This window comes from Robertmurraya sp. FSL W8-0741 (assembly GCF_038004005.1).
In the GTDB taxonomy this organism is placed as follows: Bacteria; Bacillota; Bacilli; order Bacillales; family Cytobacillaceae; genus Robertmurraya; species Robertmurraya siralis.
The window spans coordinates 1,227,744-1,285,414 of sequence record NZ_JBBOQG010000001.1; the positions used below are offsets into that span (position 1 = coordinate 1,227,744).

The following is a 57,671-nucleotide window of genomic DNA, read 5'->3' on the forward strand; positions in this document are numbered from 1 at the left end:
GTATTTTTTTCTTCCGAATAATAATGAAGGGTACATGGATATTTTCTTTCATATTCTTTAGTGATTCCATAAAGAGATTCGACTTGTTTTTTGTATTCACGAGGTGAAAGACCGGTTTTTTTCGCAAAAGTAGTTGAGAATGTGCCTAAGCTAGAAAATCCTGCATCAAAACTCGAATCAGTGACTGAAAAATTTTGTTTTAGTAATTCTTGCTTCGCTCGTTCAATTTTGATCGAAGACAAATAATCAGCAGCTGAAAAACCCGTCAATCTTTTGAACTCACGGCTAAAATGATATTTACTATACCCGAAGTGGCCGGCTACCTCTTCGATAGTCAACTCGTCAGATAGATTGGTTTTTATGTAAGTAAGAATATCAACAATGATTTCTTTCATAGGAATCTTCCTTTTCAGTCAATCTTTAATGCACGGTTTCTTTTATTGTACTTCTCATCTGCTCAATCAACAATTATTTTGTTAATGTTCGGGTGCGTTTTCATCAATATTTGAGGTCATCCGAATTTCAGACGTGACAATCCAATTAAGGACAATTGAAAAGGTGGCTTTAAATTAGAGGAAATTTTATGTTAGGTAGAGCGTTGTAAGTTCTAGCTGTGAGTAGATATTTTGCTGATGTTGCCAGCTTTTCTCCCATCATATCCACTCTCATCTTTACATAGGATGAAAAGGAGGGGAGTGGGACGGATGAGTAGAATTGCGACAGAATATCATTACTTGAATTATCCGAATGATATGCTCCGGCTAATTCAAAATGGATTAAATAAAGGAACAGAGCCGAAAAAAATCCTAATCGCAGGGGCAGGGATGGCCGGGCTTGTGGCAGCCTCTCTTTTAAAACAGGCTGGCCATTATGTAACCATAGTGGAGGGGAATTCTCGTATTGGTGGACGAATTTATACAGTCCGCGAGCCCTTTAGTGCTGGCAATTATTTAGATTTTGGTGCTATGAGAATACCTAACAACCATCTATTAGTCTCTGAATATATTCGTCGCTTCAAGCTGAAAACGAATCGTTTTATTAATACAACTGCAAATGACCTAATTTACGTTAATAATGTGCTAACGACAAGCGCACGTTATGAACAAAAACCTGACATACTGCAATTTCCTCTCAGCGGTTGGGAAAAAGGAAAAACGGCAAACGAACTTTTTCTAGCTGCCGTACAGCCTTTTTTGGATCGCTATCAAAATGGCACCCCAGAAGAGCAGGAAGAGTTAATGAAGCAATTTGATCATTATTCAATGGAAGCTTATCTTCGAGACAACCCTTATGGACCTTCTCTGTCATTGAACGCGATCCGAATGATCAGTGTTTTGCTTGGAATTGAGGGCTTTCGTGAGCTCTCGTTTGTAGGGATTGTAACAGATATTATTTACCCGATTTTTAATGAGGATGCCGTTTTTTATGAAATCGAAGGTGGGAATGATCGCCTGCCTTATGCATTTTTATCTGAACTAGGGAACGAACTTTTTTTAAATGAGAAAATATATAAGATCATTCAAAATGAGCAATGTGTTTGTTTTCAAACAATCAATCAACGAAACGGACAAATTCAAACATTTACAGGCGACTATGCGATTATTACGATTCCTTTTTCAGCCTTACAGTTTATCGATTTTGAACCGTATGAGTCGCTCGCTTTTAATAAACGCCAAGCGATTAGGGAGCTGCTATCAATACCGTCCGTGAAAATTGGTATTGAGTTTAAACATCCATTTTGGGAAAGGTTTAAGGTGGGCAATGCAGTTTCTGATCTGCCGATACGGTTTAGTTATATTCCTAGCCATAATATCGGCAAAATGGGGCCAGCTGTGATGCTCGCAAGCTACAGTTGGGGACATGACGCTGCTTTGTGGAATAGTCTATCTAATCAAGAAGTCGTTCATTATGCTTTAAAGGATTTGGCGAAAATTTATGGATCAGTTGTGTATCAAGAGTTTTTACAGGGGGTTACCTTTAATTGGAGCAGAAATCCTTTTTCAGCCGGCTGTTTTACTCTATTTGCTCCTGGACAAAAAGCAGATTTAGGGGACGTGATTTACCAACAAGAAGGCAGAATGCATTTTGCTGGCGAGCATACTTCCACTTTTCATGGTTGGGTGGAAGGAGCGATTGAATCCGGAATTCGGGCTGCATATGAAGTCAATCGAAGATAGATAATGAAAAAGAGGTTGACATTAAGACGTAGATTATATACAATTATCTTGAATTAAAGATAAATTAATTCGAGATAAAGTCTTATTTTTTTAATTTGATATCTCGAATTCGAGATATTTTTAATAAGTAAAATAAGATTAAAACTAGTAAATAATAAGAAGAAGCACTTTTCCAATTATACCGTTCTGTAATTGAAGAGAAAGAATCGTGAAGACATGATTTTTGGCTAGAGACATTTAAGCGGAAACCTTTGCGATTGAATTGATATGAAAGAGAAGTGATAGGCATGGGCAAACAAACAGCAGGAATCCATCATATTACGGCAATTGTTGGACATCCTCAGGAAAATGTGGATTTTTATGCCGGCGTTTTAGGACTTCGTTTAGTCAAGCAAACGGTCAATTTTGATGATCCAGGCACATACCATTTTTATTTCGGAGATGAAGAGGGAAAGCCGGGAACGATCATTACTTTTTTTCCATGGGCTGGAGCAAGACAAGGGGTTATTGGTGATGGCCAAGTTGGCATAACCACTTATGTAGTACCAATCGATTCCATGACATTTTGGAAAAAGAGATTGGAGAAATTTGCAATTCCCTTTACAATGGTGGAGCGTTTTGGCGAGGAGTATTTAAGCTTTCTTGATCCACATGGACTAAAGTTAGAAATAGTTGCACGAACTGGCGGTGAGAAAAACAATTGGTCTTTTGGTGAAATCACTCCAGAAGTTGCGATAAAAGGGTTTGGAGGAGCGGTACTGTTCTCTGCTCAACCTAAAAAGACGGCTGAATTGTTAGAGAAGGAATTTGGTTTTGAGCTTGTTGGAGAGGAAGGAGAAATGGTTCGCTTTCAATCATCAGCAGATATTGGAAATATCATTGATCTTAAACTGACTTCAAATGGTCGTGGTCAAATGGGAGTAGGAACAGTCCATCATATTGCTATGCGGGCAGTCGATGATGCCGATCAATTAGACTGGCAGGAGCGCCTTTCCATGAATGGGTATGGCGTAACTCCAGTGCAGGATCGCAATTATTTTAATTCAATATACTTCCGCGAGCATGGGGAGATATTATTTGAGATTGCAACGGATCCTCCAGGATTTGCTCTTGACGAAACTCGCGATCGTTTAGGTGAAAAATTAAAATTACCAGAACGGTATGAAAAGTTCAGAGAGCAAATTGAACGTGGTCTTATTCCGTTTGTTGTGAGAGAGTTGGATTAATTTAAGTTCGCTTGATCCAACTTAATAAATTCCTGATTGGAAGTGTTGTTCTGAGACCAATTGCCGTTGTTACGGCCGTATTTTAAATGGGGTACCAAAAAGTTTGGTTCAACGAAAAGCAGCAGGGGAAATAAAGGAAGCAACTAAAAAAATTTTGACGACACGTTGTTCATATAGTGGACGAAACAATGTGGAGAAAGTAAAAATAACATTGATAAAAAATGAAATTGAATGGGCATCCAGCAGAAAGCAAAAATTAGACTGAATATATATTGGACATACTATGGAGTTAGAAAAACGCCGCTTTTTATGATTGGCAAAGTTATTCGTAATCATGTTGCAGAAGAAATTTTTCAGAATGGCAAAATTGCTCCGAATGGCTTTGCACCAGTAAGTTGTAACTACGAAAAATTAGAACGGCCAAAATAGAAAAGGTGGTGAGGGTGTTGTTAAAGTCTGAAGGCATCCATCATATTACAGCTATGGTTAATAGTGCCCAAAGAACGATAAATTTTTACACTGACATTCTTGGGTTGAGGTTGGTGAAAAAAACAATTAATTTTGAGCGCCCTGAAGTATATCACCTTTATTTTGGTGATTATAGAGGATTGCCTGGAACGATTATGACATTTTTTCCATGGGAAAAGCAACTTAAGGGACGAATCGGCACTGGACAAGTAGGGGCGACAAGCTATGCCATCCCTGCAAATTCACTTGATTTTTGGGAAAATCGCCTTCACCATTTTGGAATTGACTATGAAAGAGTTGGTCGTTTCGGAGACTCGCTTCTATCATTAACCGATCGAGACGGTTTGAAGCTAGAGCTTGTCGAGCATCCTGTTGCCTTAAATAGTCCTGAGATCATTGGATTTGCTGGTGCTACATTGTATTCGGCAAAACCGGATAAAAGCGCGGATATTTTAGAAAATTTGTTTCGAATGAAATGTGTTGGAGATGATGAAGGCTATTTACGATTTAAAGCGGGGGGAGCAGTTGGCAATCTGATCGACATTAAGCTGACTCCATCAGTTCGTGGACTGATGGGCGCTGGGACGCTCCATCATATTGCTTTAAGAGCAAAGGATGAGGCGGAGCTTTATCAATGGAGAGAACTCCTTTTGGAAAAAAGCTTGAATCCAACTGAGATCCGTGACCGACACTATTTTAAATCGATTTATTTTCATGATGAAGGGGGAATTCTTTTTGAAATCGCGACCGATTCCCCTGGCTTTACTAGTGATGAACCAGTCGCACATCTTGGACAACAGTTAATGTTGCCACCATGGCTAGAGTCAAAAAGAGCAGAATTAGAAGCTCTATTACCAGACGTGGGAGTTCATATTGTGGAGGGAATTGACTGATGCAGCATATTTTTAACCAAGGCCCAGATCTATCGAAGCCGACCTTGCTTTTACTGCATGGGACAGGCGGAAATGAACTGGATTTGTTACCGCTCGCAGGTAGAATTGATGAGGATGCCTCTGTATTAAGCGTCCGCGGCAATGTACTTGAGAATGGGATGCCAAGATTTTTTAAACGCTTAGCAGAAGGTGTGTTTGATGAAGAAGATCTCATTTTTCGTACAGATGAACTCAATCAGTTTCTTCATAATGCCGCAAAGGAGTATGGATTTGACCGAGATAATCTTGTTGCGCTCGGCTACTCCAATGGAGCCAATATTGCAGCAAGTCTATTATTTCACCATAAAAATGCATTGAGAGCAGCTATTCTTCATCATCCAATGGTGCCAAGAAGAGGCATAGAACTTCCTGATTTAACAGGCAAAGCTGTGTTCATCGCCGCTGGCACTAATGATCCGATTTGTCCGTCAGCAGAATCGAAGGAACTGCAATCATTATTGGAAGATGCTAAGGCGAATGTTGAACTTCATTGGGAAAATTATGGACATCAATTGACGCTTGGGGAAGTAGAGGCAGCGGCAAAATGGTATCGAAATTTATCTTTATAGTTTTTGGAACACGCGTATAGGAACAGTTAAGCAAACAGAAACTAGGTGGTGGTTGTATGGGCATTTTGTCCAAACTATTTGGAAATTCAACAAAAAAGGAGTCAGAGCCAATGTCAAATGTAAAATTAGCAGTTATTTATTACAGCATGGGTGGTACAAACTATCAATTATCGAAATGGGCTGAGGAAGGTGCGAAAGAGGTCGGTGCTGATGTAAAGGTGCTAAAAGTACCAGAGCTTGCGCCTGAATCTGCAATTGAGAGCAATCCAGCATGGAAGGCTCATGTTGAAGCAACAAAGGACGTCCCTGAGGTCACTCTAGACGATTTGGAATGGGCAGATGCGATTATTTTCAGTGTGCCAACACGCTTTGGAAATATGCCGTCGCAGATGAAACAATTTTTAGATACAACTGGTGGATTATGGTTCAATGGCAAGCTTGTTAATAAGGTTGTGAGTGCGATGTCATCTGCACAAAATTCCCATGGCGGTCAAGAAGCAACCATTCTTTCTCTATATACAACGATGTATCATTGGGGAGCAATTGTAGCAACTCCAGGTTATAGCGATCCGGTTATCTTTGCTTCAGGCGGCAACCCATATGGTACAAGCGTGACAGTTGATCAAGATGGCAACATGGTTGAGGATGTACAGGCTGCCGTAAAACATCAAGCAAAACGCACGGTACAAATTGCCGAATGGGTTAAAAAGGGTAACCAATAAGACGAGACAACACAAAGCTGGGTTTTCCTCGATTGCTTCAAGATAAGACGCTTCAAACCTCCAAATTAAAAAGGTGGATTGACGCGTCTTTTTTGTTTTCGATTTTCTTTCACAAAGTGGAGTGGTTCCGAGGAAAGCAATTAGTCCGTGTGAAGGGCTTATGAGGACAAAGAACGCCTAAAATAAGCCCCTCGTGTCCGCATAAGGGGTTCAAGAGGACAAAGAAAGCTCAAAAAGAGCAAAGCATGTCCGCATGAAGGGTTCAAGAGGACAGAGAAAGCCAAAACGAGGCCAATCGTGTCCGCATGAAGGTCTCAATAGGACAAAGAAAGCTCAAAAAGAGAAAATCGTGTCCTCATAAAGGGTTCAAGAGGACAAAGAACGCCCAAAAAGAGTAACTCGTGTCCGCATAAAGGTCTCATGAGGACAAAGGCCACCCAAAAAGAGCCCTCTCATGTCCGCATGAAGGGTTCAAGAGGACAAAGAAAGCCCAAAAAGAGCCCCTCGTGTCCACATAGAGGGCTCATGAGGACAGAGAAAGTTCAAAAAGAGAAAATCGTGTCCGCATGAAGGGTTCATGAGGACAAAGGCCACCCAAAAAGAGCCCTCTCATGTCCGCATAAAGGGCCCATAAGGGGAACTGCGAGTGAGATGTAGGTGGAAATGTTCGTATAAACGATACATGAGGACAAACATGAGTATGGAAAAAGTAGAAAAGTGTTCTCATAGAGGGTTCATGAGGACAAACTCAGGTTAGTCTCAACTGCAAACTGTCCTCTTGAATCAGATGCTTTCAGACAAAACGTAGAAAAGCAAGTGAATGTGTGAACTGCCCCGTAAATGTTAGACACAATCTGACGTTTATGGGGCAGTTCAATGTGCTTCACTTGCTTTTTTGGGGGCATTTTCCGACAGTTTTATGCTATGGCTGTGGGACTTTTTTATCACGGATTTTAACAAAGTAAAATGCTGATATCCATGCTGTAATCGGGATGATTAATGTAACCCCTGTGCCAGCACAAAGAATGGTAATCATTTCAGCACTGAAGATTTTTGAATTGACGATTTCTTCAATCGAATAGGAGAGATCTTTAAACCAAATAAGCAAGGCTAAATAACTGCCAAAGAAAGCAAAGAAAAGTGTATTAGCGCTAGTTCCTAAAATATCCCGTCCAATACTGATGCCAAATTTAAATAAATCCTTGCGGCTAATGTTGGGATGATGGCAAAACGCCTCATACATTGGAGAAGAAATGGCAATGGCAGCATCTGTAATAGCGCCAATCGTGCTCATAATAATGACGGCAGTAGCCAGTTTAACAAAATCAATTCCAATGTAGAGTGAAAAGATACCAAGCTCCTCTATTTCCTCTTCGCCGAATCCTTGAATCATTGCTTGTTCAGTAATGACGACTATAAAAACAAGCAAAATCACAATCGTAATGAGTGTAGAAACAAAGGCAGTTTTTGTTTTGATGTTGATCTCGTTTATATAGAATAAATTAATACAACTGATGATTGTACAGGCAATGACCGTTATAACGATTGGATTTAGACTTGGGTCATTCATAAATAAAACGGCCAGAAGAACGACGACAAAGTTGAGAAATAGGGCGAAAAAAGAGCGCGCTCCCTTTTTACCGCCTATGACAATCATCAATAAAAATAATATGATTCCAAGTAAAACCAATACATTCATTGTCTTGCCCTCTTTCGATTAACAAACAGTAGCGTAATATAGAGCCCGATTGGGATTGTGATGACAATACCGATACCACCAGCCAGAGCACGAGCCAATTCTAATGAAAGATTCATTGAAAGGGTAAAACCTAAAGGAGACGCATTTTTAAAATAAAGGATAAGCATCGGAATTGAACCGCTGATATAGGCAAAGAACAAAATATTAGTCATGGTTCCCATAATATCTTTACCGATTTCCATCCCCGACTTTTTCAGAGCCTTATTCGAGATATTTATATCTTTTTCATACAATCCAAAGATTGATGAAGACATCGTGATTGCAACATCCATGACAGCCCCTAAGGAACCGATAAATAAACCTGCTAAAAAGACGAGCTTATAGGGTCTGGTAATAAATTGAATTTCCTCATAGCGCAGTCCTTGCTCGGACGTCATCCACATTACAGCATATGTAATCAGCAATGACAGAAAGGTCCCCAGAAGCGTCGCAATGATTGCCGCATAGGTCTTTTCATTGAAACCATTTACGAGCAATAATGAAATGGCCGTGAATAAAATGATGCTGATACTACAGATCACTAGCAGATGGATACCAGATGTCTGGAGATAAAAATCTAGCGCATAGGAAAGCAATACAGCGTTTACGACTAAACTAATGATGGCGAAGAAGCCTTGTTTTTTTCCAACAAGCAAAAGGGTAAAAATAAATGCCCAAGCAACAATGAGCAAGTATTTATCTCGCTTTACATCTTGGATTGTTCCTGTTAATTCGGATTGACCCTTTGCCGGTTGCTCAATCATGACAAACAATTCATTGCCGACTTTATACTCTTGATCGAAAGCACCTGATGAGGAAAACTCATTCACAAGATGGATTTCCTCATTTTTATGTTCACCATTCATTACCTTTGCGACCAGCTCCTGCGTTGTCAGAAGATCTTTATTATCATACATATCTACATTCTCAATAGAATCTTGTATCCTTACATCGGTTACTTTAGCAATGGGACGCTCATACAGACCATAATTGAACCGGACAAAAAGGAAGGAAGAAGTAAAAAGAATTGCTAAAAGAATATATGAAAGAACGTTTCGGCTTTTTTTAGTCATTTTAGTTGTTAATAGTTGCAAGAGAGGAACCTCCCGTTGGACTTCATGAATGGTCTAAGAATATCAAGAATGCTTAAAGAGCGTCAAGAATCATAGAAAGTTGCGATTTGCAAATTGTTGATTATGATGAACAAATATATTTTTGAACGAAGTGTTCTCCCATATGAATGATTTCGAGAAAGAAACGGTGATTCGCTCAATTAAACTGTTGAATGATGCTGTGTCTAAATCCAGTATTCGTGGCAATATGCAGGGGTAAAATCCCTGATTAATAATACTTGCATTTTGCAAATAAGAATGAGAGGTTTATGCGAGGGCAATTGTGGAAGGACTTTCTTTCTATTAAAAAGATGGAAGCATCGTCTGGTGGGAATCTCTCTTTATAATAATCGTTGTGCTTACGCTGGGGTAGGAGATTTATCAGTATACATTACCCGCGAATAGGGGAAGAGGGAGCGGGAGTCTGCTGTTAAAAGCCATTGAAGAAACAGCAAGAAAGAATGGTTTTCACAAAATTATATGATTGTGCATAATGCATTGTACTATCGAGAATTTTGTCTTTTCTTTTCTGACGATTATCATCCCGAGTCTAATGGTAATATGCGAAGCAATTGGTTACGGATGTTATTTCCGTTTATTTTGACAGTGATTATTCTTATTTCTATCGCTATACCTGGTTATCAAATTGTTCAAGGAGAAAAGGATCAGCAAGACAAATTGCAAGAGTTTGAGAGCTGTTTAGATACTGGAAATTCAGCAACGATGGAGATCGCACAAAATGGGGAAACGAGCGTGACTTGCCAATAGCGAACTTCAGATTCAAAAAAAATTTTTTGTGAAAATGAATAATGTGATGCCCCAAATGTTGAATTTGGGGCATCACATGTGTTTGGCTAAATTTATTTTTTAGCTAAAACGATTACCGCCGCTTTGATTTTGTGCGGATTGCTGATTTTGTTGTCTTACTTCTTCAGCATCTGTTCCAGAAAACTCAGAGCTTAAGACCGATTGATTTCCACTTAATTGCCCGCTTGCATTTCCGGTTGCTGATTGAAAGCTTTGTTGCGTTTGGTTTTGTTGTTGGTATTGCTGGATCAACTGTTGAATTTGTTCTAATTGTTGAGCCGCATTTTGTTCTAAATCACTCATTTGTTGTTGCTGCTGTGTTCCCAGATCTTGATTTTGCAGGACCTGAGCATTTTGCGCTTCTTGTTGTTCTAGTTGTTTTGCAATTGTTGCGATTTGAGCCAAAATAGTGTTTTGAGGCATGTGAGAACCTCTCCTTTCATTGAGCTAACTTTAATTTGTCAATAAAATACCTATATTATGCTCATTATTTTTTTTTTTGAGGCTTGGTAGTTAAAAAAACTAGAGTTAGAGCGATAGATCAAGTAAAAGATGTTAGATAGTCATTTTCCTTCAGACTGAATGAAAACGTTTGTCTTTCAAGGAACGGAGTTACCATAATAGGAAATGGGCACCGGACAAGGCGAAGCAACAAATTAAGCGAGCATTTGCGGGCAGTCTGAGAAGCTGGGACATAACTAGCTTCAAATTCACCTTTCTCTATTTTTATGTAACAAATTCTTCTATTCCCTAGTTGTTGGCCGTGAATTTTCTTAAATTCACGGCCATTAAAGCAAAACCCGTTTCGTTCTCAACCTTTGATTTTCCACGAACAGAAAATCGAGTGGAACGAACTAGAGTATTTTCATACTTAAAGTTTTCGTTCGTTTCCCACATTCTCTTTTTTCATTTTTTCCCGTTTGTGAATGATATGATTAGTTCCCCATTCATGCATTGCGTTTAAAATCGGCTCTAAACTTCTCCCATATTCCGTGATGGAGTATTCAACCTTTGGAGGTACCTGGGGATATACTTTTCGTTCAATAATATCTTCTTCTTCTAAGTCCCGTAATTGGTTTGTCAGCATTTTTTGTGTGATTCCGGGAACACTTCTTTTTAGTTCACTGAATCTTTGAGTACCATTTTTTAATAAGTGCAATAATATGAGGGGCTTCCATTTTCCAACTAAGATCCCTAGAGCATCGTCGACACGGCAAGACTCAGGTTCAATTTTCATCTAAAACCCTCCCTGTAGTATCCTTTTATATACTATACCACTAAAAAGTGCGTACTTCATTAATCGAGTATTATGGGTGATAATAGCATGGCTAGAGTAAAAAGAGTAGGAAGGTTTGATGACATGGAAAAATATCGGATTGATCAAAGCAAAGGCTTAGAATTTGGGATTTATACGTTAGCGGACCATCTCACCAATCCACATACAGGCGAAAGAATATCAGCCCAACAAAGGGTCCAAGAAATTATTGAATTAGCCAAACTCGCAGATGAAGCGGGTATTGACTTTTTTAGTGTGGGAGAAAGTCACCAGGAATATTTTGTCGCTCAAGCCCATTCGGTTATATTATCCGCCATTGCCCAAGCGACCAAAAAAATCAAAATTGGAAGTTCATCTACGATTATTAGTACATCGGACCCGGTTAGAGTGTACGAAGATTTTGCTACGATTGATTTGATTTCAGACGGGCGTGCAGAAATAATAGCAGGACGAGCATCACGTATTGGTTTATATGAATTACTGGGGTATAACGTTCGTGATTATGAGGGGCTTTTTGAAGAGAAATTTGATTTATTATTAAAAATAAATGAAGAAGAAATTGTAAACTGGAGTGGTCAATATCGACCTGCACTGAGAAACGCGAAAGTACTGCCACGCCCGAAAAATGGTTCTTTACCAATTTGGAGAGCAGTCGGAGGAACACCGGCAAGTGCGATGAAAGCCGGGTATGCAGGGGTACCGATGGCATTAGCTGCATTGGGTGGACCAGCTAGTATTTTTAAACGTACGATCGATGCATATCGTGAGGTAGCGGAAAGTAACGGCTTTGATCCAGCAAAATTGCCAGTTGCGACAACGGGATTTTTCTTTGCGGCTGAGACGACACAGGAAGCAATGAGAGAAATGTATCCATATATTAATGAGGGAATGAAATTAACAAACGGAAATGGCTTTCCGAAGCAAGCATTTGCTCAAGCTTCTGATAAGCGCAATGTCATTAATGTAGGGAGTCCACAGGAAATTATCGAAAAAATTCTATATCAGCATGAGCTTTTTGACCATCAACGTTATATGGCTCAGATGGACTTCGGTGGCGTTCCGTTTGATAAATTGGCAAAAAATATTGAGATTATTGCTACAGATATTTTACCAGCGATCCGTAAATATACAGCGAAAAAGTAGGAGGGACAACTAATGAAAATAGTAGGCATTTCTGGTTCTATTGTCGGCTCGAAAACGAGAACGGCAATGAACTACATTTCTGAAGAAATTTCTGCAAAATATCCAGAAGTTGAATTTTCAATTATCGATTTAGCGGAGTATAATTTGCAATTTAGTGATGGTCGAAATTATTTGGAGTATGATGGTGACACAGGGTTTGTCACGAAGGAAGTAATGGAAGCAGATGCGATTGTGATTGGAACACCAGTTTTCCAAGCCTCGATTCCAGGTACGCTAAAGAATGTGTTCGACTTATTACCTGTGCAAGCATTTCGTGATAAAGTTGTAGGGATGATTGTCACGGCAGGCTCAGCAAAGCATTATTTAGTAGCCGAGCAGCAGTTGAAGCCAATCTTGTCTTATATGAAGGCACAGATTGTTCAAACGTACGTATTTATTGAGGAAAAAGATTTTCATCGTAAGGAAATCGTCAATGATGATGTCATTTTCCGCCTAGAACGATTACTTGAGGATACAGTTGTGTTAACGGAAACGTATCAAAGTATTCGTCAAGCAAAAGAGGATGAATACGATTTTTAAAAAAGGTGTCAGCAAATTGGTTGAATGATTTCGCAATTCATGGTTTAATTTTTTATAAGCTCTTTTTATACTTTTAGGTTTAAAAATATTTGGAGCATGCTAGTGATGTACAAAGGAGAAGAAGATGACAGCTGTGGAAGGGATTCTTAGCATTAGGAGAATTAAAGGCTCGGATATCTTGCTTTTGAATGACACTCCTCTTGTTAAATCACTATCCCACTTCAATGAAAAAGAGATTACTGTAACAATTGAGTGTGAAAATGACAGAGCTCAAACATTCTCTGGTGTAGCGGAAATATTTTATTTTGAAGGGCAACAGCAATATCATAGAGGAATAAAATACGTGAGTGATTTTTTTATCGATGATGTGGATATAATGGAATGGTTGGAAAGACTAGAAGGTAAATATATTAAGTTGACTGTAAAATGAGGAGGTGGAGCAGCTATGGGCATTGTAGTAGTAGAGATATGTGACGGTAGCCTTATTAATGTGTTACCAATTGAAGAGATTTTGGAAGAAGAATATCCTGAAGTGGCAGTGCTCGAAAGTAGCTGCTTATCCTTCTGCGGAATGTGTGCGAAAAGGCCATATGCCATCGTCAATGGCAAACGCATCTTTGCAAAAACAGCAGAAGAATGTTTAGAACTTATAAAAAAGCAAATTGAAATCGAGTTAGCCATTTTTGCATAAAAGAGCTATCTGGTTTGAAATCAAACTTGAATCCAGAGGAGCGACCATTTTCGAGTTGTGCCTATTGCAGTAAAGAGTTTTTTTCAAATTGGTTACAGACAGTCCCATACGGTCGGATTGGGGGAGTTTTGTGGTCTGAATTCAGTGCCCGAATCTGCTTGAAGGACTGGAATGGTTGTGGGATAGCCGATTGAAGGAACTTTTGGACCCAAAGAGTTGGTTTCGCCGTGTAGTAGTCCGAATCAAGGTTCTATTCGACACGAAAGGCCAGGAATGATAGCCGCAAGGTCCGAATTGTCGTTCTATTCGACACGAAAGGCCAGGCCTCGTTATAGCAAAGTCCGAATGGAAGCTATATAAGACGTGAAAGCCCAAAAACTACAGACGTAAATTCCGAATCGCAGCCCTATCCTTATCCTAAGAGCTAATCCAGGATTCGCCTGAAAAAAAGTAGGAATAGTTTGCCAAAAGGTTCAGTTTTCTTTGAACGCAGGTCTGAATTGTAATGAACGCTCTTGTCTTTGACCATGACTCTTCCCATTTTCCAGAGAAAATACCGAGAATAAAACCATTTTTTCGAAAAGCATACACAAAACGGCCTAGAAGCACTAGAGGAGGAAAGGAAATGAAAGAGGATCAAAAAGTATATGATGTGACGATCATTGGCGGCGGTCCAGTGGGAATGTTCACTGCATTTTATGGAGGCATGAGGCAGCTATCTGTAAAGGTAATTGAAAGCCTTCCCCAGTTAGGCGGGCAGCTAGCGGCACTTTATCCTGAGAAGTTTATTTATGATGTGGCAGGTTTTCCAAAGGTACGCGCACAAGAGCTTGTCGATCGACTTAAAGAGCAAATGTCAGTTTTTTCACAGACGATTGTTTTAGGACAAACTGTTAATAAAGTGGAAAAACAGGAGGGTGGCATATTTACGTTAACAACGAATGATGAGATTCATTACTCAAAAACAGTCGTTATTACTGCTGGTGTAGGTGCCTTTCAGCCTCGTCGCATTGAATTAGAAAATAGTATTCAATATGAAGGAAAGAATTTATATTATTTTATCGATGATTTAAACAAGTTTGCTAATCAAAAAGTGATTGTATTTGGTGGCGGAGATTCCGCGGTCGATTGGACGCTGATGCTTGAGCCGATTGCTGAGAAGGTTTCCATTGTTCATCGTCGCGATAAATTTCGTGCTCATGAGCATAGTGTTGAAAGTCTTCAAAATTCAAAAGTAGATGTAAAAACTCCTTATGTCCCGGCTGCATTGATAGGCGATGAGGAGAAGATTTATCAGGTCGTTCTAGAGAATGTCACAACGAAGGAAAATGAAACATTAAATGTAGATGCGGTTATTGTCAATTATGGTTTCGTTTCTGCACTGGGCCCCATTAAGGAGTGGGGATTAAACATTGAGAAAAATTCTATCGTCGTCAATTCAAAAATGGAGACGAATATTGCAGGGATTTACGCAGTAGGAGATATCTGTACGTATGACGGAAAGGTGAAATTGATTGCGAGTGGGTTCGGAGAAGCTCCTGTAGCAATAAATGCGGTCAAACACTTTGTAGATCCAACAGCGAAAAAGCATGTCCCACACAGTTCCGATATGTTCAAGTAAATTTCATGGCACACAACTGAAAAGACATCATATTTTAATTTTTTATACTTTTTAGTTGAAAAAGATTAAAAAAGAAAATACAATAAAAGAGTAAATCGGTTTCATTAAATTACATATTGGGAGGAATTATGAATGGCAAAGTACGAATTACCAGCATTACCTTATGCAAACAATGCTCTTGAACCACATATTGACGAACAAACAATGATGATTCACCATGACCGTCATCATGCAACGTATGTCAATAATTTAAATGCAGCACTTGAGGGTCATGATGATCTAGCAAGTAAGACTGTTGAACAGTTAATTGCAAACCTGGATGCAGTTCCTGAAAACATTCGTACAGCGGTGAGAAATAATGGTGGCGGACATGCGAATCACAGTCTTTTCTGGACGCTTCTTTCTCCAAATGGTGGTGGAAATCCGACTGGTGAAGTGGCAGAGGCAATTAACAGTGCTTTCGGAAGCTTTGACGCATTTAAAGCTGAATTTGCTAAAGCAGCAACTACTCGTTTCGGTTCAGGCTGGGCATGGTTGATCGTTGATAATGGTCAACTTGCTATTACTAGCACAGCAAACCAAGATAGCCCATTAATGGAAGGTAAAACTCCAATTCTTGGTCTTGATGTTTGGGAGCATGCTTACTACTTAAACTATCAAAACAGACGTCCTGATTACATCGCAGCATTTTTCAATGTCATCAATTGGGATGAAGTAAACAAGTTATTTGCAGCTGCAAAATAAAAATTAAAAAAGCTGAACTGTCCACAATTAAGAAGACAGTGGTATAGGCGGCTTTAGCTCTATATTTTTTAGGGCTAAAGCTGCTTTTTGATCGTCAAGTTCATCGTATGTCTCATAACACTATTTCTCTATATTGCCCTGCTTCTGTCCTCTTTTTTTAAGCTGCACTTACTACCAATGATCATTGGCTCAAAAATACATGACTGTGAAGCCGATATGAGCCCTTTTAAACATAAAAATGCTCCCTTTGCAGTAAAGGGAGCACTTCAGTAAAACAAACAGCACTTTTTTCTGTTCGAAAGTCAAGTGGTGATGGCGAGCAACAGATGATAAGACAAAGGCGGTCGTTACTGTTTTCAAGATAATGGGTCCAATTATTAATTAGATGTCAATATTTACGGCGTAATTAGTTTTCTATTTATATTTGATTTTTTCCCCTATGATTGCAAGGTGATTAAAAATCTACAGTGATCGTTGCCATCCGTTTTGCAGCTTGCTCTTCGAACATCATCTGCGTCAAGAACAGCTTTTAGAATGTTTGTTTCACATTGACAAGCTGTTTTGTATTGATTGGCAACTGCGATGATTGGACAATTATATTCAACTAGTTCAAAGGTATTGTTGTTAATTTGTGAGACATCGGCCATGTATCCTTTTTCATTTTGGATAGCGACAATTTCTGTCATTTTTTCAAGAGCGTTTTTTTGTGTTAATCGCTGTGTATACTCAGTGGTTAAGCGTTCTTCCCTTTTATGAAATAAATCGGCAATTGATTCTTCTCCATACATTTCTTCTATGTCCTGTAAAAATTCAAGCGTAATCCCTTCATAATTTTTGGGGAAAAGTGCTTCTCCTTTTTCTGCCAAAAAATAGATTTGCAGAGGTCGGCCAATTGGTTGTTTCACTTCTCTTGATGAAATGAGCTTCTCTTTTTGAAGGCCATCAAGATGTTTTCTGACGGCCATATGAGAAATATTTAATTCTTCGGTCAAATCATTGACTGTTAAAGAAACCTTCTTTTTTAGTAGTTGAAGAATTCGCTCTTTTGTTGAAATTTTGGTCGTCAAGTTAAAACACCTCAATTCTTTTCAGCATCTGATTACGACTAATTATACTAGAAAGTATAAAAAATGAAAAGAAGCTGTCTGCTGAGCAAATGTATTTCGTCAGTCTGCTAATCTAAGCAAATATTTAAGAACTAAAAACCATCCTTCTGGTAGGATGGTTCAAGGCTTATTTATTCTTGAAATAATCGATAAAAGCTTGAGAAATTTCAATCCCTTGATAAACAAATAAGGTAAGGGACGTAAATGACATAAAGCCAATGATTAAATATCGAATCCACATGGATTTTTCCCCCTTTGTTCATTTTTTAGTAAATGAGAAGGGAGTGAACCACATAATTTGACTGAAAATGAATCGGTGTTAACATCGCCATGACTCTTTTAAAGCGAATGAAAAGAAAAAGCAGTGTTGTACTCATCAAGATAAATATGACAATAATTGGTGCAAAAGACGATGATGCTGGGATGAATTTCAAGCTATCATCAACAGGATGACCCGAATGGGGGTCGGAAGATTCAAATGTACTATTATCTATGGCAATATTAAACTTGTCATGAGTAAGATGATGCTCAGTGTGACTATAGGAGAAAATGGAGAATAATAAAATAAAAGTAATGATTAAAGTTTTCTTCATTAGCTCCAGCCTCCTTTTTAATATAGTTAACATCATACACTACTTAGAAAAATTGTAAAACAAATATCGCTCGCAAGATTTGACATTTTTTGCTGAAAGTTTGATATTTGAAATTTATTAAAGAGGAGGGCTGTTTTATAACATTTTTCTGCAGTATAAAGAAAACTTTGTGATAAATGGTGATTAAAATTATCCTTCATTACAGAAAAGTTAGAAGTGATGAAAAAATGAAGAGATGGGGAAGAAGTGGGATTCAAGCATTTAACGAATTGAGAAGTACCCACACCGTTTTGTTCACAGTACGAAGTCTTTAAAAACAAAAGTAAAACGTGCATATCTGTGAAGGAAGCAAACAATAATCTCGATCAAGCGATTGCCGATTATTTAGTCGAAATTCAAGGAACTCTTTATCTTCTGCAGATTCAGAAGAGCATATTAACGAGCCGATGATCATACGAAAATACTGTGGAGCTGCTTGAGCATCGACTTGAAAAAAGGTATCGCTCTCAGCGGATGCAGTAATTGGATTAAATGAGATGTTCCAATTGACACTCGAGACTTGAACTAAGACGAACAAAAGAAAAAGCCGAAAAAACAAGGAAGAACGAATCCAAGGGAGCAGGTATTAAAAAATCAGTCTGTGCGTCAGTTAAGACGGAAAGGTGGGGCTGTTTATACACTATCCTTCCGTTAGCGCATAATATTTTTTTCTACTCCATTATTTTCGACAATTAACATATCCTTTCTTTCATTGGTTGAAAAAATCTTACTTCCAATAGGAAGTTTAGTCGCCATTTTATTTTTAAATGAATCATTTGAATCGAAAGTATAAATGCTTTCAATTTCCCCAATTTCCTCATTTTTCGTTAAATTTAATTTATTTACCCATTCAATATTTGTTTGGTAAACAGTCTTATTTAATAAGAAAATATCCGCATCTTTATTCTCTGTTAATATTTCTTTTGCTGATGGTGCTTCACTTTTATTTATAGTTGTCTGGTTATTAAACCCACATCCTGCTAAAAAAATACTAGACAGAAATATTACGAGCAGCTTGTAATTCATTTTCTTCCTCCCTCTATAAATATTGATATATCAACGGTTTGAACCGCTGTTGGAGTGCCAAAAAAATATTTTTCGACACGATTCCTAATAAAATTTACCTAATATGTTAAACTATTCCAATACATAGATACGCTACGCTGTCACTACTGGATAATGGTGGAAAGTAGTGATAAAAATTTATACGATGCACCATGGATCTCTGCGTCCCTTATGATGACGTACCCTCCCATGTCTCTGGGCATCTGTGTGCCTACATTCCTTCGTTCGGTCTAGTCATAAGGCAGAGGCTAGCAAAGCTCCTTTAGGGACTCAAGGTCGAATGGAAAAAAATAGTGCCAGCTTCTCCGTGTCATCCTGTTGTCTAGGTCTATTCAGGGGATGTAGAACTTACATAGCCTCTGCGAGACTTGGAATATCCTTCATCATTCGCTGAGCGTCAAACGCTTTGTGCTTTGTACTGATTCCATGCAACACTTTTAATAGTTTCCCACACAGAACCACAATGGATTGCTTCTTGCGCAAAGGATTAACTTTACGGTTTGTGTAATACTCATGTAACTGTCTAAAGGCCTCATTGTGACGAACCATTGGCATCATGACCCGGAAGAGGAGGGCACGCAGCTTTCTTCTCCCTCGTTTAGAGATGCGCTTTTGACCTTTGTGCTGACCAGAGGAGTTTTCACGTAACGTTAATCCCGCGAGTTTCATTAATTGGCGTGGATCTTCGTAGTGTGAGAAGCTTCCGATTTCAGCTAATAAATCAACAATCGTTGTATCTCCAAGCCCTGGAACCGTTGATAGCCATTCATATTCTACAGATGTTTGTACAATCTCAACTAAGTGCTGAGTAATGCTTTCGATATCTTGTTCAAGTTGATGGTAACGGCGGACGAGTGTGGCGATTTCTATACGTGCCATCTCACGTCCTTCTGTTACTCCGATAGAGTTAGCTGCGACTTCAATAAGACGCATAGCTTTCGGTCTTTGAGGGGATTTGAGTCCCTCGACCTTCCGATAAAGCGTCAAGATTTCATCGGGTAGCTTTTGATGAAGATCACTTGGGAATGGGGTACATTCAAGTACCGCCAAGGCCATCTTCCCGAAAGATGGAAACACCTGAGTAAATTCAGGAAAATAGCGATCTAACCACCGAATCATCCTGTTTTTGACAACGCCTAGTTCCTCGGTCAATTTATTTCTAAAAGTGGAACCAACCCGAAGTTCAGCCTCCATGTCTTTTAAAATACGTGGATAACTAAAGCGACCATCCTTAATCAGACGGGCGATGACTAGGGCATCTTTCCGGTCATGTTTGGTTGGCAAATTATCATCCAACTCTTTTGACCGTTTGACATGTATGGGATTGGTCATCACGATAGGAATACCATGTTCCTCAAGGAAATAGGCTAAATTGAGCCAGTAATGACCAGTAGGTTCAATTCCTACGATAACTTCTGTTTTTCCATGTTCTTTCATCGCAGTAAGAATACGATGATAAAAATACTGAAAACCATCATTAGACTGCAATACCGAAAAGGATTTTTGGAGCACTCGTCCCCGATCATCCACAAAGCAAGCGTAGTGTGTCTGCTTCGCAATATCGATTCCGACTACGAGTGTTTTTTCGGTGACTTGATTTATTTTCTGATTTTGTTTAAAATCCATTTTGGAGTCCTCCTTGGTTAACTAAGTTAGGGGTCAATTCTGCAGATTTGACACCCCATATCATACCAAGAGGGCTCTTTTTTGTTCAAGTCCCCGAAAATCTTTCTAACAGGAATGCTCCTTTAATATTTTTTGTTTTAAACAGGTTCTTATGATAAATATGTTCCCTTCATCGGGAATTCAGATTGGAATTTTGCGATGTTGATTCACGGTGCCCTCAAGATAAAGCTTCTTAAGGGAATTTTCGTATGTCAGTGATTGGCTTATCTCTTTCAGTATAACTGAAAGGTTATACCCAATGATCCAAAAGCTGTTTTTTTCCACAATTCTGTTTAATAAAGCCAAAAAATCAAATAAATATTTTCACTATGGGATGGTACAAAGGAAGTTTGCTTTAATTCCCACTATATGCGTAAGTTTGTGCTTTTAAATGATCCAATCGTTAACTGCATCAAACGAACTAGAAATATGGTAAGATGAAATTATGAATTTGTCGGGCAGGAAGGGGAATTCGATGGGGACCATAAAACAAATGTCTGGTGAGTTAAGAGATTGGATTATTGAAACGCTTCGTAGTGGGGTTAGTCCGGTTGTAATAGCTGATGGTCTTGTGAAAAAAGGGTTTAACCCGAGGTATGCATATGAAAGTCTGTTTCAAATTGTCGGAAACGAAGCAATTCAAACGACGGGATTTGGAGATGCACAATACCAATACGAAACGCCCGAGATTGGTAGAAAAGGCAATACCATTTATACAAATGATAGAGAGATTAAAGTGCTTTCTAAAGTAGAGAAGCCGTTTATTCTTCATTTGGACAATGTGTTGAGCGCCGAAGAATGTGAGCAGTTGATCAGTCTTTCGAGTGCACGGTTAAAGCCATCGAAAGTAGTAGACTCCGTTACCGGTGAAGAACGAGTGGCACCTGGTCGAACGAGCAAAGGAATGTATTACTCACTCATGGAAAATTCTTTTATTGCCAAGCTTGAAAAGAGATTTGAGGAAATCACAACCTACCCAATTGAACATGGTGAGGGACTTCAAGTGTTGAATTATTCAGCAGGAGAAGAGTATAAGGCACATTTCGATTATTTTCCAACGAATAAGGTTGACCACAGTAAAGGTGGACAAAGAATTGCCACATTGCTCCTTTATTTAAATGATGTTGAAGAAGGCGGAGAAACGGTTTTTCCGAAGGCTGGAGTGTCGATTGTTCCGAAGAAAGGCTCGGCTGTGTACTTTCATTATACGAACAGTATGGGGCAAGTTGATCGCATGTCGGTTCACAGTAGCATCCCGGTGATTAGAGGGGAAAAATGGGTTGCAACGAAGTGGATTCGCGAAAGTAAAATTTATTAATATGATGCCAACAGAGGGTGTTTGGAGCAGTGAAGCTTTTTAATAGATGGTTTTTCAAGGAAAATAAGCTCATTATTGAGTTTTGTGAGAGAAATTTAAATCAATTTTTGACGGAAGATGAAATTCCTAAGTACGAGTCCTTTTTCAACGAGAAGAATGTGCAATATAAAGAATATGAGTGCCAAAGTAAATGTAAAGAATGTAAAATGGCTCCATACGCCGTTGTCAATGGTGAATTTATAACTGCAGCAACTTCAAGTGAATTGCTGGAAAAGCTGAAAAGTCAAGCTTGAATTCAGATATTCGACAAACCTGATAAAACGCTTCATAATAAACTTATCAGATTTATACATTCGAAAAAAGGAAAACAACTTATATACTGTGATAAGTGTGTGAAATAGTTAAAAGAGAAAGGTGAGTTGGATATATGGATAATGTTTCAGTTTTTAAAGAAGTAATGGGCAATTACCCAACTGGTGTGACAGTTGTAACGACTATTGATGAAGCAGGGACGCCGCTTGGCTTAACGGTAAATTCCTTTGCCTCTGTTTCCATCGATCCATTAATGATCCTATGGTCAATTGATAAAAAGGTGTCTTCTTATGAACCTTTTATAAAAACAGATAAATTTGCGGTTCATGTTTTAGCAGAGGATCAGGGCGACATTTGTTCACTGTTTGCGATGAAGGGGACTGACCGATTCGCTAATTGCGAGTGGAAAACATCTGAGCTTGGCCTTCCGATTATTTCCGGAGCATTAGGCGTTCTTCAATGTAAAACCCACAAAACAGTTGAAGCCGGGGATCACACAATTTTAATTGGCGAAGTCGTTGATATCGTGAATTTTGGTAAAGAGCCACTTTTATACCACAGACGCAAGTTTGGCAAAATTCCTGCTGATTTTTATAGATAAGTCTTTTTTGCGAGAATTGAAGTTTTTTATACAATATAGGGATGAAGGTCGCTATTCCTATCTTTATGAAAACTGCGTGCGAATACCTTTCCTCATTGGCGGGAAGGTATTCCCTTTTTAGTTTAGAGGAGTATGGAATAGAGAGTTCAACTGAGAAGTTTAACTGTGTTTACTTTTTAAACCGTCTTCCGCTCAGCAAACAAAGATTAAATGTGTTTGTGAGGAGCGCTATGATGAGCATTAGGAGCTTGTATTTTTGATTTTTTGGACATCATGAATCTAACAACTTTGATTTATAGAAAGGTGATAAATAAATGGAAACAAATAAACCGTATCGTGTATTACTGTACTATATGTACGTCCCTATTGAAGATCCAGAGGAATTCGCAGCTGAACACTTAGCCTTTTGTAAGGAATTAGGTTTAAAAGGAAGAATCCTTGTTGCTGCTGAAGGAATCAATGGAACAGTGTCTGGTACAGTTGAGCAAACAGAGCAATATATGAAGAAAATGAATGAGGACCCTCGATTTGCGGAGATGGTTTTTAAAATAGATGAAGCAGATGGGCATGCTTTTAAAAAAATGCATGTACGTCCTCGTAAAGAATTGGTCACTCTTCGATTAGAGGATGATATTAATCCGAATGAATTGACTGGCAAGTATTTAAGTCCAAAGGAATTTTATCAAGCAATGCAGGACCCGAATACAGTTGTAATCGATGCTCGAAATGATTATGAGTATGATCTCGGGCATTTTAAAGGAGCTGTACGTCCGGATATTAAGGCATTCCGCGAGCTGCCAAATTGGATACGTGAGAACAAAGAAAACTTCGAAGGGAAAAAGGTTTTGACGTACTGTACAGGGGGAATTCGCTGTGAAAAGTTTTCAGGTTGGCTTGTGAAAGAAGGTTTTGAGGATGTAGGGCAGCTACATGGTGGGATTGTCACATACGGCAAGGACCCGGAAGTAAAAGGACAATTGTGGGATGGTCAATTATATGTATTTGATGAGCGCATTAGTGTTCCTGTTAACCGGGTAGAGCATGTTATCGTCGGCCGTGATCATTTTACAGGTGAGCCTTGTGAGCGCTATGTCAATTGTGCAAATCCTGAATGTAATGATAAAATTTTGTGTTCGGAGGAAAATGAACATAAATATATGCGCAGCTGCTCACATGAATGTCGTGTTCATCCAAGAAATCGTTATGTTGTCGAGCATGGTTTAACGGACGAGCAAGTCGCAGAACGGTTAAGTAAATTAGAGGAAGCTTCTGAGGCTGTAAATTAATAAAGACTCTCTCTGCTTTATTTGAGTCATTTTCGTTTATATGCTGAAATATACTCAGAACATAAAAAATAGGGAAAGCGATGAGGTGAAATGATGAATTTTCATGTTAGCAAAGAAGCTGCTCAATGGTTTAAGGAAGAAATGGATTTACAGGCTGGAGATTTTGTGCAGTTTTATGTAAAGCTTTATGGCGGCATTCCTACCGTTCATCCCAATTATTCATTAGGAATATCTTTTGGCAAAGAAGGCACTGTGGCGATTAAGGATGAAGTTGAAGGAATCACATTTTACTTCAATGATAAAGATGAATGGTTTTTAGACGATTACGTTTTAAATATCGAAGCAAAAAATGAAGATGTTGAATACATTTTTACCCCTAAATAAGACGAGGGGAACTGTTCAAAAAAATTTACGTCTTCGTTTTCGAAAGACGGTGCAAAATTTAACTTTTGTGATATGAGCTTGGCGGCTCTTTACACAGTGTTCATGAGGGCAAAGAACGGTGGATTCGCACAAAGCGTGTCGTCATAAAGAGTTTATGAGGACAAGGAAAGCCAAAAAGAGCCAAGTGTGTCCGCATGAAGGGTTCATGAGGACAGAGAACGCGAAAAAAGAGTCACTCGTGTCCGCATGAAGGTCTCATGAGGACAAAGAAAGCGAAAAAAGAGTCACTCGTGTCCACATAAAGGGTTTATGAGCACAGAGAACGTCCAAAAAGAGCCAATTGTGTCCGCATGAAGGGTTCATGAGCACAGAGAACGCCAAAAAAGAGTACCTCGTGTCCGCATAAAGGTCTCATGAGGACAAAGAAAGCCAAAAAAGAGTCAACTCGTGTCCGCATGAAGGTCTCATGAGGACAGAGAAAGCGAAAACGTGGCCAATCGTGTCCGCATAAAAGCCCCATGAGGACAAAGATCGCCAAAACGAAGCAAAACGTGTCCTCATAGAGTGTTATCGTGGTTCCAGGAGAAAGAATAAATTCTTGCCCTGCATCACACTAATGCTCATTGTACGGCTTTGATAAGGCACCTGTCGAGTTTTTGGTGGCACTAGTCATAGTAAGTAGTAGTGCCTGTCAGCTACTCTTAACGTAGTCATAAAAAAGGAAGTGGAGAAAAACGAACTATTTTTCTCCACTTCCTTTTTTATGATTTATCGAACTGCACTTTTTCATCTTAAGGGATTTTTGTGAGGACGATCACATAGCTTAGGACATGTTAGAATGTATACTAGAGTTATGTTGTGGATTAAGGAGTCATTCTATGTATCAATTTTTTAGTGAAATTAGTAATCTCATATCTCGTCCACTAATTAATATAGGCCTGCAGACAATGAGCATCCCGGTGCTCTCCGCATTTATACTAGGGATTGTCGGTGCTGTTGCTCCGTGCCAATTTACAGGGAATTTAGGGGCGATTACCGTTTATGGTAATCAATCCTTGCAGCGAAGTGTGGCATGGCAAGGTGTCTTCTTTTTTATTTTAGGAAAAATTGCGGTTTTTTCTGGTCTTGGTCTTCTCATCTGGTTTGTGGGGAATGAAGTAAAAGAGACGTTAATGCTCTATTTTCCTTGGATTCGGAAGGTTGTCGGTCCGATTCTAATAATCATCGGTCTCTTTATGCTCGGTTTCATTACCTTTTCAAAGGCAATCTCATTCAGTATTTTTCCAGAAAAATTCAAGGCCAAAGGAAATCTTGGCGCCTTTTTAATGGGCGCTAGCTTTACTTTAGGCTTTTGTCCGACGATGTTTACACTCTTTTTTGTTACACTGATGCCAATGGCAACAGCGGTTCCATATGGTGCTATTTTACCTGTGTTTTTTGCTATAGGGACATCTCTTCCCGTGTTGCTCGCGATTTTTTTCATTTGGTACTTTGAATTAGGTGGTAAATTCGTGAAAAAAAGTGGGAGAAAGATAGGCGCAGTTGTGCAAAAAATAGCAGGGGGGCTGCTTCTTGTTTTAGGTATACTTGATACGATTACATATTGGGGATATTAATGCAACCGTTAACGGTTGTTTTTTTTGCGAAAGGGAAACTCGTAATATCCGAATGAAGAATCGTTGCCACGAACGCGGAAATGTTTCTAACTCATCCAAAACTCCTTCACCTTCTTTTCAATTTGGCAAAATTCTCAAAAAGATTCTTTAAACAAAACATTTGTTCATAAAGTTTTCAAATTTTGATCAGAAAAAAGTGAAAACTATTTCCCAAAATCACATTAATTATAATATACTATATATTAATAAGTATAACATATATTAAGATTACCAATGAAATAGAGTATAATATTTAACGCTAGAGGGTGGTGGAATTGATTAAATTAACGAAGCGTCAAGAAGAAATTCTGCAGATTGTTAAAAAGGAAGGTCCGATTTCTGGGAAGGAAATTGCTGACAAATTGTCATTGAAAAGAGCAACCCTTAGGCCGGATTTGGCCATTTTAACAATGGCTGGCAATTTAGAAGCAAGAACGAAAGTGGGTTATACGTATAAGGAAGGGGCAAGTGCAGTACCTTTTATGACAATCTCAGAACAATTTGTTAGGGAGTATAAAGGTCATCCTGTTGTCGTCCGAAATTCCTCGTCTGTTTATGATGCCATCGTACAAATTTTCTTAAAAGATGTAGGGGCTATATATGTTGTTAATGATGACAATCATCTTGTTGGCGTGATCTCAAGAAAGGACCTTTTAAGGGCAAGTATGGGAACGCAGGATCTTCGCGATATTCCTGTTAATGTCATCATGACGAGGATGCCTAATATTATCACAATTAAACTGGAGGATACGCTCCATACAGCAGCCAAAAGAATGATCGAGCATCATATTGATTCCTTGCCTGTTGTTCAAGAAATCAACAAGGTAAGTCATACATATAAAGTGGTTGGACGTATTACGAAGACAACCATTGCGAAGGCGTATATGGAGTTAAGCAAATGTTATACGGTATAGGAGTGAAGCCATTTTGGAAGAGAAAGAAACGGTATTTGTCGTATCAGACTCCGTTGGCGAGACCGCTGATTTAGTTGTTAAAGCCGTTGCAACCCAATTTAATGGAGGTTTTGTGGAGTTAAGGAAAAATGCATTTGTGGAGAATTACGAGGATATAGAAGATATCCTGCTGATGGCGAAGCAGGTTCCATCGCTTATCGCTTATACCATTGTGATTCCAAAGCTCAAAAGCTATTTAGATCGGCGGGCGAAGGAAGAAAATTTAGCAGCTATTGATCTACTAAGTCCGCTAATGGATGCATTTAGTCGAACATTTAATAAAAGTCCAAAGTATCAGCCAAAACTTATGAGACAGCTTGATGAATCTTACTTCAGAAAAATTGAGGCGATTGAATTTGCCGTAAAGTACGATGACGGGAGAGATCCGCGCGGACTATTGCATGCTGATATTGTCCTAGTGGGAGTCTCGCGAACCTCAAAAACACCGCTTTCGATGTATTTGGCTCATAAACGTTATAAGGTTGCCAATGTTCCACTTGTACCAGAGGTGGCACCGCCGGATGAACTTTATCAAATATCACGCAATAAATGCGTCGGTCTTATTATCAGTCCTGATAAATTAAATTCCATTCGCAAGGAGCGGTTGAAGAACCTTGGATTAACTTCTCAAGCAAACTATGCAAGCTTTGAACGGATATTAGAGGAATTGGATTATGCTGATAAAATCATGAGACGTCTTGGATGTCCGGTTATTAATGTGTCTGATAAGGCGATTGAAGAAACGGCCGACTATATTTTAAATACGCTCAAAAAATAGCCAAATATGAACTCATAAGAGAGGAGTATGAATGATGAAGAAATTTGTCTACATGTTTGATGAAGGAAATAGTCTGATGAAAGAATTATTAGGAGGAAAGGGAGCCAATCTTGCTGAAATGACAGCAATCGGGCTGCCGGTCCCATTTGGTTTTACAATATCTACGGAAAGCTGTAACGCCTATTATGATGCAGGGAAAAAAGTCTCTTCTGAAATTGAGGAACAAATTTTCACCTGCCTACAGATGCTTGAGGAAAAGACAGGAAAAATACTCGGCGATCCTGCAAATCCATTGCTTGTTTCCGTTCGTTCTGGAGCAGTTTTTTCCATGCCTGGGATGATGGATACAATTTTAAACTTAGGAATGAATGATGAAACGGTTAAAGGGCTGGCAAGACTTACGAAAAATCCACGATTTGCTTATGACTCTTATCGCCGCTTTATTCAAATGTTTTCTGATGTTGTACTTGATGTTGATACTTTTTTCTTTGAACAGCTTCTTGAGGAATACCGTGAAGACCACGGATACTCACATGATCCGGAACTATCGGCGGAAGATTGGCAGATGGTGATTGCTGGCTATAAAAAAATTGTGAAAGAGCGTACAAGAAAGGAGTTTCCACAAAACCCTAAAGAACAGCTATTGCTATCGATTAAAGCAGTATTTGATTCATGGAATAATCAGCGGGCAATTGTCTATCGCCGATTAAATAAAATTCCTGATCATCTAGGAACAGCCGTCAATATTCAAAGCATGGTGTTTGGAAACATGGGAAATGATTCAGGGACAGGGGTTGCTTTTACAAGAAATCCATCAACAGGAGAACATACATTATATGGTGAATACTTAATCAATGCTCAAGGAGAGGACGTTGTTGCTGGAATTCGCACACCACAACCGATCTTGACGTTAGAAAAGGAAATGCCTGATGTCTTTAAACAATTCTCTGAAACTTGTCAGCTATTAGAAAATCATTACAAAGATATGCAAGACATTGAATTTACGGTTGAAAGAGGCAAGCTTTTCATTTTACAAACAAGAACAGGCAAACGCACAGCTCAAGCAGCAATCCGCATTGCTGTAGAAATGGTTGAAGAAGGCGTGATTGATAAAAAAACGGCTCTGCTCCGCGTCGATCCGGATCAGTTGAATCAACTGCTTCACCGCCGTATAGATGAATCAGTTACTCGCAAAATTTTAACAAAGGGGCTGCCAGCTTCACCAGGGGCAGCTAGTGGTCAAGTGGTCTTTGATGCAGACGAGGCTGAAATATTGGGAAATGAAGGGAAAAAGGTCATCCTTATTCGGCCAGAAACGACTCCTGACGATATCCATGGTATTGTTGCGGCACAAGCTGTCGTAACGAGTCGTGGTGGAATGACGAGCCATGCCGCAGTGGTTGCAAGAGGAATGGGGAAGGCATGTATTTGTGGCTGTGAGGCACTAAAAATTGACCTGAAGGCAAAGCAAATGTCCATTGGAGACACCGTTATCCGCGAAGGTGAAGTGCTAACGATTGATGGTGCAACGGGTGAAGTGATGATCGGAGAAATTCCGATGATTGAACCGCAGCTCTCAGAGGAATTCCTTCTCCTTTTGCAATGGGCTGATGAGGCAAGGAAACTTGGAGTAAGAGCAAATGCTGATAATCCAGAGGATGCGAAAAAAGCATTTGAATTCGGTGCTGGTGGAATTGGTTTATGCCGCACAGAGCATATGTTTATGGATGCGAAAAGGGTGCCGATAGTTCAAAAAATGATATTGGCAGATAACTTCGCTGAGCGGAAGGAAGCGTTAAATGAACTACTTCCCATGCAGCAAGCGGATTTCGAGGGCATTTTTGAGGCGATGCAAGGCTTCCCGGTAACGATTAGACTTCTAGATCCGCCGTTACATGAGTTTTTACCGGACAAAGAAGAATTGTTGGTAGAAGTAACAAAGCTTCAAATTTTAACTCCTGATGCACCCGAATTAGCTGAAAAAGAATTATTGTTGAAGAAGGTACATCAATTAGCTGAGTTTAATCCGATGCTTGGAGCTAGAGGCTGCAGATTAGGAATGATTCATCCAGAAATTTATGAAATGCAGGCAAAAGCAATTTTTTATGCGATTGCAAGTGTTGAAGATCAAGGGATTGCTGTTAAGCCGGAGATTATGATCCCGCTAGTGGGGCATGTTAATGAACTGAAGCAAATACGTCAACTTGTTATCGACGCAGCTTCACTGGTTCAAGAGGAAACGGGAAAGAGCTTCGACTATTTAATTGGTACAATGATCGAAATCCCTCGTGCCGCTCTTACTGCTGATGAAATTGCCGAAGAGGCTGACTTTTTCTCGTTTGGAACAAATGATTTGACGCAAACAACCTTTGGCTTTAGCCGCGATGATGCAGAGGGCAAATTCCTACAAGCTTATATTGAAAACAAGGTTCTTCCAGAAAATCCTTTCGCAGTGTTGGATTGCGGGGGAGTTGGAAAGCTTGTTGAAACAGGCGTCAAGCTTGGAAGAGCAACAAAGCCTTGGTTGAAAACAGGAATTTGTGGTGAACATGGCGGCGAGAAAAACTCGATCGAATTTTGTTATGAGACTGGATTGGATTATGTTAGTTGTTCACCATATCGTGTACCAGTGGCCCGACTGGCTGCAGCACAGGCAACAATTCGCAAGCAGCTTCAAGAGAAATCACTACAAGTTCAGGTATAATTAGAAAAGCTAGCTTCTTAGTTGAAGCTAGTTTTATTGTGTAAATATAGTTAGTATACAAATTATATTTACACAAATAAAATCTGAAGCTATAATAAAAATTATGGCTATGAGGAGTGGATTTTTTATGTCAATGGATAAATCTATTGGGTCTGCATCCGTTCGGTTAAGTAAAAAAATGACGCGGATTGTGAACCTTTATTTAAGGTCCTATCATCTTACAACAGAACAATGGGTCGTTTTAAGAGCGCTTCATGAAATAGATGGCATCACGCAAAAAGAGCTCTCACATAGAACGGATAAGGATCAAGCAACCTTGACAAAAATTCTCGATTTGGTAGAGAAGAGAAAAGCGGTTATAAGAGTGGCAAATCCTGCAGATCGCCGCTCCTTTTTGATTAAAATTACTGAACAAGGAAGGGCATTGGTTGAAGAGTTAACACCCTATATTGAAGAAATTTTTATAAGGATGGTCGCAGGAATTAAGCCGGAGAAGCTGGAAGCCTATCAAGAAGTATTGGGGTTATTGGAAAGTAATATTGAGCAACTGCTTGAGCAGACAGATTTAGAGAGAAGGAATAAAAGTGAGAGGAACATCTAGGTTATGGACAGGACGTTATATTCTGATTTTATTAATGGCATTCTTCTTTTTCCTCGGTATTCAAATTTTAACGGCGGGTTTTCCTGCCTATATTACGGATTTAAAAGAGAGCCCGACAGAGGGCGGATTGATGACAACAGTGTTTATGCTGTCAGCCATTATTACAAGGCCTTTGCTCGGCTATTTTATGCACAAAGTGAAGTTAGCGCTGTTAAACGCTTTAGCGCTTATTCTTGTGGCGTTATCAATTGGAGCCAGCATTGGGCAGGATTCACTGATTTTATTATTATGCTTGCGGAGTATACACGGAGTTGGATTTGGAATTCTTTCAACAGTGTTTGCAACAATGGCAACCAATATTATTCCCACAAAAAAACTAGGTGAAGGCATCGGGTATTACGGGATGGCTACAAGCATAGGTACAAGCATCGCCCCAATGATTGCCTTGTCACTTCTGCAATTGGCCTCCTATTATTATATGATCGTATTCACGATGGGCTTAACGCTCGTTACTCTGGTAATCTCGTTATTTATTAAAACTCCACAGCAGAGTGCTTCTTTGCCCGTAAACGAAAGAAAAATGACCTTTCAAGAATCTCTTTTCGATAAAGATGCTTTCATTCCTTGCAGTCTTACGATTTTTTTTACGATATCATTAGGCGGTGTCATTAGCTTTATGGGAGAGTTGGGCAAGGAGGCCCAAATAGGAAGCTCGGTGCCGTTTTTTTCTTGGTGTTAACGCTCATGATGGTATTAGTTCGACCACTATCGGGACGATTATTTGATCGTTATGGTCATAAAATGATTATATACCCAGGTGTACTAAGCGCAATCGTCGGATTAATTCTGTTAGCGTTCACCGACCGGACAGAAACCTTGCTTCTTGCCGGAATATTTTACGGGATCGCTTACGGAGTTATCACCCCAACACTCCAAGCGATTGCGGTAAAAGCTGTCAAAAAGGAAAAACAAGGGACGGCAAATGCGATGTATTTTTCGGGAATGGATTTTGGAATTGCGATTGGTTCCATCGGACTCGGGGCAGTAGCTTCAAAGACAAGCTATCACTTCATTTATGGTTTTTCGGTTGTTTTCCTAGTCATTCTTTTAATAATTTACACAATTGTTTTATTTAAAAAAAATGCTCAGAATGAAAAATCGATTGCAGAGGCGATGTAATATAGAATGCTCCACGCTCTTTATTGAGCGGGAGCATTTTATTATTGAATCTTCACACTTCCACTGGAAACATCGACAGCGATTTTGTGTTTGCCATTACCGTGTGTTCCCTTGATGCTGCTTTTGCTTTCTTTTTCAACCTTTAACGGAAAATCGTATGAGATGTTTCCGGAACCAACCCTGCCGTCTAAGGTGAAATCAGCATCGTTTGGCAACCCAAGTGTGACAGTACCAGAACTTACGGAAATCTCTACGGAATCATTCAGTTCAGCAAAATGGACATCCAACTTTCCGGATGAAATATCGGCTTCAAGTTCTCCGCTGAAATCGTCGATATTTGCATTCCCGGAGCTTAAATCAATTGAACTTGAATTGGATGCAAGACCTTGAATGGTAGCATTTCCTGAGGAACCATTATAGGAAAACTTGTTCATTTTCAAATTGTTTAACTTGATATTACCCGATCCAATATCGATGGATAGTTCGTCAAGCGTAAACGGCTGTTTTTCAGATTTACCAGATAGTTCTACATTTCCGGAACCAATGTTGATTTCCATATCCTCTTCATAATCTTCCGGAATATAGACAGTTAGTTTTGACTTGTTAAAAAAAGAAAACCATTTATACCATTCACGCTCATAAGAGATTCTAATCGCGTCGCCCTTTTGGCTGACAATCACTTTCCCTTTTCCAACTAAATCTGCTTCTAAGTCATCCCGTTTTTCAGGAACGATTTCTAGGCTGAGCGATGTAATATCAAATTCAATCGTATCAATTTTTTTCGTAAGGTCTGCCCGGGTATTGTCCTGATTCGAAAACCAGTTGAGATTAGTAACAGTTGTATATAAAAGATATCCCCCAATGAGGATGATAAAAATTAAAAAAATTCGCTTCATTGTCAAATTTCCTCCATCGATCTTTCATTTATTTTTTTATAATAGGCTCTGTTATATGTCAGTGTTGACTTTTGGCTCATTTTGTGAAAACCTTTGGTTTCTCATGTCTTTCAGCTATGTTTAAAAAGGTTCTAGCTTTTCATCGAGTGATCAACAATGTTGTTTAACATATTTTTATCATAAACGAAATAGCGATAATAATCATTGCTCTCTAGCTTTATTTTCCACTACGTCTCAAGTCTTACGCAGAAATTATTTATTATTCTTTACATAGGGTAGGAGGGTATAGTACAATTGAGGCAGGGAGGAATGTGAATGGAGAATATTGAACCTCAAGAGTTGGAAGAATGTTGCCATGAACATGATGGGAGAAAGAGCCACCATTCAGAAAAAACAAAGAAAAACTTAGTGACAAGATTAAACCGAATCGAAGGACAAATTCGGGGAATTAAAGGTCTTATTGAAAAGGATACTTACTGTGATGATGTTATCACGCAAATATCGGCTACTACAGCAGCACTAAATGGTGTCGCTAAATTATTATTAGAGGCGCATATGAAAAGCTGTATTTTAGAAAGAGTACAAGATGGAGATCACGAAGCGATTGATGAGTTATTAGTAACAATTCAAAAGCTGATGAAAAAATAAATAGAAAGAGGGCTGTAATTATGGAAAATGTAACATTAAATGTAAAAGGAATGTCTTGTGGGCATTGTGTAAAAGCGGTTGAAGGAAGCGTGGGTAAATTAGACGGCGTTAACGATGTGAAGGTAAATCTAGAAGCAGGTACAGTAGCTGTCGATTTTAACAGCGCTGTCGTCTCGATTGATACGATTAAAGAAACAATCGATGATCAAGGATATGATGTAGGGTAATTTTATAGAAACAGACGTGCTATATTGAGACTAGCACGTTCTTTTATCCATTCTATATACCTTATGGGGGTATATAGGAGAGCTGAGGTGAAAATCAATGAGCATATTAAAGGAAACGAATATGCAAATTACTGGGATGACTTGTGCTGCATGTGCAACCCGTATCGAAAAAGGCTTGAGAAAACTTGAAGGAATTGAGGAAGCAAATGTCAACCTTGCTTTAGAACGTTCAGCGATTAAATATGATCCGAACATAACGAATCTCGAAACGATACAAAATAAAGTTCGCGATTTAGGTTATGAAGTTGTAATCGAAAAAACAGAGCTTGAAATAACCGGAATGACTTGTGCAGCCTGTTCTGCAAGAATTGAAAAAGGTTTAAATAAGCTGGATGGCGTCACAAGTGCGACCGTTAATTTAGCTCTTGAGAAAGCGACAATAGAATATAATCCGACGGAGTTAACGACAGGAGATTTGATTAAAAAGGTGCAGGATTTAGGTTATGGTGCTCGTATGAAAGAGGACGGGAAGGAAGCTGTCGATCATCGGGAAGCGGAAATTAAGAAGCAGCAGAATCGATTTATTTTTTCAATGCTCTTATCCTTGCCGCTATTATGGTCTATGGTTGGTCATTTTCAATTTACTTCCTTTATCTATGTGCCAGACCTTTTTATGAATGCTTGGTTTCAATTGTTGCTTGCCACGCCCGTACAATTTTATATCGGCAAGCAGTTTTATGTTGGTGCATATAAGGCGTTGAAGAATAAAAGTGCGAATATGGATGTGCTAGTAGCTTTAGGAACTTCTGCCGCGTATTTTTACAGTTTATACTTATCTTTTAAAATGATGAATATGCATGGGCATTCACCGGAACTTTATTATGAGACAAGCGCGGTCTTGATTACTTTAATTGTCCTTGGCAAGCTGTTTGAGGCAAAAGCAAAAGGGCGTTCGTCTGAAGCAATAAAAAAACTAATGGGGCTGCAGGCAAAAACGGCGATCGTCGAGCGCGATGGGGCAGAAATGGAAATTCCGTTGGAAGAAGTTGTGGTAGGCGATCTTTTTCATGTCAAACCAGGAGAGAAAATCCCGGTCGATGGGGTTATTTTTGCAGGTCAGTCTGCTATTGATGAGTCGATGCTGACTGGAGAAAGTGTACCTGTTGATAAAAAAGTTGGCGATGAGGTCATTGGAGCAACCATTAATAAAAATGGCTTCTTGAAGATTGAAGCAACGAAGGTAGGTAAGGATACCGCACTTGCGCAAATTATAAAAATTGTGGAAGAAGCTCAAGGCTCTAAAGCTCCAATTCAACGATTGGCAGATAAAATTTCCGGTATTTTTGTACCAATTGTTGTTGGAATTGCGATTTTAACATTTATATTATGGTATTTTGTCGTAACGCCAGGAGATTTTGCAAGAAGCTTAGAGAATTTAATTGCAGTTCTCGTTATTGCATGTCCTTGTGCGCTTGGATTGGCGACGCCTACGTCGATTATGGCAGGCTCAGGCCGTGCGGCGGAGTTTGGAATTTTATTTAAAGGTGGAGAGCATTTAGAAATGACCCATCGAGTTACTTCTGTCGTGCTGGATAAAACGGGTACGGTTACGAATGGGACACCTGTTTTAACTGATGTTGTGACAGAAATGGATGAAAGGGAATTTTTAGTACTTGTCGCAAGTGCGGAAAAAAAATCGGAACATCCATTAGCTGAAGCGATCGTAGCAGGTGTTAAAGATAGAGGAATGTCTTTAAAGGAGGTCGCTGAGTTCGAGGCGATTCCAGGGTTTGGGATTCGTGCCACAGTCGAAGGCAAAGAGATCCTTGTCGGTACAAGAAAGCTGATGAGCCGCTTTGAGATTGATGCCAGTAACCATTTAAGTGAGATGGAAGCTCTAGAACGAGAAGGAAAAACAGCGATGCTTGTTGCGATTAATCATGTGTTGTCCGGGGTGGTAGCTGTAGCAGACACCATTAAGGAAACGTCAATTTCAGCGGTTCAGAGGCTTAAAGAACTGGGCTTAGATGTGATCATGATAACTGGTGATAATGAAGAGACGGCAAAGGCAATTGCCGGAAAAGCAGGAATAGAGCATTACATTGCAGAAGTCCTTCCTGAGGGAAAAGCAAATGAAGTGAAAAAGCTTCAGGCCAGTGGGAAGAAGGTAGCTATGGTTGGAGACGGGATTAATGATGCTCCTGCTTTGGCTGTTGCCGATATTGGGATGGCGATCGGAACGGGTACGGATGTGGCGATGGAAGCTGCCGATATTACATTAATCCGTGGTGATTTAAACAGCATTGCTGATGCAATTTCAATGAGTCGAAAAACGATCCGCAATATTAAACAAAACTTGTTTTGGGCTTTCGGTTATAACACGATGGGAATTCCCGTTGCGGCGATGGGTTTTCTTGCACCATGGCTTGCAGGGGCGGCGATGGCATTCAGTTCGGTTTCAGTCGTTTTAAATGCATTGCGCCTGCAAAAAGTAAAACTATAGGTGAGTACGTTTTTTAAACAATATGACAACATCTGGTCTATTTAAGCATTACTTGAAGCTATCGATTCATTCGATAGCTTTTTTTCGTCAACTTTTTTATACTTGATGCAAGAGGTTAGTTGCATTTGCATAGTGTTTATTATGTTTCAGTTGTTGGTTATGAATTGAAAGTATGGTCATATATTGATAATAGTTTTGAAATGGAGGAGAGCTAATGGATGCATTAGAAGCATTACGAACAAGAAGAAGTATTGGTAGAGTACAAGATAAAGAGGTGCCAAAAGAATTAATTGAAAAAATAATAGAGGCTGCCACATGGGCTCCGAATCATATGAAGACCGAACCTTGGCGATTTTTTGTTTTAACCGGGGATGGCCGCAAACGTTTAGGTGAAACACTGGCGCGCATAGCTGAAAGAGAGATGAATGAACCAGCAACAGAAGAGCAGAGAAGAAAGGTGGAAAAGGCAAGAAATAATCCTTTTCGAGCACCGGTGATTATTGTGGCGGCGGTCGAACCTAGTGATAATCCAAAGGTTATCCTGAAGGAGGAATATGCAGCAGTCAATGCCGGTGTCCAAAATATGCTTATCGCTGCCCATGCTCTTGGATTAGGAGCGGTTTGGAGAACGGGGAAGCCATGCTATGATCGCGAAGTAAGCAACCTCTTTGGTTTATCGGAAAAAGGCGAAGTCCTCGGCTTTATTTATGTTGGCTATCCAGATATGACGCCTCCGCCAAGGAAGGTAAAGCCAATTGAAGAGGTTACAATATGGATCGATAAAGAATAAGAACTAAGATTAATGCTCTCGCTTTATAAGGCAGAACGAAGTGATCCTGATTTCAGGAAGAAATACAGGCTGATTTCTTGCGGTAGGTACTGAGCGATGTGCTGTTATTGCTCAGTTTTATGTGACTCCTCCTTAAGAAACAGGGGTATTCTATATGACAAGGGCTTTTATGAGGAGATTCGCGCACAGTGTCTAGATGTCTAAAGCGCAAAGCACTTTTGCTGTCGCAATTTTATAAAAAGTGATGAAAGGCATTGGGACTTCTGTTCTCGGTGCCTTGCTTTTGCGTGCCTTTTATTTGAAGAAGAGAAAAATAGCTTGTAGTTGGTCTGGAAGAATGAATATTATGAAGTGTATGAAAGCCCAACCGAAATTGTTTACACTTTTGTTCCTTTGCGAATCATTACCACTGGCGCTGTGACAAAGTCATACAATTGTGCACATCTCCCCAATTTTGTAAAATAAAAGCTGGAATAAAAAAGGAGAGAAGCAAATGAGTATTGAAAATAAAGTTGTCATTATTACTGGTGGTGCGAATGGAATTGGAAGAGGCGTTGCAAAGCGTTATGCCAATAATGGAGCAAAGGTCGTATTAGCTGATCTAAATGAAGAAGCGGGGCAAAACGTGAAGGTGGAAATTCTTGCCGCAGGTGGACAATGTATGTTTGTTCAAACAGATGTCCGCAAAGAGGATGATATCGTTCAGTTAATGAAGGTAGTAAAAAGCACATATGGAAAAATCGATATATTAATTAACAATGCGGGAGTGAGCCGTTTTAAAAATCTTTTTGATTTGTCCGTTGAAGATTGGGATGATGTGCTCAATACGAATTTAAGAAGTGTTTTTCTATGTTCAAAGGAAGCGGCCAAGTATATGCTAGAAAACGAAAAGGGCGGAGCAATTGTGAATATTGCTTCTACCAGAGCACTCATGTCAGAACCCCATTCGGAAGCATATGCAGCATCAAAAGGGGGAATTGTAGCGATTACTCATGCATTGGCAGCTTCATTATCCAATGTGCATATTACGGTAAATGCGATTTCTCCAGGGTGGATAGAAACAGGCGACTATTCTCAATTAACAGATAAGGATCATAATCAGCATTTTTCAAAAAGAGTTGGCAAACCTGATGATATTGCAAAAGCTTGTTTATATCTTACTAGTGATGAAAATGACTTTGTCACTGGTATCAATTTAATAATTGATGGCGGGATGACAAGGAAAATGATCTATGAGGATTAACAAAAGATCACCTGTAAGAGAAAAATAATTTAAGAACCTCTAGTTATAAAAAGAAACAGGCACTCTCGTATAAAATTGTGAAAAGCTTATATATATTATGTGAACATTATTAAAAACAGTTGACAACGGATAATGATAATCGTTATCATCTATATAGAAAGAAGATTTTTTTAAAAGTTAATTGAAAACTATTCTCAATTAAAAGATAACAATGAGAAATAATATTTGGTCGAGAACTACTCTCCCAAACGTTTTCCCTCAATGTTATTTTTTTATTTTATGAGTTAATCGGATTCATAATTGGTCACTTCTAGTTAAAAACGTAGATTCATAAGAAAATCATTATCGTTTGTTTTAATGACCGTGGGTATATTGTGAAGACAACGCTATTGTTCTCAATAAATTGGAAAGAGTAAGGAAGAGTTATGAAAAGAAGATACCTGGTTTTGGCACTGATCGTATTATCAATTACTTCACTTTTTGTCGGTGTAAAAGGAATAACTCCTTTAGATCTTTTTGATTTAACTGAGGAACAAGCACATATTCTCTTAGTAAGCCGTTTTCCACGCTTAATGAGTATTATACTTGCGGGAGTAAGTATGAGTATTGCTGGATTAATTATGCAGCAATTAACGCGAAACAAATTTGTTTCGCCAACGACAGCTGGAACAATGGATTCAGCTAGATTGGGAATATTAGTATCCTTGATGTTGTTTACATCGGCTAGCCCGTTTGTGAAAATGCTCGTTGCTTTTGCTTTTGCGTTATTAGGGACTTTCGTCTTTATGAAAATACTGGACAAAGTAAAATATAAAGATGCCATATTTATTCCACTTGTCGGCTTAATGTTTGGAAACATCATTGGGTCAATTACAACTTTTTTTGCCTTGAAAAATGATCTGGTTCAGAATATGTCATCATGGCTTCAAGGTAATTTTTCGATGATGATTCAAGGACGCTATGAATTACTTTATATCAGCATTCCACTTGTAATTATTGCCTACATCTATGCGAATAAATTTACGATCGCTGGAATGGGAGAAGAATTTGCGATTAATTTAGGACTTAATCATAAAAGAGTTGTAAACATCGGTCTTATTATTGTCGCATTGATTACATCATCAGTTGTTTTAACAGTTGGAATGATTCCGTTTTTAGGTTTGATTATCCCAAATATCGTTTCGATGTATAAGGGAGATCATTTGAAAAATAGTCTTTCTCACACCGCGCTACTAGGAGCTGTCTTTGTCCTCGCCTGTGATATTTTCGGTCGGGTCATCATTTATCCTTATGAGATTGCCATCGGGGTGACCGTCGGGGTAATAGGAAGCGGAATATTTCTTTATTTAATCTTGAGGAGAAAGGCATATGCGTAGAAATAACCTTAAATTAATTATTTTATTCATCTTAGCCTTGTCCTTAACTGCAGCATATATTTTTGTGAATTTAGGACCAGTTTGGGAGTATGTCCTACCTAGAAGGACCTTAAAAATTGTCGCAATCGTAGTCACGGGTGCTGTAATCGCTTTCTCCACTGTGATTTTTCAGACGATAACGAATAACCGAATCTTAACACCAAGTATTATTGGATTAGATTCTTTATATATGCTCATTCAAACATTTTTAATTTTTGTTTTTGGTTCGATGAATTTTGTTGTCACAGATAAAAATTTTAATTTCGTTTTATCTGTGGGATTAATGATTCTCTTCGCAGGCTTGCTATATAAATTTCTTTTTAAAGGTGAAGGACAAAATATATATATTCTTTTACTGGTCGGGATTATTTGTGGAACCTTCTTCGGTAGTATTACCGACTTCATGCAGGTGCTAATTGATCCAAATGAGTTTTTGATAGTACAAGATCGCATGTTTGCAAGTTTTAACAATGTGAATACTGATTTATTAATTGTATCAATTCTCTTTATTGTTTTAGCGGGTCTTTATTTTGCTAGATTTTATAAATATTTGGATGTCCTTTCATTAGGAAAGGAGCAAGCGATTAATCTTGGAGTGGATTATGATTATGTAGTCAAGCGACTTCTAATCATTGTGGCAGTTTTAATTTCCGTTGCCACTGCTCTAGTCGGCCCAATCACTTTCCTTGGATTGCTTGTTGCGAATATTGCCCATCAGTTTTTAAATACATACCGACATAGTTATTTGCTTACGGGTTCTATATTAATTAGTATAGTGGCTTTGGTCGGTGGTCAGTTTCTTGTAGAACGAATATTTACCTTTTCGACTACAATCAGCGTGATCATCAATTTCATCGGTGGAGTTTACTTCATCTATCTTCTATTAAAGGAGAGTAAAAAATGGTAATTGTAAAAAACGTTTCGAAGAGATATGGAAATAAAAGTGTCGTTGAAGATGTTTCTGTTCAAATTGAAAAGGGAAAGATCACGTCATTTATTGGTCCTAATGGTGCTGGGAAAAGTACGCTCTTGTCCATGGTGAGTCGTCTAATTGCTAAGGATACTGGTGAAGTACTAATTGATAATCAGGATATTGCCAAAGTTAAGAGTGGGGATTTAGCAAAAAAGATTTCGATTCTTAAACAGTCAAACTTTATTAATCTCCGCCTAACCGTGCGAGAATTAGTGGCGTTTGGAAGATTTCCATATTCACAAGGCCGATTAACGAAGGAAGATTGGAAGTATGTCGATGAAGCAATTGAATATATGGAGCTTCAGGATATGCAAGATAAATTTATTGACCAATTGAGTGGGGGGCAAAAACAACGTGCTTATATTGCTATGGTTATAGCCCAGGATACTGAATATATCTTACTTGACGAGCCATTGAACAATTTAGATATGAAACATTCTGTGCAAATCATGAAAGTGTTACGTCAGCTTGTTGACGAACTTGGTAAGACAGTTGTTATTGTCATACATGATATCAATTTTGCTGCTTGCTATTCTGATTACATTATCGCTTTAAAAGATGGCAAGGTCGTTCGTGAAGGCCAAACTCAAGAGGTTATTACACCTCAAGTGTTAAAGGAAATTTATGAAATGGACTTTACCGTGAAAGTAGAAAATCAAAAACGATATTGTCTTTATTTTACTTAATTTCGTTTTATGTTTTGATAGTAAAACGAAAAAGAAAGTATACTACTGAGTCCTACCAGGGCCCGAAATGGCTTCGGTAGCTTTCAATGCTGTTTTACGGTCAAAAAATAAAATATATTTTGTTCACAATGAGTTGAAGCATTGTGAAAAGGAAATAATAAAAATTTTTTTCATGGGGTGAATTTTTAATGAAGAAAAAGTTAAGTTTATTTTTCATTATTGCCATGCTGACAATATTCGTTGCAGCTTGTGGCTCAGATAAAGAAGCTGAGGAAGCAACAACTGGAGCAGCTACAAATGATACGGACGCTGCAGAAGAAACAAAAGAAATTACGATTACTCATCAGCTAGGGGAAACTCCAGTGAAGGTCAACCCTGAAAAAGTGGTTGTTTTTGATTTCGGAATTCTTGATTCTTTAGATAAACTAGGTGTGGAAGTTACTGGTGTACCACAAGCAAATATCCCACCTTATCTTTCTAAATATGAAGATGGAAAATACGAGAACGTAGGCGGCTTAAAAGAACCAGATTTTGAAAAAATTGCTGAGATTGCTCCAGATTTAATTATCATTTCTGGTAGACAACAAGAAGCCTATGAAGAATTAAGCAAAATAGGACCAACGATTTTCTTAGGTGTTGACACAACAAACTATATGGAATCCTTTACTGACAATATGGAAACATTGGGTCAAATTTTTGCTAAAGAAACAGAAGTGGAAACAGAATTAGCAGCAATTAACGATGCTATTGCTGGAATTCAAGAAAAATCTGCTGACGTTGGTCCTGCACTAGTGATCCTTGCAAATGAAGGGAACTTAAGTGCCTATGGACCTGGATCACGTTTTGGTATTATTCATGATGTCTTTGGTTTGCCAGCTGTGGATGAAAACATTGAGATCTCTACACATGGTCAAAATATTTCACCGGAATATTTAGTTGAAAAAGATCCGGAGCATTTATTTGTTGTAGACCGAGGAGCTGTTGTGGAAGGAGAATCTTCCGCGCAACAAACGGTTGAAACTGAGTTAATCAAAAATACGAAAGCAATGACAAATGGAAATATCCACTACTTGGATCCTAATTACTGGTACCTATCTGGAGGCGGTTTAGTATCCGTAGCCGAAATGGTAAAACAAATTGAAGAGGCAATTCAATAACGAGAATGCAGTAAGAGCTCGTCAATTTTAAGAAATATAATGATGATCGTTCCATAATTAAAACTCGACCAACTATGGTCGAGTCAGACTGTCGACAAAATCCATCGAAAGGGAGCCCTTTCGATGGATTTTGTCATTTTTGGATTGGAATTGCGTTAAAAACGTTGATTTCCTCTCCAGACGCTTGCTTTCCGGGGGGCGTGCGCCGAGCCTCCTCCTCGCGGATGCTCGTGCGGGGTCTCGGCTGTCACGCTATTCCCCCAGGAGTCAAGCGCCTTCCGCTCCAATCAACGAGTTTGGCACTCACTCAAGCAGGTTGCCAAGTCCAAGTGGCCATTTTCTTTAAGTTCATGGCAGCAAACGTAAGCATCGCCTGCATAGATTTGTTTTTAAGACCTTGTCAGGTTGTCCATCGCACACCATGCTTTTCCTTCGCATCCGCAAAGGCACGTTCAATCGTCTCCTTGCGTTTCGCGTATATCTGTTTGATTTCATCGTTGTGACGTAGATGTTCTGCCTCTTCTATGTAAGCTTCCCAAATATGACGCAGTATAAGTTTTTGATGGTTTTTCCTTTCCGTACACTGGGATAGAAACGGACATTCTGCACAAATGGATGAATTTGATTTATATTGCCGATATCCTTCCTTCGTTGTCGTCGTGTACTTTAAGACCTGCACTTGCGGGCAGAGATAACAATCATCATACTCATCATACACATAATCATGCTTTCGGAAGAAACCATCTTTTGTTTTTGGACGAGTGTAAGAAAGGACAGGGAACATTTGATTCTCTAATAAAAAGTTTGTTTCCATTTCTTTTATGGTTTGACGCATGGAACGTATGCCAAATAGGTATGGTAGGAAGAGCATCTTAATTCTATTTTAAAAGAAAAAAGAGTGTAGGCAAACTCGAAAATCTTCGAGTTTGTCTACACTCTGACACGACCAACTATGGTCGAGTTTTTTTGAAAAGATAAGAAAGTATAAAATTTGGGGGGATACCATAGTGGTTGATGAGCATCAAGCCTAGACCGATTTATGGCCTGCTTTGACCGATATATTTGTATGAACATGCACCTGTCAAGTAGACATTTATAAAAACAGTCATTAAGCTGATTTTAATCGATAATTAACAGGGCTCGTTTTTAGTTTTGTTTGAATCCGTTTATGGTTATAATAGTTTATATAGTCAGCTACGGCATCGATGACTTCAACAGCTGTTTGTGGTTGTGTGAAGTGGTACATTTCACCCTTTAAGTGGCCAAAGAAGTTTTCGATACAAGCGTTGTCCCAGCAGTTGCCTCTGCGGGACATGGATTGGGTAATTCCCATCTTTTCTAATCGCTTGATGTAGCTTGGGTTTGTAAATTGGATGCCTTGATCACTGTGTAGAATGGCTCCTTTTTCAAACCCTTTCTTTTTTAATTCATTCAATGCCCGAAAAACGAGCTCCATATCCTGGCTCTGGCCAATAGAATAACATGCGATTTCCCCGTTAAATAAATCTTTAATCGCACACACATACATCCACTTTTGAGTCCCTTTCTTAACCTCTATGTAGGTGATATCGATCACGAATTTTTTCCCTGGTTTGATGGCCTTAAAATGGCGATTTAAAACGTTAGGAATAGTACCGTGTGGTTGCTTCTGGTTTCTGAATCGTTTTTTTCGGATTCTACAGTATAGGCCATACCTGCGCATGATTCTGGATATTCTTTTTTCGTTTACCACTAAATCATACTCTTCCTTTAAGGCTAGTTTGATTCGCTTTCTACCGTAGGTTCCACGATGGTCTTGAAAAATTTTAATGATATAAGGCAAAAGCCCTTCATCTTTTGTATCCTGTACCTTTTCCGCACGTCGCTTCAACCACTTGTAGTAGCCTGAACGTGAAACCTCTGTTAGCTCCACTAACTTTTGAACGGGGTAGGTCGTTGAATGTGCGTGTATAAATGCAAATTGTGCTTCCTTATCATTCACCCCCTTTTCAGATCCAACAACTTTTTTAAGTATTCATTCTCCAGTTTCAGTTTTTCATATTTTTCTTCTAAAGTAGCTTCTTTCATCATCCTTTTTCCTTTGCTTTTACGTCCTCTTGTATCTTCAAGAGCCTTAAATCCACCTTCTCTTACCTTGCGAACCCATTCATTAATCCTTTTATAATTACTAATGTCATACTTCTTGGCCAATTCAGCAGAAGAATGTCCCTCCAAATATAACTCAACTATTTGCTTTTTTACATCAAACGGATATTTTCTCTTCTCCATCTCAATCATTCCTCTCTCTATAACCCTGTACAACCACTATATCATGAATTCGAGAGTGACTGTTTTTCTAAAACTGTCTACTATATAGGGACAATAACAGTATAAAGACCGATATCGAGAAAAGATCTTCATTTAGTATTCGTCGATCGCAATGGGAATGAATCGAATCGAAGCATATGCTGGTCAAAACGTGACGTTTAACTATAAGGTCAAGACAGATGGGAAAAACTCCATCGAAATGCCTATAAAGCAAACAGAAAGTCGGCTTTGTTTGTTTGGTGCATCATGGAAAGGAGGATTTTCCGTTAAATGTGGTCAGGGACTTTGAGCTACTAGATGATGGAGATCCAACGACCCCTATGTTTTCATGCGAAAAATGTGGTGGACAAATGTATCCTGAATCCGATAAAGGAGTACATGGAATAGAATACAAACTTAACAAAAAAGTCCGGGCGGTTTTGCCTGGTTTTTCTTATGTTTCTGGAATTGTAGGGTGAAATTCCGGAATTCATGCAATTTTTCCGGAAATATATCTGCTTTTTCCGGAATTAAGCAGAAAAATTCCGGAATTAATCACGATTTTTCCGGAATGCATCTTCGTTTAATTTTGTTCTGTCATTTTTTGAATGCTTAGCTTTATTGCGTTTGTTCCCCTTGCTATTATCTCCGCTTGTTATTTCTTCTGCAAACTCTGCATCTGGGGAGTTTTGATTTTTGCTTCCTTTATTCATTTTTTTCGTCATGAAGCTCACCTCTCTTTGGACTAGTCTATCTCATTTAGCATTCATATATACAAAAAAATTGACCTCATAAAGAGGTCAAAAAAAGGGGGAATTACACTTGTATTTTTATTGTTACCAAACGGAGGAAATTTATTCAACTTTAAGAAAAATTTTCTCAATTTTGGCCCATTTTATTATAGTTAAGCATTGCTGCCGATATGCATAATAAAATTTTTCGAGATTTATAACCCGGATGTTGATTTTTGGGCTCACTCATGAGACAGATTCAGCATATACAAGCATATAGGTATATATAAAATTTCCTGTTCCTTTGCAATAAAGGAAAAGCATTTATGAACAGGCTCTTCTAGTCAAGGCGATGACATGAGAAGAGGGCTTATTTTCAAGGGCGAATCTACTAATGCAAACGCCTTTTCTTATAGGTCTAGTGGAAAAGCCCGCAACGAAGCTAGGGCAACAACATATTAAGTAATATAAGTGCTCAAGGGGGTGAGATGGTTGGGAGATATGAATCAAAATTTGCAAGAACTTTCTAAATCACTTCTTGGATTACACGTTAAAGACGTGTTCAAGAAGAATAAGGAAGACCTTAAGTTAAGGGAGCTTTCGGATGATGAAAAAGAGCATATTAGAAAACTTTATCAGGACCTAGAAAAACAAGTAAATGAATTCGTAAACAAGACGAAAGAAACAAATGAAAATACTGTCCAGGCAAAAGGCGAAAAACCAAAGAAAACCCGAACAACTTTAAGGGACAGATTAAGAAAGAAAAATTAAAAGGTAAAGGAGAGATATAAATGTTAGGTGAAAGAACAGAATATGCACGCGATGTGCGAGATGACAGATACGATCACAGATACCATAAAAAATCATGTAATAAATGCGGCTATGACACTTGCCAATGTGGAGTAGGAGGAGATTTCAAAAAGTGGAACGCACTTGATCCAACTAGCCATTTCCCATCTTCAAATTATGATGATAATCAAGTTCTCCAAAATTTCGACCAGATTTCTGATATTGAACAAAGATCTAACGAAAAAATTATTATTAAAGACAGCTGCGATATTAAAGTTACAACAACTGATACTCAAGTAGCAGTTTCTCTACAAGTGGCTATCCAAATTGCGATTGCGATTGTAATTAACATCACGATTGCAGATAGTGAGCAAGCAGAAGCAGTAACACAAGACTTACTCCAGTTCTCTTCAATGCAACAAGTAAACCGTCAAACAATCTGCATCGAAAATTCTCGTGATATTGAAGTAACAACAACTGATACTGATGTAGCAATATCAATTCAATTATTACTGCAATTACTTCTTGCATTACTTGTTCAAATCGATATTTTATAATCTTACTTGGCAGGCATGGCTCACATTTCACTTTCCCACAGTTACAAAACTCAAACAACCCACACCTCCTAAATATAAAAGTAGCATGGATACATGCTACTCTCTTTTTTTATTTGGCTTTGTTAGATGTCGCTATTAATTTTTGGCTCATTTCGATTGCGACTCCCTTTTTAATTGGTGTACGTGAGTCTAGCACAAGCAAATATCTAAATGGAATCTTAACTGTAATTTTATAAAGGAATGCACCGATGATAGAAGAAATGTACTACCCATTTAATGACTCCAAATTTGTGCGCTTGTTTATTTCTTTGAGCTTCTCTGCTGTGCTTTAATGAATAAATTCTTTCCATTGATTAATGAAAGATGCAGTAGTTTCATTTGGTTTTTCAATTACTTCGGCAGTTGTCCCCGTTTGTTGAATTTTCCCATTCATAAGAATCGAGAGGCGGTCTGTTAAATATTTCACCTCTAAAAGATCATGGCTCACAAATACGGTTGTCGTCCGGGTAGAATTTAAAATTTCTTTTAATTCCTTTAAAAGCTGTACCTTAGTTGGAAAGTCAAGTGCAGAAAAAGGCTCGTCTAAAAATAGTACTTCTGGTTCTAGAACCATCGCCCGTGCTAAATTTACTCTTTGCGCTTCCCCACCAGACAAATGAAAGGCGTGTTTTTTGGCAAGATGAGAGATGTTAAACTTGTCTAACCAGTACTCGACTTTGTCATTTATAATAGGTTTGGCAAGCTTACGAATTTTCAGGCCAAGTGCAACATTTTGGTAGACAGAGGTATTTAATAGCAAAGATTGTTGAAGAGCAATCGCAAATTTCCTGCGCAGATCGATTGTAATTTTTTGTTCAGAGAGCGGTTTCTCTTTTAAAAAGATTTGTCCTTCGCTAGGAGAATCGAGTAGTGAAAGAAGCTTTAATAGCGTACTTTTTCCAGCTCCGTTTGGTCCCATTATCCCGATGATCTCTCCTTGTTTAATTGAAAAAGAGGGAATCGAGAGAATGGTTTTTTGCTGGGCCATGTAAATCATATTTTCTAGCCTTAAAAGAGTATTCATGATCTTCGACTCCTTTGCTGTAAAAAGGTTAAAAAGAAGGTAATCATAAATGCTAGTGACATAATAATGAACGATAGGGCAAAAGCAACATCGAAATTCCCCTTTGATACTTCCATGACAATGGAGGTGGTTAAGATTCTAGTATCTCCTTTAATGTTTCCCCCCACCATCATGGCCGCTCCCACTTCTGCAATTACTCTGCCGAATCCGGCGATTATAGCTGCTAGGATCGCAATCCTTGTTTCGTTTAAGAGGATTTTTAGCGATTGTAGTTTTGTTGCCCCAAGGGCTTTGATTTGCAGAAGCATTTTCTCGTCAATTTGTTGGAATGCGCTGCTTGTAAGTCCAATTAAAATAGGTAAAGAGACGAGTATTTGTGCTAAAACAATCGCCGTTGGAGTATAGAGAAGAGAAAGATGTCCGAGTGGACCAGAACGCCATAGAAATATGGTGATCCAAAGTCCTGCGACAACAGGTGGAAGCCCCATTCCGATATTAATGAAAACCAATAATAGCTTTCTACCGCGAAATTTTGTTAAACCTAATAAAATCCCGAGAGGAATTCCAATTAACGTGCTGATTAAAATGGCCGTTAAGGAAATCCGTAATGTCCGCCAAGTGATTTCATAAACTTCACGATCACCAGTAATGATCATTTCGACCGCCCGTGTTAGTCCATCAATTAATAAGTCCATATTGATTCCATCCGTTCGTTTCTAGATTAAAGAAAATACCTAGTACAGATTACTAGGTATTTCAGACCGCCCGCAAACGCTCGCTTTCTTCGTTACTCTCCTTGTCTGCTGGTTCATTACCTACTATGGTAACTCCGCTCCTCCCAAGGCTTCGCACTGTGATACGGCAAATGTTTTCAATCAGCCTGATGGTGGCTGATTTTAGATGTTGTCTACACTTAGAAAATGGAACAGCATTAAATGGGTTTTATTTTAACTATATAGAGAGTGGTGTAATAGAGTTATTCAGTATATTTAAAGAATAGAGATTGACCATATTCCTCTTTTCCGAATTCTTCAATCGCATCTAGAACTTCAGGCTTAATTAAAAATTCCACAAATGCGTTCGCGCCATCATTGTTAATTAAGTCGTTCTTTTCCGGGTTTACTTCCATAACGTGATAGATATTCAATAAAGCATCGTCGCCTTCGACAATAATATCCATATCAGAGTAATTGTCCTTTTGAGCTAGGTAAGTCGCTCTATCTGTAAGTACGTAGCCTTCTTTTTCATTGGCAACTTGTAGGGTATTCCCCATCCCTTGTCCAGTTTCCACATATGAAGAATTATCAGTTGGAGTGATATTGATCGCTTCCCATAGTCCTAATTCCATTTTATGCGTACCAGAGTCATCGCCACGAGAAACAAATACGGCGTTTTCGTCATATAATTTTTGGAAAGCCTCTGAAACTTCTAATCCTTTAATTCCTGCCGGATCAGCCGAAGGTCCAACAATAATAAAATCATTATACATGATACGTTTGTAGTTTTGGACATCACCGTTGTCAACGAGTTCTTGCTCTGCATCCGGTGCATGAGTTAATAAAACATCTGCTTCTCCATTTACTCCCATTTCAAGAGCTTGTCCAGTTCCAACAGCAATAGTTTTAACTTTGTATGGGTGTTCCTCTTCAAATAAAGGAATGATCACTTCATCTAATAAGCCGCTATCCTGCGTACTCGTTGTCGTTGCTAAAATCAGCTCTGTTGCTTCAACTGCTTCCTCTTTAGTAGGAGTCTCCTGTTCTGGAGTTGCTCCTTCATTCCTGTCGTTTTCTGTATTCCCACATGCCGCAATAAAGACAAGTAGGAATGCAATTAGTGTTGTGGATAAAAAGCGTTTTAAATTCATTACTGTTTCCCCCTATTTTTTTCATGAATGATTTTCCCGAATTCATGGGTGTTATATCCTTTAAGAGAACGAATGCTCTCTTTAAAGCTAGTTAATTGGATAATATCCAGCAGATGCTGAAGGGCATCTTTATTCTTTTTATTCCAGCGCAGTACTAAATCAAATTGTTCATTCGCAACCGGGATAAAATCTAAATTAAGCTGTTCTGCAGCAGAACGAATTCCTAACCCCACATCTGCGATTCCCCGACTAATATATGTGGCGGTTGAAAGATGATTCCATTCCTCATTGCCGTAGCCCTTTATTGCACTTGGCTCAATGTTTGCCTTCGCTAGATGTGAATCTAACAGAAATCTAGTCCCAGAACCCTTTTGCCGATTAACAAAAGTAATTTCTTTTCTCGTTAAATCCGTAAAATCTTGGATTTCTTTTGGATTCCCCTGAGCAACAATAAAGCCTTGCTCACGACTGGCTAAACGAATGACTGTGAGCGGTTCATGGACAAAGAACAACTTTATAAAGGGAAGATTGTATTCCCCGGAAGAAGGATCTAGAAGGTGAATGGCAGCAACATCACAGTTGCCTCGATAAAGCATCATAAGCCCTTCTAGGCTTCCGATATAGGTAGGTTGAATGGATAAGAAATCAGCTTGCTTTGTTACATATTTAATTAAATGTTCGATTAAAAAATCATGACTGCCAGCAAGTAGGAGAGATAGGGCCTGCTCATTCATCCCCGTAGAGGAGTCCGCTTTCTTAAATCTCTCAACTTCGATTTTATCAATGCGCATCTTATTTCCAACCTTAAAAGCATGAAGCTCTCTCCGTTTAATAAGTTCATAAACAGTGTGCTTTGAAATTTTAAAAAGCTTAGCAACCTCTTCGACCGTATAGGTTTCATCATTCATTGCCATCACCTAACCTCATCATTTCTTGTCTTAGCTTACTAAATTGAGTTAAGTTCAAACTGTGATCTTTATTACATTTCATTAAGTATTGTTAAGTATTGTTTGGAACGTTCACATTTTGTTCACAAATTTAGTGGTTGGTCCATGTAATTTCACTATTTGTTGGGAGGTCAGTAAAAATTAATAATAACGGTACTAATAGTTAAAAATGCCGCATTAATCGTCATATATAAACAGCCTTGTATTAGAATTGATTTCATCTCATATGTCCAATCACTAAATACTAGCAAGTTTCATCATTGTTTATCTCCGCATCTATCATAATGAGAATTTTGCTGAAGCGTGTCATTACATATAAATGTCGTTTTAGTTGAATGTGAAAGGTTCGCTAAATTAGTCATATTCCAATACAATAGAGTTAATGAAAAGGGGAAAAGTAGGTGAACCGATGAGTGATATACATTTGTTTTTTAATACAGAAATAGGGGTTCAAAAACCTGAGAGTATTCGCAATAAAAATACACGCTGCCCATTTTGCGCGAGGGAAGAGCTGACTGATCTCATCGATGTAGATGGTCCTATCATCTTACTAAAAAATAAATATCCGGTGCTCGAAAATGCCTTTCAAACAGTATTAATTGAAACGGACGATTGTTCCGGTGAACTTTCATTGTACACAAAAGAACATTTAGTGAGATTATTTACCTTTGCGCTGAAGCATTGGCAGGCAATGGAGGAAGGTGGAGAATATCAATCTGTTTTATTTTTCAAAAATCATGGTCCCTTATCCGGAGGATCGATTGCCCATCCACACATGCAAATTATCGGATTAAAGACGATTGATTATATGGAAAATGTCTCCTCTTCTATATTTGAAGGACTGAAGATTGCAGAGGAAAGTGATGTCCTTTTTTCGCTTTCAACTAAGCCAAAGGTTGGCTTTTATGAATTTAATGTAAGGATGAGCAATTTGCAGCAATTGCCGTCCTTCGCCTCATATATCCAGATCGCCGTTCATTATATACTTAATGAGTTTCCATTCAGGGCAAGTAGTTATAATCTCTTTTTTTATCGCATGGATGAAGTAATTTATGCAAAAATTGTCCCCCGATTTGTAACGACACCTTTGTATATTGGCTATTCTATTCCACAGGTGCCGGATAATTTAAGAAAGCTTCAAGCAGATATTATCGAAAAATATATTAATAAGCCGAGTTCCTAATGGCACCTTCAAATAAAAATGAACATTTTAACGTTGCAGAATTATGGTTGGTTTCATTGTTTCTGGAATTTAATTCTGTTTGTTTTTTATTTAGGACATTTGCCAATCCATGTGAAAAATGGATGTTCATCAATCATCTTTGTACAACGTCTCATTAATAATTCAACTTAACTTTAATAGGTAACAATATCCAGCAGCTTTGAAAAGTTGTGATTTTCCTTTAGGATAAATATAATGAAGAATGGCAGCTTATTTATTAAAAGGCTTTGGGAAACCAAATGATTGATCATACAATTTTTCGTATGAAGCCTTGGTTTTGCGCCCCTTTTAGTTATACTGGAAGGTTAAAGAGAAACTGAGCGAAAGATCAGTACCGACATATAACAAAGCCATTTGAAAAATCTAGTGATAAGCCTTTTGCAAGGAATAAAATATATAAGAAGAGCAGTTTCATTTGTTCTTACTGTATTTCTATTTTGTTTGATGTATATCTAAGGGAGAATAATCATGACGACTGAGAAAAATTCGACATCCAGGTTTGATTTTAATCTTGTTTTTATTTTATTTTTATTATTCATCGCAAGCTGTATTGCGATTTACAGTGCTCAATCGACAGGACAATATGGAGAGAACTTTCTCTTAAAACAAATTGTTTGGTACGGAATTGGGGCGGTTATCATTGCCGTGATGATTGCCTTTGATTCAGACCAGTTAAAAAAGCTTTCCTGGTACTTTTATGGACTGGGGCTCCTTCTTCTTGGATTTCTGCTTGTCGCTCCAAGCAGCATTGCACCCGTGATTAATGGAGCGAAAAGTTGGTTCAGGGCACCGGGGATCGGCTCTTTACAACCATCTGAATTTGTAAAGGTATTTCTGATTTTGGCTTTAGCAAAACTTATCTCAGATCATCATGAGAAAAATCAATTTAAAACAATAAAAAGTGATGGTTGGTTATTGATAAAAATCGGCATTGTGACAGCTGCGCCTTTGCTGCTTGTTATGAAGCAGCCCGACCTTGGAACAGCCCTCGTTTTAATTGCAATTATGCTAGGAATGATTTTTATTTCCGGCATCACTTGGAAAATCCTTATGCCTATTTTTGCTTTCGGTGCTTCACTTGTTTCCATCATTTTTTATTTTGTTCTAGTAAAACCTGAAATTTTGGAGAAATACTTAGGAGTAAAACAATATCAATTTGGCCGTATTTATTCATGGCTTGACCCTTATAATTACTCCAGTACTTCTGGCTATCAATTAACAAGGTCTCTCCTTGCCATTGGGTCTGGACAAACAAGCGGGAAAGGCTTTGGCACAAGGGAAGTATATTTGCCTGAAAGCCATACAGACTTTATCTTTAGTGTAGTGGGAGAGGAATATGGTTTCGTTGGAGCGAGTCTTCTTGTGAGTTTATTTTTCCTCCTTATTTATCATATAACAAGAGTGGGAATGGAAACAAAAAATCCTTTTTATACTTATATTTGTGTTGGTGTAATAAGTATGATTACGTTTCATGTTTTTCAAAATATTGGTATGACGATTGGGATCCTTCCGATTACAGGAATTCCCCTTCCATTTATAAGTTATGGAGGCAGCTCCTTAATGGGGAATATGCTTGCCCTTAGTTTAATTTTCTCCATTCGCTATCACTATAAAAAGTATATGTTTTCCGAATAAAAGGATCGGTTATACAGAAATAGAAAAGTCCAATTCATGATTTGTGAATTGGACTTTTCATTGTTATTCAATGACACCTGCTTCAGCAATAGTGACATCAGGCTCTAACTTAACAATCAAATTCTGAAATTGACTGTCTGTCCAATCAGTTAGGTCAAAGTTTCGTATTTGTGTTTTCATGAAATGTCCAAAACCGATAGGATCAATTTTATTTTCTTTAAAAGATTCTATTAATTTTTTACATTCTTCATCAATTTCTTTTTCGAATTCTTTTTGTAATGAGTCAATTACTTTTGGTGTTACTTTTGTCCCTGTATATTCATTAATGATTCCATGCACCTTTATTTGGACAGTGACTTCCTTTGGAAAACGATTCGTTAATTTGAACCGATGAACTGAACGAATGCTTCGTATGGCTGCTTCGCCTTCATCGATTTTGACTCTGTGTAAACCGTTGCTATATTTGTCAACAAGAAGTCTAAAGAAGAACATTTCCTGCGGTGAGATGGTGTGAACGATTTTTCCGTGTTTAAAAAAACAAATCCCATTTAAGAGAACCTTTTCTTTTGAAATACGCTTAAGTTGTGGCATGAATGGGGTCTGCCCTTTTTGATAGTACGAAAAGAGAAATTTGTGAAGGTTAGTTTTTGGCAGATCTTCATTCTTTATGTTATTTTCAATTAAATTTGAAAAGTAGGTAGCATTCCCTCTGATCCCGTAATTTCCTTCCATTAGTTCTTTTGCTTCACCATCTACTACTGCTAAATAAAGTCCAGATCCAACCGCAGGGTCTCTTTGGAAGGGATCAATTAGTTCAAGTACTCCTTCATTTGTTGCCAATTCTTTCGAAAACAGGACGATCTCCATACTTCCTGTGACAATTGGGTTGGCAGACTGGAGCTGAATTTCTTGCAGTACTGATTTTTTAATATGTGCCTCAGCAGTTAATGTTTTATTTTTAGGTGGTTGATCAGGCTGATAAATAGGATATAAAATCGTTCCAACAATCATTCCTTTATTAGATTTTTCTTTAGAGTGATCAAATCCAATTGATTCTATTAAATAGATTTCATCCAATATTTCTTTTTTAACACAGCCTGTTAGGAGAAGATAAATGCACAAAATGGAAATTGCTGTATAGATTGACTTCATTTCTTTTTCACCTTCTTTGCAATTAAAGTGGAAATAAAAAGCAATGGAATATAACCAAAAGTAAGATAAAAACCGACATTACTAACGAGATCGCTGAGAAAATTGATTTGAGTTCTCGTAAATAAAAGGCTTGTGCCTATTAGACAAAGAAGCGCTAAAATTGGTACAGTTTTCCTTACAGTAAATGAAAACAATCTTTTGGCTATATGGCTAGCACACCATAAAGATATACAAGCATTTGGAAGAATAACTAAGCACCAGTTTGCAATACCGATATATTCAAAACGTTCTACAAAGGGCATTGCAATGATTTTCCACATTGTCAAAGTTGGCCATATATTGAGTTGCAGCTGCTTCTCCGGAAAGTATGCAAAGGTTAAAACCGTTAAATAAAGACAAAGAAAAGTAGTGTATAAAATGGCTAAATGACCCCATTTTTTTGATTTTTCAGGCTCTTTTATGAAAGGGTAAAAAACAAGTAGTGTTTCAAAACCAATAACAGTTAAAGACATATTTTTGCTAGCAGTAAGAATATCTTTAATCGAATGCTCAAAAATAGGGAGCATATTATCGAATTCTGAATAGGGAATTGTAAACAGAAATATTGCCAGAATGTAAGAAGGGAGAACAATGCTAAAAAAGGCAATTCCTGTTATCGTTCTGAATCCTCCGAAATTGGCATAGACTACTACTGCTAAAAATACTAGTGCAAACCAAAAGGTTTCTAATGTCGGAAACATCCATACTTGTACAATCTCAATATATGTTCTCAAAACCATGACAGTTAGCAGACAAAAATAAATGATAAAAAAAGCACTCAGTATTTTACCTATTGTCTTCCCAAACACAAAGCTGTGAATAGAAACAATATCTCCGTCAACGATTTTGAGCATTTTATACATCATCCAAAGTAAAATATGGATTCCTATGCCAGTTATAATGACGGAAATCCATCCATCGTAACCGGCATATTTGGCGATAATTCGTTGAAAGCCGAGAACCCCGATACCGAACTGCATAGTATTAATGATAAAAAATACGAGAAAGGGCGACACTTTTTTGTTTTCAGGAATGCTCATGCTCATAAGGAAGCCCCCTATTCATCAATATCTTTTTTTTCTTTTGCTTTTTTCGCACTTATGCGTTCAGGTTTTTTAGAATTTAAAAACAATGGCCTTTTCGTTTGGTGTTTAAAAGATAATCGAATTAAGGCATCTTTAAAATCAACTCTTCTTGGTGGATATAACGGTTCAAGGTATGGTCTGCCTAAAGAGGTTAGTCGGCTTAAATGAATCAATAAAATACAAAAACTCAGGACGATGCCTAGAAAGCCCCATAGTTCAGCAAAAAATAAAAATGGGAAGCGCAGTAAACGAATGGTGTTACCAATACGATAAACGGGAGTTGTAAAGGAAGCCAAAGCAGCTAGTGCAATAATGATGAGCAACACATTACTTGTAAGCCCCGCTTCAACACTTGCAGTTCCAATGACAATTCCTCCAACAATACCGATTGTTTGGCCAACTTTTGTTGGAAGCCTGGCTCCAGCCTCTCTAAGCAATTCGATTGTAAGTTCAAGAAAGAGCGCTTCCAGAATGGGGGGAAAGGGAATCGCCATTCGTGAAGCTACAAGGGCATTTAAAAGATCTCTAGGAATTAATTCGTAATGATAGCTTAAAGTAGCAACATAAACCGGTGTTACTAGTATGGAGAACATTACCGCAAAAAAACGAATCAATCGAAAGAATGAAGAAATGAGCCAGTTTAGGAAATAGTCTTCGAAAGAACTGAAAAACTCGACTAATGTAGTTGGGCCAATAAGTACATGTGGTGATCCATCGACGATGATGGCAACCTTCCCTTCAATAATGCTGGATGAGACCCGATCGGGCCTTTCCGTATCTAGAAGTTGCGGAAAAGGTGAATTTTGATTATCCGATATTATTTGAATGATATAGGAGCTATCGGTGATCTGATCAAACTCAATTTCCTGAAGGCGCTGCCGTACGGTGTTAACATTCTCCGTATTCGCCATATTTTCTAAATAGAGTATGGCGACTTTTGTTTTAGAGTATTTGCCGATCGTTTGTTCCTCGATGATGAGATCCTTTACCGGAATTCTTTTTCTTACTAAATTCAAATTTTGTTCGATCGATTCAACAAAGGATTCTTTTGGCCCAATAACACTGAATTCAACTTCCGGTACACCAATGGTTCTGCCGACTTCTTTGTGAGCTCCTAAAAAACAGTAGTTATTCTTTTCTTTTTCAAGTAAAAGAACGACAAAACCATTAAAGAGCTTTTTTTCTATTTCTAATGGATCTTCAGAAAACTCAATCTCTTCAAGCGGAACTATTTTTTTAACATCCTCTAAACGGTGAAAATTTCCTTCTAATAGAAATGGAAGAATACTTTCATGAATGATTTTTTCCTCCACCATTGTAGACATAAACATTAATGAAAAATGTTCTTCTGTTTGCTCATTCATGTACTGTACATGTTTAAAGTCATTTGATTTTTTTAGAATCTTTACAAGCTCTTGCATTTTTTGATTTTTTTTCAAAAGTGGACTTTTCATAGAATGCATTCTCCTAAGAATAAGGATATGAAGTTATTGTTTCCTGATTTGGTAGCATTATCCGAAGAGAATATGAAAAAAGTCCGTAAAAATACGGACTTCATATTGTCGACAAAAGGTAGTGAGAAGCCTTTCTCGTTACCTTTTGTTATTTTTTCGTTTAGGAATGGTGGGAAAAAGGCTGATTTCCGCTTCGGGCGCTTGCTTTCCGGGGGGCGGGCGGTGAGCCTCCTCGTCGCTGATGCTCCTGTGGGGTCTCACA

60 protein-coding genes and 2 pseudogenes (1 of these 62 only partly in view) are annotated in these 57,671 nt (G+C 38.4%); 41 read left to right on the forward strand and 21 right to left on the reverse strand.

Annotated elements, in window-relative coordinates; translation table 11 throughout:
* Positions 1 to 395 carry the 5' portion of a helix-turn-helix transcriptional regulator gene (locus NST02_RS05900; protein WP_340948434.1) on the reverse strand. 391 nt of this gene lie to the left of the window's left edge, so the window shows 395 of its 786 coding nt (coding positions 1-395); its start codon is at positions 393 to 395; the stop codon falls past the left edge of the window.
* A gap of 309 nt (positions 396 to 704) precedes the next feature.
* Here NST02_RS05900 and NST02_RS05905 point away from each other — a divergent pair, with 309 nt between their 5' ends.
* The 6 genes from NST02_RS05905 to wrbA all read left to right on the forward strand — a co-directional run bounded on the left by NST02_RS05905 (position 705) and on the right by wrbA (position 6,094).
* Positions 705 to 2,177, forward strand: a complete 1,473-nt coding sequence (locus NST02_RS05905; RefSeq protein WP_340948435.1) for a flavin monoamine oxidase family protein — start codon at positions 705 to 707, stop codon at positions 2,175 to 2,177.
* Between the two features lie 287 nt (positions 2,178 to 2,464).
* Complete coding sequence (locus NST02_RS05910) at positions 2,465 to 3,403, forward strand: ring-cleaving dioxygenase (RefSeq protein ID WP_340948438.1); 939 nt, start codon at positions 2,465 to 2,467, stop codon at positions 3,401 to 3,403.
* 231 nt (positions 3,404 to 3,634) lie between these two features.
* Positions 3,635 to 3,832, forward strand: a complete 198-nt coding sequence (locus NST02_RS05915; RefSeq protein ID WP_340948439.1) for a hypothetical protein — start codon at positions 3,635 to 3,637, stop codon at positions 3,830 to 3,832.
* Between the two features lie 17 nt (positions 3,833 to 3,849).
* Positions 3,850 to 4,764 carry a ring-cleaving dioxygenase gene (locus NST02_RS05920; RefSeq protein WP_445678153.1) on the forward strand — a complete coding sequence of 305 codons (915 nt, stop codon included), beginning with the start codon at positions 3,850 to 3,852 and terminating at the stop codon, positions 4,762 to 4,764.
* A complete protein-coding gene (locus NST02_RS05925; protein WP_095310607.1) occupies positions 4,764 to 5,372 on the forward strand; it encodes an alpha/beta hydrolase in 609 nt (202 codons plus the stop codon). Before NST02_RS05920 ends, NST02_RS05925 begins: the two co-directional genes overlap by 1 nt.
* Positions 5,373 to 5,428: 56 nt before the next feature.
* Positions 5,429 to 6,094, forward strand: coding sequence for an NAD(P)H:quinone oxidoreductase (gene wrbA, locus NST02_RS05930; RefSeq protein ID WP_095310605.1), 666 nt, complete (start codon positions 5,429 to 5,431; stop codon positions 6,092 to 6,094).
* Between the two features lie 922 nt (positions 6,095 to 7,016).
* On the opposite strand, the gene NST02_RS05935 is transcribed toward wrbA, so the two are convergent.
* Together NST02_RS05935 and NST02_RS05940 are read right to left on the reverse strand one after the other, a co-directional pair.
* Positions 7,017 to 7,793, reverse strand: coding sequence for a YibE/F family protein (locus NST02_RS05935; RefSeq protein WP_095310604.1), 777 nt, complete (start codon positions 7,791 to 7,793; stop codon positions 7,017 to 7,019).
* Positions 7,790 to 8,905: a YibE/F family protein gene (locus tag NST02_RS05940; RefSeq protein WP_340949994.1), complete on the reverse strand. Its 1,116-nt coding sequence runs from the start codon at positions 8,903 to 8,905 to the stop codon at positions 7,790 to 7,792. Before NST02_RS05940 ends, NST02_RS05935 begins: the two co-directional genes overlap by 4 nt.
* A gap of 133 nt (positions 8,906 to 9,038) precedes the next feature.
* Between NST02_RS05940 and NST02_RS05945 the strand changes: the two are divergent.
* From NST02_RS05945 to NST02_RS05955, 3 genes and pseudogenes are all read left to right on the forward strand, one after another.
* Positions 9,039 to 9,164, forward strand: a pseudogene (locus tag NST02_RS05945) (MarR family winged helix-turn-helix transcriptional regulator); the annotation flags it as partial.
* A gap of 156 nt (positions 9,165 to 9,320) precedes the next feature.
* Positions 9,321 to 9,428 carry a GNAT family N-acetyltransferase gene (locus tag NST02_RS23750; protein ID WP_095310874.1) on the forward strand — a complete coding sequence of 36 codons (108 nt, stop codon included), beginning with the start codon at positions 9,321 to 9,323 and terminating at the stop codon, positions 9,426 to 9,428.
* Complete coding sequence (locus NST02_RS05955) at positions 9,425 to 9,712, forward strand: hypothetical protein (RefSeq protein WP_137744469.1); 288 nt, start codon at positions 9,425 to 9,427, stop codon at positions 9,710 to 9,712. Before NST02_RS23750 ends, NST02_RS05955 begins: the two co-directional genes overlap by 4 nt.
* A 99-nt stretch (positions 9,713 to 9,811) precedes the next feature.
* On the opposite strand, the gene NST02_RS05960 is transcribed toward NST02_RS05955, so the two are convergent.
* Together NST02_RS05960 and NST02_RS05965 are read right to left on the reverse strand one after the other, a co-directional pair.
* Positions 9,812 to 10,174 carry a hypothetical protein gene (locus tag NST02_RS05960; RefSeq protein ID WP_235879546.1) on the reverse strand — a complete coding sequence of 121 codons (363 nt, stop codon included), beginning with the start codon at positions 10,172 to 10,174 and terminating at the stop codon, positions 9,812 to 9,814.
* A gap of 448 nt (positions 10,175 to 10,622) precedes the next feature.
* Positions 10,623 to 10,988: a winged helix-turn-helix transcriptional regulator gene (locus NST02_RS05965; protein WP_137744470.1), complete on the reverse strand. Its 366-nt coding sequence runs from the start codon at positions 10,986 to 10,988 to the stop codon at positions 10,623 to 10,625.
* 123 nt (positions 10,989 to 11,111) lie between these two features.
* Here NST02_RS05965 and NST02_RS05970 point away from each other — a divergent pair, with 123 nt between their 5' ends.
* The 6 genes from NST02_RS05970 (at position 11,112) to NST02_RS05995 (ending at position 15,805) form a co-directional block, all read left to right on the forward strand.
* The gene (locus tag NST02_RS05970; protein ID WP_137744477.1) at positions 11,112 to 12,170 is read left to right on the forward strand and encodes an LLM class flavin-dependent oxidoreductase; all 1,059 of its coding nucleotides are present in this window, start codon (positions 11,112 to 11,114) and stop codon (positions 12,168 to 12,170) included.
* A 12-nt stretch (positions 12,171 to 12,182) separates the two neighbouring features.
* On the forward strand, positions 12,183 to 12,749 hold the full coding sequence (locus tag NST02_RS05975) for an NADPH-dependent FMN reductase (RefSeq protein WP_095310599.1): 567 nt from the start codon (positions 12,183 to 12,185) through the stop codon (positions 12,747 to 12,749).
* 124 nt (positions 12,750 to 12,873) lie between these two features.
* Positions 12,874 to 13,179, forward strand: coding sequence for a hypothetical protein (locus NST02_RS05980; RefSeq protein WP_095310597.1), 306 nt, complete (start codon positions 12,874 to 12,876; stop codon positions 13,177 to 13,179).
* Positions 13,180 to 13,194: 15 nt separating this feature from the next.
* A complete protein-coding gene (locus NST02_RS05985) occupies positions 13,195 to 13,440 on the forward strand; it encodes a DUF1450 domain-containing protein (protein WP_095310595.1) in 246 nt (81 codons plus the stop codon).
* Positions 13,441 to 14,065: 625 nt separating this feature from the next.
* The gene (locus NST02_RS05990) at positions 14,066 to 15,061 is read left to right on the forward strand and encodes an NAD(P)/FAD-dependent oxidoreductase (protein WP_340948442.1); all 996 of its coding nucleotides are present in this window, start codon (positions 14,066 to 14,068) and stop codon (positions 15,059 to 15,061) included.
* A 132-nt stretch (positions 15,062 to 15,193) separates the two neighbouring features.
* A complete protein-coding gene (locus tag NST02_RS05995) occupies positions 15,194 to 15,805 on the forward strand; it encodes a superoxide dismutase (RefSeq protein ID WP_095310591.1) in 612 nt (203 codons plus the stop codon).
* A 437-nt stretch (positions 15,806 to 16,242) separates the two neighbouring features.
* Here the strand turns inward: NST02_RS05995 and NST02_RS06000 are convergent, their stop codons facing one another.
* The 4 genes from NST02_RS06000 to NST02_RS06015 form a co-directional block, all read right to left on the reverse strand.
* Positions 16,243 to 16,872, reverse strand: coding sequence for a helix-turn-helix transcriptional regulator (locus NST02_RS06000; RefSeq protein WP_095310589.1), 630 nt, complete (start codon positions 16,870 to 16,872; stop codon positions 16,243 to 16,245).
* A gap of 305 nt (positions 16,873 to 17,177) precedes the next feature.
* On the reverse strand, positions 17,178 to 17,504 hold the full coding sequence (locus NST02_RS06005; protein ID WP_095310587.1) for a hypothetical protein: 327 nt from the start codon (positions 17,502 to 17,504) through the stop codon (positions 17,178 to 17,180).
* Between the two features lie 690 nt (positions 17,505 to 18,194).
* Entirely contained in the window at positions 18,195 to 18,569 is a 375-nt protein-coding gene (locus tag NST02_RS06010; protein WP_340948444.1) for a hypothetical protein, read from the reverse strand.
* A gap of 387 nt (positions 18,570 to 18,956) precedes the next feature.
* Positions 18,957 to 20,234: an IS110 family transposase gene (locus NST02_RS06015; protein WP_095314896.1), complete on the reverse strand. Its 1,278-nt coding sequence runs from the start codon at positions 20,232 to 20,234 to the stop codon at positions 18,957 to 18,959.
* A 514-nt stretch (positions 20,235 to 20,748) separates the two neighbouring features.
* Here NST02_RS06015 and NST02_RS06020 point away from each other — a divergent pair.
* The 12 genes from NST02_RS06020 (at position 20,749) to NST02_RS06075 (ending at position 32,044) form a co-directional block, all read left to right on the forward strand.
* Positions 20,749 to 21,591 carry a 2OG-Fe(II) oxygenase gene (locus NST02_RS06020; RefSeq protein ID WP_340948446.1) on the forward strand — a complete coding sequence of 281 codons (843 nt, stop codon included), beginning with the start codon at positions 20,749 to 20,751 and terminating at the stop codon, positions 21,589 to 21,591.
* A gap of 29 nt (positions 21,592 to 21,620) precedes the next feature.
* A complete protein-coding gene (locus NST02_RS06025) occupies positions 21,621 to 21,884 on the forward strand; it encodes a DUF1450 domain-containing protein (RefSeq protein WP_095314887.1) in 264 nt (87 codons plus the stop codon).
* Positions 21,885 to 22,018: 134 nt separating this feature from the next.
* Positions 22,019 to 22,504, forward strand: a complete 486-nt coding sequence (locus tag NST02_RS06030) for a flavin reductase family protein (protein WP_095314886.1) — start codon at positions 22,019 to 22,021, stop codon at positions 22,502 to 22,504.
* Between the two features lie 314 nt (positions 22,505 to 22,818).
* The gene (trhO, locus tag NST02_RS06035; protein ID WP_212933637.1) at positions 22,819 to 23,790 is read left to right on the forward strand and encodes an oxygen-dependent tRNA uridine(34) hydroxylase TrhO; all 972 of its coding nucleotides are present in this window, start codon (positions 22,819 to 22,821) and stop codon (positions 23,788 to 23,790) included.
* 90 nt (positions 23,791 to 23,880) lie between these two features.
* Complete coding sequence (locus NST02_RS06040) at positions 23,881 to 24,174, forward strand: HesB/YadR/YfhF family protein (protein ID WP_244988910.1); 294 nt, start codon at positions 23,881 to 23,883, stop codon at positions 24,172 to 24,174.
* A gap of 878 nt (positions 24,175 to 25,052) precedes the next feature.
* On the forward strand, positions 25,053 to 25,790 hold the full coding sequence (locus NST02_RS06045; RefSeq protein WP_095311539.1) for an urease accessory protein UreH domain-containing protein: 738 nt from the start codon (positions 25,053 to 25,055) through the stop codon (positions 25,788 to 25,790).
* 314 nt (positions 25,791 to 26,104) lie between these two features.
* The gene (locus tag NST02_RS06050) at positions 26,105 to 26,743 is read left to right on the forward strand and encodes a helix-turn-helix transcriptional regulator (RefSeq protein WP_280526668.1); all 639 of its coding nucleotides are present in this window, start codon (positions 26,105 to 26,107) and stop codon (positions 26,741 to 26,743) included.
* 13 nt (positions 26,744 to 26,756) lie between these two features.
* Positions 26,757 to 27,560, forward strand: a complete 804-nt coding sequence (locus tag NST02_RS06055; RefSeq protein WP_095311535.1) for a pyruvate, water dikinase regulatory protein — start codon at positions 26,757 to 26,759, stop codon at positions 27,558 to 27,560.
* Between the two features lie 34 nt (positions 27,561 to 27,594).
* A complete protein-coding gene (gene ppdK / locus NST02_RS06060) occupies positions 27,595 to 30,264 on the forward strand; it encodes a pyruvate, phosphate dikinase (RefSeq protein ID WP_340949995.1) in 2,670 nt (889 codons plus the stop codon).
* Positions 30,265 to 30,391: 127 nt separating this feature from the next.
* Positions 30,392 to 30,865, forward strand: coding sequence for a MarR family winged helix-turn-helix transcriptional regulator (locus NST02_RS06065; protein WP_095311531.1), 474 nt, complete (start codon positions 30,392 to 30,394; stop codon positions 30,863 to 30,865).
* Positions 30,849 to 31,604, forward strand: a complete 756-nt coding sequence (locus NST02_RS06070; RefSeq protein WP_340948452.1) for an MFS transporter — start codon at positions 30,849 to 30,851, stop codon at positions 31,602 to 31,604. Before NST02_RS06065 ends, NST02_RS06070 begins: the two co-directional genes overlap by 17 nt.
* Before the next feature lie 5 nt (positions 31,605 to 31,609).
* On the forward strand, positions 31,610 to 32,044 hold the full coding sequence (locus tag NST02_RS06075) for an MFS transporter (protein WP_340948454.1): 435 nt from the start codon (positions 31,610 to 31,612) through the stop codon (positions 32,042 to 32,044).
* A 41-nt stretch (positions 32,045 to 32,085) separates the two neighbouring features.
* Here the strand turns inward: NST02_RS06075 and liaG are convergent, their stop codons facing one another.
* Positions 32,086 to 32,940 carry a LiaG family protein gene (liaG, locus tag NST02_RS06080; RefSeq protein ID WP_095311527.1) on the reverse strand — a complete coding sequence of 285 codons (855 nt, stop codon included), beginning with the start codon at positions 32,938 to 32,940 and terminating at the stop codon, positions 32,086 to 32,088.
* 315 nt (positions 32,941 to 33,255) lie between these two features.
* Here liaG and NST02_RS06085 point away from each other — a divergent pair, with 315 nt between their 5' ends.
* The 9 genes from NST02_RS06085 to NST02_RS06125 all read left to right on the forward strand — a co-directional run bounded on the left by NST02_RS06085 (position 33,256) and on the right by NST02_RS06125 (position 42,582).
* Positions 33,256 to 33,588, forward strand: a complete 333-nt coding sequence (locus NST02_RS06085; RefSeq protein WP_095311524.1) for a metal-sensitive transcriptional regulator — start codon at positions 33,256 to 33,258, stop codon at positions 33,586 to 33,588.
* A gap of 20 nt (positions 33,589 to 33,608) precedes the next feature.
* Positions 33,609 to 33,815 carry a copper chaperone CopZ gene (gene copZ, locus NST02_RS06090; RefSeq protein ID WP_095311522.1) on the forward strand — a complete coding sequence of 69 codons (207 nt, stop codon included), beginning with the start codon at positions 33,609 to 33,611 and terminating at the stop codon, positions 33,813 to 33,815.
* Positions 33,816 to 33,912: 97 nt separating this feature from the next.
* A complete protein-coding gene (locus NST02_RS06095; RefSeq protein ID WP_095311520.1) occupies positions 33,913 to 36,318 on the forward strand; it encodes a heavy metal translocating P-type ATPase in 2,406 nt (801 codons plus the stop codon).
* 214 nt (positions 36,319 to 36,532) lie between these two features.
* Positions 36,533 to 37,108, forward strand: coding sequence for a nitroreductase family protein (locus NST02_RS06100; RefSeq protein WP_212933633.1), 576 nt, complete (start codon positions 36,533 to 36,535; stop codon positions 37,106 to 37,108).
* A gap of 493 nt (positions 37,109 to 37,601) precedes the next feature.
* Complete coding sequence (locus NST02_RS06105; protein ID WP_095311516.1) at positions 37,602 to 38,351, forward strand: glucose 1-dehydrogenase; 750 nt, start codon at positions 37,602 to 37,604, stop codon at positions 38,349 to 38,351.
* Between the two features lie 425 nt (positions 38,352 to 38,776).
* A complete protein-coding gene (locus tag NST02_RS06110) occupies positions 38,777 to 39,727 on the forward strand; it encodes an ABC transporter permease (RefSeq protein ID WP_095311514.1) in 951 nt (316 codons plus the stop codon).
* Positions 39,720 to 40,673 carry an iron chelate uptake ABC transporter family permease subunit gene (locus tag NST02_RS06115; RefSeq protein WP_095311513.1) on the forward strand — a complete coding sequence of 318 codons (954 nt, stop codon included), beginning with the start codon at positions 39,720 to 39,722 and terminating at the stop codon, positions 40,671 to 40,673. The genes NST02_RS06110 and NST02_RS06115 overlap by 8 nt, the downstream gene beginning before the upstream one ends.
* Positions 40,667 to 41,425 (forward strand): iron ABC transporter ATP-binding protein, encoded by a 759-nt coding sequence (locus NST02_RS06120; RefSeq protein ID WP_095311512.1) that lies wholly within the window; start codon positions 40,667 to 40,669, stop codon positions 41,423 to 41,425. Before NST02_RS06115 ends, NST02_RS06120 begins: the two co-directional genes overlap by 7 nt.
* A 188-nt stretch (positions 41,426 to 41,613) precedes the next feature.
* Complete coding sequence (locus tag NST02_RS06125; protein WP_095311509.1) at positions 41,614 to 42,582, forward strand: siderophore ABC transporter substrate-binding protein; 969 nt, start codon at positions 41,614 to 41,616, stop codon at positions 42,580 to 42,582.
* A gap of 307 nt (positions 42,583 to 42,889) precedes the next feature.
* On the opposite strand, the pseudogene NST02_RS06130 reads toward NST02_RS06125, so the two are convergent.
* The 3 genes and pseudogenes from NST02_RS06130 to NST02_RS06140 form a co-directional block, all read right to left on the reverse strand.
* Positions 42,890 to 43,384 (reverse strand): annotated as a pseudogene (locus NST02_RS06130) (transposase); the annotation flags it as partial.
* A 306-nt stretch (positions 43,385 to 43,690) separates the two neighbouring features.
* Positions 43,691 to 44,563 carry an IS3 family transposase gene (locus NST02_RS06135; protein ID WP_340948456.1) on the reverse strand — a complete coding sequence of 291 codons (873 nt, stop codon included), beginning with the start codon at positions 44,561 to 44,563 and terminating at the stop codon, positions 43,691 to 43,693.
* Complete coding sequence (locus NST02_RS06140) at positions 44,560 to 44,850, reverse strand: helix-turn-helix domain-containing protein (RefSeq protein ID WP_170211413.1); 291 nt, start codon at positions 44,848 to 44,850, stop codon at positions 44,560 to 44,562. The genes NST02_RS06135 and NST02_RS06140 overlap by 4 nt, the downstream gene beginning before the upstream one ends.
* Before the next feature lie 311 nt (positions 44,851 to 45,161).
* On the opposite strand from NST02_RS06140, the gene NST02_RS06145 reads away from it, so the two are divergent.
* Complete coding sequence (locus NST02_RS06145; RefSeq protein ID WP_095311491.1) at positions 45,162 to 45,347, forward strand: hypothetical protein; 186 nt, start codon at positions 45,162 to 45,164, stop codon at positions 45,345 to 45,347.
* A 72-nt stretch (positions 45,348 to 45,419) separates the two neighbouring features.
* Here the strand turns inward: NST02_RS06145 and NST02_RS06150 are convergent, their stop codons facing one another.
* The gene (locus tag NST02_RS06150) at positions 45,420 to 45,593 is read right to left on the reverse strand and encodes a hypothetical protein (RefSeq protein ID WP_170943618.1); all 174 of its coding nucleotides are present in this window, start codon (positions 45,591 to 45,593) and stop codon (positions 45,420 to 45,422) included.
* Between the two features lie 498 nt (positions 45,594 to 46,091).
* On the opposite strand from NST02_RS06150, the gene NST02_RS06155 reads away from it, so the two are divergent.
* Positions 46,092 to 46,370, forward strand: coding sequence for a hypothetical protein (locus tag NST02_RS06155; protein ID WP_095311490.1), 279 nt, complete (start codon positions 46,092 to 46,094; stop codon positions 46,368 to 46,370).
* A 20-nt stretch (positions 46,371 to 46,390) separates the two neighbouring features.
* Positions 46,391 to 46,945 (forward strand): spore coat protein, encoded by a 555-nt coding sequence (locus NST02_RS06160; RefSeq protein ID WP_095311488.1) that lies wholly within the window; start codon positions 46,391 to 46,393, stop codon positions 46,943 to 46,945.
* A gap of 328 nt (positions 46,946 to 47,273) precedes the next feature.
* Here NST02_RS06160 and NST02_RS06165 read toward each other — a convergent pair whose 3' ends face one another.
* The 4 genes from NST02_RS06165 to NST02_RS06180 form a co-directional block, all read right to left on the reverse strand.
* Complete coding sequence (locus NST02_RS06165) at positions 47,274 to 48,008, reverse strand: ATP-binding cassette domain-containing protein (protein ID WP_095311487.1); 735 nt, start codon at positions 48,006 to 48,008, stop codon at positions 47,274 to 47,276.
* Complete coding sequence (locus NST02_RS06170) at positions 48,005 to 48,703, reverse strand: ABC transporter permease (RefSeq protein ID WP_095311485.1); 699 nt, start codon at positions 48,701 to 48,703, stop codon at positions 48,005 to 48,007. Before NST02_RS06170 ends, NST02_RS06165 begins: the two co-directional genes overlap by 4 nt.
* A gap of 281 nt (positions 48,704 to 48,984) precedes the next feature.
* Entirely contained in the window at positions 48,985 to 49,875 is an 891-nt protein-coding gene (locus NST02_RS06175) for a substrate-binding domain-containing protein (protein WP_340948462.1), read from the reverse strand.
* The gene (locus tag NST02_RS06180) at positions 49,875 to 50,789 is read right to left on the reverse strand and encodes a substrate-binding domain-containing protein (protein WP_244988909.1); all 915 of its coding nucleotides are present in this window, start codon (positions 50,787 to 50,789) and stop codon (positions 49,875 to 49,877) included. The genes NST02_RS06175 and NST02_RS06180 overlap by 1 nt, the downstream gene beginning before the upstream one ends.
* Positions 50,790 to 51,231: 442 nt before the next feature.
* On the opposite strand from NST02_RS06180, the gene NST02_RS06185 reads away from it, so the two are divergent.
* The gene (locus NST02_RS06185; protein ID WP_137744769.1) at positions 51,232 to 52,005 is read left to right on the forward strand and encodes a DUF4931 domain-containing protein; all 774 of its coding nucleotides are present in this window, start codon (positions 51,232 to 51,234) and stop codon (positions 52,003 to 52,005) included.
* Between the two features lie 507 nt (positions 52,006 to 52,512).
* Complete coding sequence (gene rodA / locus NST02_RS06190) at positions 52,513 to 53,679, forward strand: rod shape-determining protein RodA (protein ID WP_095311479.1); 1,167 nt, start codon at positions 52,513 to 52,515, stop codon at positions 53,677 to 53,679.
* Between the two features lie 63 nt (positions 53,680 to 53,742).
* Here the strand turns inward: rodA and NST02_RS06195 are convergent, their stop codons facing one another.
* The 3 genes from NST02_RS06195 to NST02_RS06205 are packed head-to-tail and all read right to left on the reverse strand — an operon-like array spanning position 53,743 to position 57,409.
* A complete protein-coding gene (locus NST02_RS06195; RefSeq protein ID WP_095311477.1) occupies positions 53,743 to 54,831 on the reverse strand; it encodes a Ger(x)C family spore germination protein in 1,089 nt (362 codons plus the stop codon).
* Complete coding sequence (locus NST02_RS06200) at positions 54,828 to 55,916, reverse strand: GerAB/ArcD/ProY family transporter (protein WP_095311475.1); 1,089 nt, start codon at positions 55,914 to 55,916, stop codon at positions 54,828 to 54,830. Before NST02_RS06200 ends, NST02_RS06195 begins: the two co-directional genes overlap by 4 nt.
* Before the next feature lie 11 nt (positions 55,917 to 55,927).
* A complete protein-coding gene (locus NST02_RS06205; RefSeq protein ID WP_095311473.1) occupies positions 55,928 to 57,409 on the reverse strand; it encodes a spore germination protein in 1,482 nt (493 codons plus the stop codon).
* Positions 57,410 to 57,671 lie beyond the last annotated feature (262 nt).

Coding starts and splice junctions, on each gene's coding strand:
- NST02_RS05905 (WP_340948435.1), top strand. CDS start 705: ATGAGTAGAATTGCGACAGAATATCATTACTTGAATTATCCGAATGAT.
- NST02_RS05910 (WP_340948438.1), top strand. CDS start 2,465: ATGGGCAAACAAACAGCAGGAATCCATCATATTACGGCAATTGTTGGA.
- NST02_RS05915 (WP_340948439.1), top strand. CDS start 3,635: ATGGGCATCCAGCAGAAAGCAAAAATTAGACTGAATATATATTGGACA.
- NST02_RS05925 (WP_095310607.1), top strand. CDS start 4,764: ATGCAGCATATTTTTAACCAAGGCCCAGATCTATCGAAGCCGACCTTG.
- wrbA (WP_095310605.1), top strand. CDS start 5,429: ATGGGCATTTTGTCCAAACTATTTGGAAATTCAACAAAAAAGGAGTCA.
- NST02_RS05935 (WP_095310604.1), bottom strand. CDS start 7,793: ATGAATGTATTGGTTTTACTTGGAATCATATTATTTTTATTGATGATT.
- NST02_RS05940 (WP_340949994.1), bottom strand. CDS start 8,905: ATGACTAAAAAAAGCCGAAACGTTCTTTCATATATTCTTTTAGCAATT.
- NST02_RS05955 (WP_137744469.1), top strand. CDS start 9,425: ATGATTGTGCATAATGCATTGTACTATCGAGAATTTTGTCTTTTCTTT.
- NST02_RS05960 (WP_235879546.1), bottom strand. CDS start 10,174: ATGCCTCAAAACACTATTTTGGCTCAAATCGCAACAATTGCAAAACAA.
- NST02_RS05965 (WP_137744470.1), bottom strand. CDS start 10,988: ATGAAAATTGAACCTGAGTCTTGCCGTGTCGACGATGCTCTAGGGATC.
- NST02_RS05970 (WP_137744477.1), top strand. CDS start 11,112: ATGGAAAAATATCGGATTGATCAAAGCAAAGGCTTAGAATTTGGGATT.
- NST02_RS05975 (WP_095310599.1), top strand. CDS start 12,183: ATGAAAATAGTAGGCATTTCTGGTTCTATTGTCGGCTCGAAAACGAGA.
- NST02_RS05980 (WP_095310597.1), top strand. CDS start 12,874: ATGACAGCTGTGGAAGGGATTCTTAGCATTAGGAGAATTAAAGGCTCG.
- NST02_RS05985 (WP_095310595.1), top strand. CDS start 13,195: ATGGGCATTGTAGTAGTAGAGATATGTGACGGTAGCCTTATTAATGTG.
- NST02_RS05990 (WP_340948442.1), top strand. CDS start 14,066: ATGAAAGAGGATCAAAAAGTATATGATGTGACGATCATTGGCGGCGGT.
- NST02_RS05995 (WP_095310591.1), top strand. CDS start 15,194: ATGGCAAAGTACGAATTACCAGCATTACCTTATGCAAACAATGCTCTT.
- NST02_RS06005 (WP_095310587.1), bottom strand. CDS start 17,504: ATGAAGAAAACTTTAATCATTACTTTTATTTTATTATTCTCCATTTTC.
- NST02_RS06010 (WP_340948444.1), bottom strand. CDS start 18,569: ATGAATTACAAGCTGCTCGTAATATTTCTGTCTAGTATTTTTTTAGCA.
- NST02_RS06015 (WP_095314896.1), bottom strand. CDS start 20,234: ATGGATTTTAAACAAAATCAGAAAATAAATCAAGTCACCGAAAAAACA.
- NST02_RS06020 (WP_340948446.1), top strand. CDS start 20,749: ATGGGGACCATAAAACAAATGTCTGGTGAGTTAAGAGATTGGATTATT.
- NST02_RS06030 (WP_095314886.1), top strand. CDS start 22,019: ATGGATAATGTTTCAGTTTTTAAAGAAGTAATGGGCAATTACCCAACT.
- trhO (WP_212933637.1), top strand. CDS start 22,819: ATGGAAACAAATAAACCGTATCGTGTATTACTGTACTATATGTACGTC.
- NST02_RS06040 (WP_244988910.1), top strand. CDS start 23,881: ATGATGAATTTTCATGTTAGCAAAGAAGCTGCTCAATGGTTTAAGGAA.
- NST02_RS06045 (WP_095311539.1), top strand. CDS start 25,053: ATGTATCAATTTTTTAGTGAAATTAGTAATCTCATATCTCGTCCACTA.
- ppdK (WP_340949995.1), top strand. CDS start 27,595: ATGAAGAAATTTGTCTACATGTTTGATGAAGGAAATAGTCTGATGAAA.
- NST02_RS06065 (WP_095311531.1), top strand. CDS start 30,392: ATGTCAATGGATAAATCTATTGGGTCTGCATCCGTTCGGTTAAGTAAA.
- NST02_RS06075 (WP_340948454.1), top strand. CDS start 31,610: ATGATGGTATTAGTTCGACCACTATCGGGACGATTATTTGATCGTTAT.
- liaG (WP_095311527.1), bottom strand. CDS start 32,940: ATGAAGCGAATTTTTTTAATTTTTATCATCCTCATTGGGGGATATCTT.
- NST02_RS06085 (WP_095311524.1), top strand. CDS start 33,256: ATGGAGAATATTGAACCTCAAGAGTTGGAAGAATGTTGCCATGAACAT.
- copZ (WP_095311522.1), top strand. CDS start 33,609: ATGGAAAATGTAACATTAAATGTAAAAGGAATGTCTTGTGGGCATTGT.
- NST02_RS06095 (WP_095311520.1), top strand. CDS start 33,913: ATGAGCATATTAAAGGAAACGAATATGCAAATTACTGGGATGACTTGT.
- NST02_RS06100 (WP_212933633.1), top strand. CDS start 36,533: ATGGATGCATTAGAAGCATTACGAACAAGAAGAAGTATTGGTAGAGTA.
- NST02_RS06105 (WP_095311516.1), top strand. CDS start 37,602: ATGAGTATTGAAAATAAAGTTGTCATTATTACTGGTGGTGCGAATGGA.
- NST02_RS06110 (WP_095311514.1), top strand. CDS start 38,777: ATGAAAAGAAGATACCTGGTTTTGGCACTGATCGTATTATCAATTACT.
- NST02_RS06115 (WP_095311513.1), top strand. CDS start 39,720: ATGCGTAGAAATAACCTTAAATTAATTATTTTATTCATCTTAGCCTTG.
- NST02_RS06120 (WP_095311512.1), top strand. CDS start 40,667: ATGGTAATTGTAAAAAACGTTTCGAAGAGATATGGAAATAAAAGTGTC.
- NST02_RS06125 (WP_095311509.1), top strand. CDS start 41,614: ATGAAGAAAAAGTTAAGTTTATTTTTCATTATTGCCATGCTGACAATA.
- NST02_RS06140 (WP_170211413.1), bottom strand. CDS start 44,850: ATGGAGAAGAGAAAATATCCGTTTGATGTAAAAAAGCAAATAGTTGAG.
- NST02_RS06150 (WP_170943618.1), bottom strand. CDS start 45,593: ATGACGAAAAAAATGAATAAAGGAAGCAAAAATCAAAACTCCCCAGAT.
- NST02_RS06160 (WP_095311488.1), top strand. CDS start 46,391: ATGTTAGGTGAAAGAACAGAATATGCACGCGATGTGCGAGATGACAGA.
- NST02_RS06165 (WP_095311487.1), bottom strand. CDS start 48,008: ATGAATACTCTTTTAAGGCTAGAAAATATGATTTACATGGCCCAGCAA.
- NST02_RS06170 (WP_095311485.1), bottom strand. CDS start 48,703: ATGGACTTATTAATTGATGGACTAACACGGGCGGTCGAAATGATCATT.
- NST02_RS06175 (WP_340948462.1), bottom strand. CDS start 49,875: ATGAATTTAAAACGCTTTTTATCCACAACACTAATTGCATTCCTACTT.
- NST02_RS06180 (WP_244988909.1), bottom strand. CDS start 50,789: ATGGCAATGAATGATGAAACCTATACGGTCGAAGAGGTTGCTAAGCTT.
- NST02_RS06185 (WP_137744769.1), top strand. CDS start 51,232: ATGAGTGATATACATTTGTTTTTTAATACAGAAATAGGGGTTCAAAAA.
- rodA (WP_095311479.1), top strand. CDS start 52,513: ATGACGACTGAGAAAAATTCGACATCCAGGTTTGATTTTAATCTTGTT.
- NST02_RS06195 (WP_095311477.1), bottom strand. CDS start 54,831: ATGAAGTCAATCTATACAGCAATTTCCATTTTGTGCATTTATCTTCTC.
- NST02_RS06200 (WP_095311475.1), bottom strand. CDS start 55,916: ATGAGCATGAGCATTCCTGAAAACAAAAAAGTGTCGCCCTTTCTCGTA.
- NST02_RS06205 (WP_095311473.1), bottom strand. CDS start 57,409: ATGAAAAGTCCACTTTTGAAAAAAAATCAAAAAATGCAAGAGCTTGTA.